This is a genomic window from Actinacidiphila sp. bgisy160 (assembly GCF_057707815.1).
Genome location: NZ_JBYIQW010000064.1, coordinates 1 through 40,810 on the forward strand (window position 1 = coordinate 1; position 40,810 = coordinate 40,810).

The 40,810-nt window shown below is 72.5% G+C and carries 33 protein-coding genes and 1 pseudogene; 16 read left to right on the forward strand and 18 right to left on the reverse strand.

Annotated features, from left to right (window positions below; genetic code table 11):
* Window positions 1-343: 343 nt before the first annotated feature.
* Complete coding sequence (locus tag AC3EUJ_RS32280; protein WP_431967685.1) at window positions 344-1,351, reverse strand: stage II sporulation protein M; 1,008 nt, start codon at window positions 1,349-1,351, stop codon at window positions 344-346.
* Between the two features lie 94 nt (window positions 1,352-1,445).
* Here AC3EUJ_RS32280 and AC3EUJ_RS32285 point away from each other — a divergent pair, with 94 nt between their 5' ends.
* Window positions 1,446-2,459, forward strand: a complete 1,014-nt coding sequence (locus tag AC3EUJ_RS32285) for an RDD family protein (RefSeq protein WP_431967687.1) — start codon at window positions 1,446-1,448, stop codon at window positions 2,457-2,459.
* Window positions 2,460-2,482: 23 nt separating this feature from the next.
* On the opposite strand, the gene AC3EUJ_RS32290 is transcribed toward AC3EUJ_RS32285, so the two are convergent.
* The 8 genes from AC3EUJ_RS32290 to AC3EUJ_RS32325 all read right to left on the reverse strand — a co-directional run bounded on the left by AC3EUJ_RS32290 (window position 2,483) and on the right by AC3EUJ_RS32325 (window position 10,743).
* Window positions 2,483-3,106, reverse strand: coding sequence for a hypothetical protein (locus AC3EUJ_RS32290; RefSeq protein ID WP_431967689.1), 624 nt, complete (start codon window positions 3,104-3,106; stop codon window positions 2,483-2,485).
* 129 nt (window positions 3,107-3,235) lie between these two features.
* Window positions 3,236-4,687 (reverse strand): adenosylhomocysteinase, encoded by a 1,452-nt coding sequence (gene ahcY, locus AC3EUJ_RS32295; protein WP_431967691.1) that lies wholly within the window; start codon window positions 4,685-4,687, stop codon window positions 3,236-3,238.
* 238 nt (window positions 4,688-4,925) lie between these two features.
* Window positions 4,926-5,861, reverse strand: a complete 936-nt coding sequence (locus AC3EUJ_RS32300) for a cation diffusion facilitator family transporter (protein ID WP_431967693.1) — start codon at window positions 5,859-5,861, stop codon at window positions 4,926-4,928.
* Window positions 5,862-5,957: 96 nt separating this feature from the next.
* The gene (gene manA / locus AC3EUJ_RS32305; RefSeq protein WP_431967695.1) at window positions 5,958-7,166 is read right to left on the reverse strand and encodes a mannose-6-phosphate isomerase, class I; all 1,209 of its coding nucleotides are present in this window, start codon (window positions 7,164-7,166) and stop codon (window positions 5,958-5,960) included.
* A 4-nt stretch (window positions 7,167-7,170) separates the two neighbouring features.
* Window positions 7,171-8,322, reverse strand: a complete 1,152-nt coding sequence (locus AC3EUJ_RS32310) for an SIS domain-containing protein (RefSeq protein ID WP_431967697.1) — start codon at window positions 8,320-8,322, stop codon at window positions 7,171-7,173.
* A gap of 58 nt (window positions 8,323-8,380) precedes the next feature.
* Window positions 8,381-8,560, reverse strand: a complete 180-nt coding sequence (locus AC3EUJ_RS32315) for a Trm112 family protein (RefSeq protein ID WP_431967699.1) — start codon at window positions 8,558-8,560, stop codon at window positions 8,381-8,383.
* Window positions 8,561-8,783: 223 nt separating this feature from the next.
* Window positions 8,784-10,142: a phosphomannomutase/phosphoglucomutase gene (locus AC3EUJ_RS32320; protein WP_431967701.1), complete on the reverse strand. Its 1,359-nt coding sequence runs from the start codon at window positions 10,140-10,142 to the stop codon at window positions 8,784-8,786.
* Between the two features lie 181 nt (window positions 10,143-10,323).
* Window positions 10,324-10,743: a DUF3499 domain-containing protein gene (locus AC3EUJ_RS32325; RefSeq protein WP_431967744.1), complete on the reverse strand. Its 420-nt coding sequence runs from the start codon at window positions 10,741-10,743 to the stop codon at window positions 10,324-10,326.
* Window positions 10,744-11,045: 302 nt separating this feature from the next.
* On the opposite strand from AC3EUJ_RS32325, the gene AC3EUJ_RS32330 reads away from it, so the two are divergent.
* Entirely contained in the window at window positions 11,046-11,498 is a 453-nt protein-coding gene (locus AC3EUJ_RS32330; RefSeq protein ID WP_431967703.1) for a metallopeptidase family protein, read from the forward strand.
* A 60-nt stretch (window positions 11,499-11,558) separates the two neighbouring features.
* Here AC3EUJ_RS32330 and AC3EUJ_RS32335 read toward each other — a convergent pair whose 3' ends face one another.
* The 3 genes from AC3EUJ_RS32335 to AC3EUJ_RS32345 form a co-directional block, all read right to left on the reverse strand.
* Complete coding sequence (locus AC3EUJ_RS32335) at window positions 11,559-13,040, reverse strand: DUF5719 family protein (protein WP_431967706.1); 1,482 nt, start codon at window positions 13,038-13,040, stop codon at window positions 11,559-11,561.
* Window positions 13,037-16,795, reverse strand: coding sequence for a glycosyltransferase (locus AC3EUJ_RS32340; RefSeq protein WP_431967708.1), 3,759 nt, complete (start codon window positions 16,793-16,795; stop codon window positions 13,037-13,039). The genes AC3EUJ_RS32335 and AC3EUJ_RS32340 overlap by 4 nt, the downstream gene beginning before the upstream one ends.
* A 208-nt stretch (window positions 16,796-17,003) precedes the next feature.
* Window positions 17,004-17,267: a WhiB family transcriptional regulator gene (locus AC3EUJ_RS32345; protein ID WP_018559705.1), complete on the reverse strand. Its 264-nt coding sequence runs from the start codon at window positions 17,265-17,267 to the stop codon at window positions 17,004-17,006.
* Window positions 17,268-17,856: 589 nt separating this feature from the next.
* Between AC3EUJ_RS32345 and AC3EUJ_RS32350 the strand changes: the two genes are divergently transcribed.
* The 5 genes from AC3EUJ_RS32350 to AC3EUJ_RS32370 all read left to right on the forward strand — a co-directional run bounded on the left by AC3EUJ_RS32350 (window position 17,857) and on the right by AC3EUJ_RS32370 (window position 21,520).
* Window positions 17,857-18,366, forward strand: a complete 510-nt coding sequence (locus AC3EUJ_RS32350) for a cysteine dioxygenase (RefSeq protein ID WP_431967710.1) — start codon at window positions 17,857-17,859, stop codon at window positions 18,364-18,366.
* A gap of 25 nt (window positions 18,367-18,391) precedes the next feature.
* Entirely contained in the window at window positions 18,392-19,363 is a 972-nt protein-coding gene (cofD, locus tag AC3EUJ_RS32355) for a 2-phospho-L-lactate transferase (RefSeq protein WP_431967712.1), read from the forward strand.
* A 32-nt stretch (window positions 19,364-19,395) separates the two neighbouring features.
* Window positions 19,396-20,664 (forward strand): coenzyme F420-0:L-glutamate ligase, encoded by a 1,269-nt coding sequence (locus tag AC3EUJ_RS32360; RefSeq protein ID WP_431967746.1) that lies wholly within the window; start codon window positions 19,396-19,398, stop codon window positions 20,662-20,664.
* An 81-nt stretch (window positions 20,665-20,745) separates the two neighbouring features.
* Entirely contained in the window at window positions 20,746-20,943 is a 198-nt protein-coding gene (locus AC3EUJ_RS32365; protein WP_431967714.1) for a hypothetical protein, read from the forward strand.
* A gap of 217 nt (window positions 20,944-21,160) precedes the next feature.
* The gene (locus AC3EUJ_RS32370; RefSeq protein WP_431967716.1) at window positions 21,161-21,520 is read left to right on the forward strand and encodes a hypothetical protein; all 360 of its coding nucleotides are present in this window, start codon (window positions 21,161-21,163) and stop codon (window positions 21,518-21,520) included.
* Window positions 21,521-21,565: 45 nt separating this feature from the next.
* Here AC3EUJ_RS32370 and AC3EUJ_RS32375 read toward each other — a convergent pair whose 3' ends face one another.
* The 3 genes from AC3EUJ_RS32375 to AC3EUJ_RS32385 form a co-directional block, all read right to left on the reverse strand.
* A complete protein-coding gene (locus tag AC3EUJ_RS32375; protein WP_431967748.1) occupies window positions 21,566-22,519 on the reverse strand; it encodes a DNA-3-methyladenine glycosylase family protein in 954 nt (317 codons plus the stop codon).
* Window positions 22,520-22,637: 118 nt separating this feature from the next.
* On the reverse strand, window positions 22,638-23,720 hold the full coding sequence (manB, locus tag AC3EUJ_RS32380; protein ID WP_431967718.1) for a mannose-1-phosphate guanylyltransferase: 1,083 nt from the start codon (window positions 23,718-23,720) through the stop codon (window positions 22,638-22,640).
* Window positions 23,721-23,784: 64 nt separating this feature from the next.
* Window positions 23,785-25,260 carry a peptidoglycan recognition protein family protein gene (locus AC3EUJ_RS32385; RefSeq protein WP_431967720.1) on the reverse strand — a complete coding sequence of 492 codons (1,476 nt, stop codon included), beginning with the start codon at window positions 25,258-25,260 and terminating at the stop codon, window positions 23,785-23,787.
* 115 nt (window positions 25,261-25,375) lie between these two features.
* Between AC3EUJ_RS32385 and AC3EUJ_RS32390 the strand changes: the two genes are divergently transcribed.
* The 5 genes from AC3EUJ_RS32390 (at window position 25,376) to AC3EUJ_RS32410 (ending at window position 33,205) form a co-directional block, all read left to right on the forward strand.
* Window positions 25,376-26,128 (forward strand): TIGR03089 family protein, encoded by a 753-nt coding sequence (locus AC3EUJ_RS32390; protein WP_431967722.1) that lies wholly within the window; start codon window positions 25,376-25,378, stop codon window positions 26,126-26,128.
* A 132-nt stretch (window positions 26,129-26,260) separates the two neighbouring features.
* The gene (locus AC3EUJ_RS32395) at window positions 26,261-27,475 is read left to right on the forward strand and encodes an LCP family protein (protein WP_431967724.1); all 1,215 of its coding nucleotides are present in this window, start codon (window positions 26,261-26,263) and stop codon (window positions 27,473-27,475) included.
* Window positions 27,476-27,595: 120 nt separating this feature from the next.
* Window positions 27,596-29,401: an LCP family protein gene (locus AC3EUJ_RS32400; protein ID WP_431967726.1), complete on the forward strand. Its 1,806-nt coding sequence runs from the start codon at window positions 27,596-27,598 to the stop codon at window positions 29,399-29,401.
* Between the two features lie 54 nt (window positions 29,402-29,455).
* The gene (locus tag AC3EUJ_RS32405; protein WP_431967728.1) at window positions 29,456-31,117 is read left to right on the forward strand and encodes an LCP family protein; all 1,662 of its coding nucleotides are present in this window, start codon (window positions 29,456-29,458) and stop codon (window positions 31,115-31,117) included.
* A 204-nt stretch (window positions 31,118-31,321) separates the two neighbouring features.
* Window positions 31,322-33,205 carry an LCP family glycopolymer transferase gene (locus AC3EUJ_RS32410; protein WP_431967730.1) on the forward strand — a complete coding sequence of 628 codons (1,884 nt, stop codon included), beginning with the start codon at window positions 31,322-31,324 and terminating at the stop codon, window positions 33,203-33,205.
* A gap of 16 nt (window positions 33,206-33,221) precedes the next feature.
* Here the strand turns inward: AC3EUJ_RS32410 and AC3EUJ_RS32415 are convergent.
* A pseudogene (locus tag AC3EUJ_RS32415) lies at window positions 33,222-34,262 on the reverse strand (glycosyltransferase family 2 protein); the annotation flags it as partial.
* Between the two features lie 86 nt (window positions 34,263-34,348).
* On the opposite strand from AC3EUJ_RS32415, the gene AC3EUJ_RS32420 reads away from it, so the two are divergent.
* Window positions 34,349-35,806, forward strand: a complete 1,458-nt coding sequence (locus AC3EUJ_RS32420; protein ID WP_488180987.1) for an LCP family protein — start codon at window positions 34,349-34,351, stop codon at window positions 35,804-35,806.
* 21 nt (window positions 35,807-35,827) lie between these two features.
* Here the strand turns inward: AC3EUJ_RS32420 and AC3EUJ_RS32425 are convergent, their stop codons facing one another.
* Window positions 35,828-36,370: an acyl-CoA thioesterase gene (locus tag AC3EUJ_RS32425; protein WP_431967734.1), complete on the reverse strand. Its 543-nt coding sequence runs from the start codon at window positions 36,368-36,370 to the stop codon at window positions 35,828-35,830.
* 118 nt (window positions 36,371-36,488) lie between these two features.
* On the opposite strand from AC3EUJ_RS32425, the gene AC3EUJ_RS32430 reads away from it, so the two are divergent.
* A complete protein-coding gene (locus AC3EUJ_RS32430; RefSeq protein WP_431967736.1) occupies window positions 36,489-36,752 on the forward strand; it encodes a DUF1876 domain-containing protein in 264 nt (87 codons plus the stop codon).
* Window positions 36,753-36,870: 118 nt separating this feature from the next.
* On the forward strand, window positions 36,871-38,100 hold the full coding sequence (locus tag AC3EUJ_RS32435) for an LCP family protein (RefSeq protein WP_431967738.1): 1,230 nt from the start codon (window positions 36,871-36,873) through the stop codon (window positions 38,098-38,100).
* A gap of 87 nt (window positions 38,101-38,187) precedes the next feature.
* Here the strand turns inward: AC3EUJ_RS32435 and AC3EUJ_RS32440 are convergent, their stop codons facing one another.
* Window positions 38,188-39,258: an LCP family protein gene (locus AC3EUJ_RS32440; RefSeq protein ID WP_431967740.1), complete on the reverse strand. Its 1,071-nt coding sequence runs from the start codon at window positions 39,256-39,258 to the stop codon at window positions 38,188-38,190.
* Window positions 39,259-39,434: 176 nt separating this feature from the next.
* Here AC3EUJ_RS32440 and AC3EUJ_RS32445 point away from each other — a divergent pair, with 176 nt between their 5' ends.
* Window positions 39,435-40,778, forward strand: coding sequence for a UDP-glucose dehydrogenase family protein (locus AC3EUJ_RS32445; RefSeq protein ID WP_431967742.1), 1,344 nt, complete (start codon window positions 39,435-39,437; stop codon window positions 40,776-40,778).
* Window positions 40,779-40,810 lie beyond the last annotated feature (32 nt).

Below are 40,810 nucleotides of genomic sequence, written 5' to 3' on the forward strand. Positions count from 1 at the left end.
TCGTTTCCGGCCCCCTGTTGGAGCGGGGTTTCATCTTCCGGCTTTCGCCTTTCGATGTCCCGACTTTATCAGACTCTTTCGTGTCCGATTACCGCCGGGGTTTTGCCTCTATGAATAGCGACACGAAAGGCCACTCAGAAAGTTATTTCTGAGAGATGCGATGCGATCGATAGTCTTTCGAAGCGGGCTAGATCCTAGCCGCTGGCCCCTGAACATGTCCAGTTCGTGGCAACTGCTCAAATCTACCTCCCCACGCCACCCGTGTCAACAGGCGTCTTGGGGCGAACAGGAGACTAGCAGGTCAGCCGCCCCGGTTGCACATCGCCGACGTGGGCCGTCCGGGTCATGCCGCCGTGGGCAGGACGTCACTGCGGTCGGCCTCTTCCAGGTCGCCCGTCTCGCCTGCGAGGGCGGCGCGCCGCCCGATGACGAAGACGTACACGAGGAAGAGCAGCTCCGCGGTGACACCGATGCCGATGCGGGCCCAGGTGGGGAGACCGGAGGGCGTGACGAAGGCTTCCAGGACGCCGGAGACGAAAAGGACGGCGGCCAGGCCGATGGCCATGCCGATGGCCGCCCTGCCTTCCTCGGCAAGGGCCGTGCGGCGGAGACGGGGGCCGGGGTCGATGACGGTCCAGCCGAGGTGGAGGCCGGTGCCGGCGGCGACGAAGACGGCGGTCAGTTCGAGGAGGCCGTGCGGGAGAAGCAGCCCGAGGAAGGTGTCGAGGCGACCCGCGGAGCCCATGAGGCCGAGTCCCAGGCCCAGGTTGAGCATGTTCTCGAACAGGACGTAGAGGACGGGGAGCCCGAGGAGGACGCCGAGGACCAGGCAGTAGCCGGCGGCCATTGCGTTGTTCGTCCAGACCTGGGCGGCGAAGGAGGTGGCGGGGTGACTGGAGTAGTAGGTCTCGTACTCGCCGCCGGGGCGGGTCAGGGCGCGCAGTTCGTCGGGGGCGGCGATGGCCGCCTGGACCTCGGGATGGGTGGCGATCCACCAGGCGATGAGTGCGGCGACCGCGGTGGAGACGAACGCGGTGGGAATCCACCAGTGGCGTGAGCGGTACACCGCGGCGGGGAAGGCGCGGGTGAAGAAGAGGGCCGCGTCACGCCAGCCGGGGGTGCGGGCGCCGGTGACGGCGCTGCGTGCGCGAGCCACCAGGGTGGTGAGGCGTCCGACGAGTGCGGGGTCGGGGGCGCTGGACTGGACGAGGGAGAGGTGGGTGGCGGCTCGTTGGTAGAGGGTGACCAGTTCGTCGGCCTCCTCGCCGGTGAGGCGCCGGTGCAGGTGGAGCAGGGCGTCGAGCCGTTCCCACTCGTGGTGGTGGGCGGCTGCGAAGACGTCGAGGTCCATGGACGCTGCTCCTGGCTGGCCGGGGAGCTCCCAGCTTGGCAGACGAGGCAGACTGGGCGCTGCGGGTCCGGGTGGGCGGGAGGAGGGTTCCCTCATGAGCGAGGCGAGCGCGGCGGGCGGTGCCGGACGGCTGGTGACGGGTGAGGCGGTCGAGCTGGGCTTGCACTCGGCGAAGTTGCCGAGCCGGGCGCTGGCGGCGGCGCTGGACGGGGTCGTGTACATCGGCGGTTATCTGGTCGTGTCGATCGTGCTGATCGTGGCGACGGCGTCGCTGGACGAGGCGGCGGTCCTGGCGGTGTACGTGACCTCGCTGGTGCTGGTGCTGATCGGGGTGCCGATCGCGGTGGAGACGCTGACCCGGGGGCGGTCGTTGGGAAAGCTGGCCTGCGGGTTGCGGGTGGTGCGGGACGACGGCGGGCCGATCCGGTTCCGGCACGCGCTGGTGCGCGGTGCGGTAGGGGTGGTCGAGATCCAGATGTTCCTCGGGGTGATCGCCTGCATCGCCTCGCTGGTGTCGGCGCGTGGTCGGCGGATCGGGGACGTGTTCGCGGGGACGCTGGTGGTGCGGGAGCGGATTCCGGTGCCGCGGTCGTCGCGGCCGCTGCCGCCCGCGCCGCCGTGGCTGGCGGAGCAGTTGACGGGTGTGGACCTGTCGGGGGTGCCGGAGGGGCTGTGGCTGGCGGTGCGGCAGTACCTGTCGCGGGTGCACCAGCTGGATCCGCAGGTGGGCTGGTCGATGGCGGAGCGGCTCGCGGGGGATGTCGTGGCGTGCACGGGGGCGCCGGTGCCGGAGGGGACTCCGCCGGCGGTGTTCCTCGCGGCGGTGGTGGCGGAGCGGCAGGTGCGGGAGGCGCGCCGGGTGTTCGGCGCGCCGGTGGACAACGGGGTGGAGCCGGGGGATTTGCGGGTCGTGGAGCAGGGGCAGGGCGGGGTGCCCGTGCCGTCGTCGGTGGGCTGGGTGGCGCCCGGCGCGGACGGCGGGGTGCTGGGGGACGCGGTGCCGCCGGTGCGTGGCGGGGAGGGGGCCTCGCGGGCGCCGGTGTCCGGGTCCTCGGCCTCGTCGCCTTCTGCCGAGTCCTCGTCGACGGGCTTCGTGCCGCCGGCCTGAGGGTCGCCGGTCCGCCGGGGGCGTCAGTCCGTCGCGGGAAACCGGGACGGGGGCGACTCGAGATCCTCGAGTTCGATGCCCGGGGCGGAGAGGACGACGTCGCCGGCGATGTGGACGGTGTGCTGTTCACCGGTCTCCAGGTCGTTGACCTGGTATTCGTCCACGAGCAGGGGGTCGTTGTCAGTGGGGTGTGCTTCGCTCTTGATCAGGGTCCACGACTGGTCGAGGGTGCGGGGTGCGAGCACGGGGGGCTGGAATGCGACGAGGCGTACGCGGGTGGCGGGGGAGCCGGGCCGCAGGCGGAGCAGCCGCGCGGTGGCGACGAAGAACGCGGGTGACGCGCCGGTGAAGGCGTGGGCGGGGACGTTGCCCTCCTGAGCGTGTTCGCCGGAGGGGTCGGTGCGGACCCAGGTGAGCCCGTCGAGGGCGGCGCCGCGGACCTGCCAGGCCGCGGCGTGCAGTTCGAGGCGGATGGGGCGGCCGAGTTCGTCGATGGTGAGGTCGACCGAGCCGGCGTGGCCGCCGTCGGGGTGGGTGTTCTGGGCGGTGTAGCGCCAGCCGGTGGGGCCGGTGGCGCAGTGGAAGTGTTCTTCGCCGAGGGGGGTGTGGTCGTGGGTGTCGTGGAACGAGTAGCGGCCGCGGGGCATGGTTCGACCTTACAAAGCGGGCGGCGGCCCGACGGGGCAGGCCCCCGCCGGGGGCGGGGGCCTGCGGGGTGGCTCCTGTGGTGCCTGCGGGGCCGGTGGCGCGCTGGGGCGCGGTCGGCCCGGGTGGCGTCAGTAGCGGTAGTGGTCCGGCTTGTAGGGGCCCTCGACCGGAACTCCGATGTAGGAGGCCTGCTCAGGGCGCAGGGTGGTGAGCTTGACACCGAGGGCGTCGAGGTGGAGCCGGGCGACCTTCTCGTCGAGGTGCTTGGGCAGGACGTAGACGCCGATCGGGTACTCCTCGGGCTTGGTGAACAGCTCGATCTGGGCCAGGGTCTGGTCCGAGAAGGAGTTGGACATCACGAACGAGGGGTGGCCGGTGGCGTTGCCCAGGTTGAGCAGGCGGCCCTCGGACAGCACGATCAGGACCTTGCCGTCGGGGAAGGTCCAGGTGTGGACCTGGGGCTTGACCTCGTCCTTGACGATGCCGGGGATCTTGGCGAGGCCGGCCATGTCGATCTCGTTGTCGAAGTGGCCGATGTTGCCGACGATCGCCTGGTGCTTCATGCGCTGCATGTGCTCGGCGAGGATGATGTCGCGGTTGCCGGTGGTGGTGACGAAGATGTCGGCGATCTCGACGACGTCCTCGAGCACGGTGACCTGGTAGCCGTCCATCGCGGCCTGGAGGGCGTTGATGGGGTCGATCTCGGTGACGATGACACGGGCGCCCTGGCCGCGCAGCGACTCGGCGCAGCCCTTGCCGACGTCGCCGTAGCCGCAGACGACGGCGACCTTGCCGCCGATGAGGACGTCGGTGGCGCGGTTGATGCCGTCGATGAGGGAGTGGCGGCAGCCGTACTTGTTGTCGAACTTCGACTTGGTGACGGCGTCGTTGACGTTGATCGCCGGGAAGAGCAGGGTGCCGTCGCGCTGCATCTCGTACAGGCGGTGGACGCCGGTGGTGGTCTCCTCGGTGACGCCGCGGATCTCGGAGGAGAGCTGGGTCCACTTCTGGGGGTTCTCGCCGAGGGTGCGGTTGAGGAGCAGCAGGATCTGCTCGTACTCCTCGCTGTCGGCGGTGGAGGGGTCGGGGGCCTGGCCGGCCTTCTCGAACTCGACGCCCTTGTGGACGAGGAGGGTGGCGTCGCCACCGTCGTCGAGGATCATGTTCGGGCCGCCGGTGGGCGAGTCGGGCCAGGTGAGGGCCTGCTCCGTGCACCACCAGTACTCGGCGAGGGTCTCGCCCTTCCAGGCGAAGACGGGGATGCCCTGCGGGTTCTCGGGAGTGCCCTCGGGGCCGACGGCGACGGCCGCGGCGGCGTGGTCCTGCGTGGAGAAGATGTTGCAGGATGCCCAGCGGACCTGGGCGCCGAGGGCGGCGAGGGTCTCGATGAGGACGGCGGTCTGCACGGTCATGTGCAGGGAGCCGGTGATGCGGGCGCCGGCCAGCGGCTGGGCGGCCGCGTACTCCTCGCGGATGGCCATCAGGCCGGGCATCTCGTGCTCGGCGAGGGTGATCTCCTTGCGGCCGAAGGTGGCCAGGGAGAGGTCGGCGACCTTGAAGTCGTTGGTGACGGGGGACATGCAGTCTCCTCGTGGGGTGCTTCCAGAACGGACATCGGCTTGACGCTGCGGGGCGGGGGACGGCATGCGGACATACGTCTCCCTCGACCGCAGCTCAGCCCGTCGGAGGCCCTCTCTCCCTCGGCCGGTCCGTCTCCGGACCGCCCGACCGCCATCAGCAGCGACGTCTGGCTAGGGACGAATCTACACCGAGTGGCCGGGCGCGTCCGGAAGGTGTGTGGAGGTCGTGTGAAGTGGGTCAGTCCGCCGCGGGGGCGGCCGGCTGCTCGCGGTAGATGTCCGGTTCGAGGTAGATGACGCGGGCGATGGGCTCGGCCTCGCGGATGCGGGCCTCGGCGGCATCGATGGCGCGGGCCACCTCGGTGGCGTCGTCGTCGTGCTGGACGGCGATCTTGGCGGCGACGAGGAGTTCGTCGGGGCCGAGGTGGAGGGTGCGCATGTGGATCAGGCGGGTGACGGTGTCGCCGTCGACGATGGCCTCGCGGATGCGGGCGACGACCTCGGGGCCGGCCGCCTCGCCGAGGAGCAGCGACTTGGTCTCGGAGGCGAGGACGAGGGCGATGACGACGAGGAGGGCGCCGATGCAGAGGGTGCCGATGCCGTCCCAGACGCCGTCGCCGGTGAGCAGGGACAGGCCGACGCCACCAAGGGCGAGCACGAGGCCGACGAGCGCGCCGAAGTCCTCGAGGAGGACGACGGGGAGCTCGGGGGCCTTGGCGGTGCGGACGAACTGGCGCCAGGTCTGCTTGCCGCGCAGCTCGTTGGATTCCTTTATGGCGGTGCGGAAGGAGAAGCCCTCGGCGATGATCGCGAAGACCAGGACGCCGATGGGCCAGTACCAGGCCTCGATCTCGTGGGGGTGCTGGACCTTCTCGTAGCCCTCGTAGAGGGCGAAGACACCGCCGATGGTGAACAGCACGATGGAGACGAGGAAGCCGTAGATGTACCGCTCACGGCCGTAGCCGAAGGGGTGTTCCTCAGTGGCCTTCTTCTGGGCCTTCTTGCCGCCCAGCAGGAGCAGCGCCTGGTTGCCGGAGTCGGCCACCGAGTGCACGCCTTCGGCGAGCATCGACGAGGAGCCGCTGAAGGCGAACGCCACGAACTTGCTCACCGCGATGGCGAGGTTGGCGCCCAATGCGGCGACGATCGCCTTGGTTCCGCCTGACGCGCTCATAGGTGCTGATGATCCCTTCCGTCGGCCCTGGTCTTTGCCCGGCCTTTAACTGCGTTACGGCGCGACATTCTTGCAGGCCGTGCTTCGCCTGGTGCGTCAGGCCACCACGGTGGCCCGGAAGACAGTTCCCTCACCGGTGAGTTCGACTTGTTCACCTGCGTGGACGTAGGCGGACTGGCCGCGGGTCAGGGTGAGTTCCGGGGCGGCCGGGTCGCCGGGCGTGCGCACGGTGGCGGTGCCTTCGGTGCAGAGCAGGATCTGGGCGGTGCGGTCGTCCGGGGTGCGGGGGGCGGCACCGGCGGCGAGCGAGTAGCGGGAGAGCCGGAACTCGTCGATGGGGGTGCCGTAGAGCTCCTCGCCGTCGGGCGACGCCTGGGGGCGCAGGACACCCGCGTCGGCCGCCTGGAAGCGGACGATGCGCAGCAGTTCGGGGATGTCGACGTGCTTGGGGGTGAGGCCGCAGCGCAGGACGTTGTCGGAGTTGGCCATGATCTCGACGCCGAGGCCGCTGAGGTAGGCGTGGGGTATGCCGGCACCGAGGAAGAGCGCCTCGCCGGGCTGGAGGCGGACGTGGTTGAGGAGCATGGCCGCGATGACGCCGGGGTCGCCGGGGTAGGCGTGGGCGATGGCGGCGTAGGCGGCGTACGCGTCGGCGTGCGGTCCGCCCTCGGTGGCGAGGCGGGCGGCGGCCTCGGCGGCGTCGTCCACGATGCCGGCCATGGCGTCGCGTTCGGCGCCGAGCACGGCGGTGAGGACCTCGCGGAGCGCGGCCTCCTCGGGGTGGGCGCGCAGAATGTCGGCGTACGGCTTGAGGGAGTCGACGCCGAGGCCGGAGAGGAGGGCCGCGGTCTCCTCGGGGTGGCGGAAGCCGCACAGTCCCTCGAAGGGGGTGAGCGCGACGATCATCTCCGGCTTGTGGTTGGCGTCCTTGTAGTTGCGGTGCGGGGCGTCGACGGGGATGCCGCGGGCCTCCTCGTCGGCGAAGCCGGCGGCGGCCTGGGCGAGGTCGGGGTGCACCTGCAGGGAGAGGGGGGAGCCGGCGGCGAGGAGCTTGAGCAGGAAGGGCAGCCGAGGGCCGAAGCGTTCGACGGCGGGGGCGCCGAGTTCGCCCCGGGGGTCGGCGGCGATCACCTGGTCGAGCGGGACCGGACCGTTGCCGCGGTCGATGCGGGAGGGGGCGCCGGGGTGGGCGCCCATCCACAGTTCGGCCTGCGGCTCGCCCGTGGGGGTGGTGCCGAGCAGTTCGGGGATGGCGGTGGTGGATCCCCAGGCGTACGGGCGGATGGTGTTGGTCAGGCGGTCCATGCGGTCATGATCTCCCGGTGGAGGTGATGGCGAGGTAAACCGAGGCGAAATCCGTGACGGCGAGGAGTTCGACGGCGGATTCCAGGTCGCCGCCCTCGGCGGGGGCGAGTTCGCTCAGCGGGGTGTCGTGGGTCGTGGCCAGCTCGCGGGCGAGCGGTGCGGAGCTCGCGGCGCCGTTGCCGGGCCGGTGCAGGAGCACGACGCGCAGGCGCAGGTCCTCGGGCTCGTCGACGCGGTCGCGGAAGAAGTCCTCGGGGTCGAGGGCGCCGGCCAGGGAGCCGGCGAGCAGCGCGCCGTGGGTGTCGAGCGCCTCGGGGAGTTCGCCGTGCAGGGCGGGCCGTCCGGCGCGGGCGGCGATGGCCGCGGCGAAGCGCCGGGCGGCGACGGCGGCGACCGGCCCGTCGCTCCACATCACCGGCAGGGCCTCGGCGAGTTCGGAGGCCAGTGCCTTGGCGGGGTTGCTGTAGGTGGCCGTGGCCGGGCCGCAGCGGGCGGCGACGTCGTCGAGGCGGTCGGCGACGCGCTCGATGGCGTCCGGCGGGGCGGCGAGCAGGCCGATGCGGTCGCCGAGGGCGAGCAGCGGGGTGAGCAGCGCCCAGAAGGCGCCGAGGTCCTCGGCGGGATCGGCGGCCTCGCCCAGGACGCCCGCGACGGAGGCCGGGTCGGGCGCGGGGGCGTAGGGCAGGACCATGCCCCGTACCTGCTGGATCGCCTCGGCGATGGGTGAGCCGGCGGGGACGACGGCGGCGGCGGTGCAGCCGCGGCGGTAGGCCTGTTCGATGAGGTCGGCCAGGCCCGCCTCGGTGCCGGCGGGGCTGGCGATGAGCAGCAGGTCCATGGGGCCGGCCCAGCCGGGGAGGGTCCACCGCAGGTCGTACGGGGCGGGCCCGGCGGGGTGCAGGGGCAGCACGGGCCCGCTGCCGTTGCCGAGGGCGGCCAGCAGTTCGGCGACGGCGGCGACGGCGACCGCGCCGGGGCCCGCGACGAGGACGCTGCGGGGGCGGCCGTCGGGTTTGAGTTCGCCGACGCCTGCCTCCTGGGCGAGGCGGGCGGCGGTGCGGACGCGGGCGCCGGCGGCCGCAACGCCGAGGAGGAGGCCGCGGGTGTCGGCGCGGGCGAGGGCGTCGGGGTCGTCGAGCAGCGTCTCGTCCAACATCGGGGAGTCCTCCGGTCCGGTCCGGTCGTGTCGGGTGTCGCGGGGCGCCGGGTCGCGTTTACGCGGGGCGGCGGGCCTCGTCGACGAGGAGGACGGGGATGTCGTCGCGCACGGGGTAGGCCAGGCCGCAGTCGGCCGAGGTGCAGGTGAGCTCGGTGGCCTCGACGTCCTCGCGCAGGGGCGCGTGGCAGGCGGGGCAGGCGAGGATCTCCAGGAGGCTGGCTTCGACGAGCGGCATGGGTGGCATCTCCCCTGTGGTCGGGTGGTCGTCGTGGTTTCCGGGCGTCCGCCGTGTGCGGGCGGGCGCGGCCGGACCGGCGGATTCAGCCTATCGCCGGGGGGCCGGGCCCGCGTGACCGTGTCGGGTGCCCGGGCCCCCGCCGGAGGAGGCGCTGCGGTGAGGTGCGGCGCTGCCTCCTGCGGTGCCTGCTCGGCGGCGCCTGCTCCGGCGGGGGACGCCGTCAGCCGCGGACGAGGGCGAGGACCTCGTCGCGGACGCCGGCCATGAGCTCGGTGTCGCGGGCCTCCACGTTGAGGCGCAGCAGCGGCTCGGTGTTGGAGGGGCGGAGGTTGAACCACCAGCCGTCACCGGTGACCGTGAGCCCGTCGAGCTCGTCGACGCCGGTGCCCGGGCGGTCGGCGAAGGCGGCGCGGACGGCTGCGGTCCGGCCGGCCTGGTCGTCGACGGCGGTGTTGATCTCACCGGAGGCGGCGTAGCGGTCGTACTCGGCGACGAGCGCGGACAGCGGGCCGTCCTGGCCGCCGAGGGCGGCGAGGACGTGCAGCGCGGCGAGCATGCCGGTGTCGGCGTTCCAGAAGTCGCGGAAGTAGTAGTGCGCGGAGTGCTCGCCGCCGAAGACGGCGCCGGTGCGGGCCATCTCCTGCTTGATGAAGGAGTGGCCGACGCGGGTGCGGACGGGCGTCCCGCCGTGCTCCTTGACGACCTCGGGCACGGTCCACGAGGTGATCAGGTTGTGGATGACGGTGGAGCCCGGGTGCTTGGCCAGTTCGCGGGCTGCGACCAGGGCGGTGATCGCGGACGGGGAGACGGGCTCGCCGCGCTCGTCGACGACGAAGCAGCGGTCGGCGTCGCCGTCGAAGGCGATGCCGATGTCGGCGCCGGTCTCGCGCACCTTCTCCTGCAGGTCGACGATGTTCTTGGGGTCGAGGGGGTTGGCCTCGTGGTTGGGGAAGGTGCCGTCGAGCTCGAAGTACATCGGGACGAGGTCGATGGGCAGCCCGTCGAAGACGGTGGGGACCGTGTGCCCGCCCATGCCGTTGCCGGCGTCGACGACGACCTTGAGGTGCCGGATGGAGCTCAGGTCGACCAGGGTGCGCAGGTGGGCGGCGTAGTCGGCGAGCATGTCCCGCCGGGTGACCTCGCCGGGGGTGGCGTCGCTCGCCGGCAGGCCGGTCTCGGACCACTGCTCGACGAGTTCGCGGATCTCGGCAAGGCCGGTGTCCTGGCCGACGGGGGCGGCGCCGGCGCGGCACATCTTGATGCCGTTGTACCGGGCCGGGTTGTGGCTGGCGGTGAACATCGCGCCGGGCAGGCCCAGCTTGCCGCTGGCGAAGTACAGCTGGTCGGTGGAGCAGAGGCCGATCTCGGTGACCTTCGCGCCGCGTGAGGCCGCGCCGCGGGCGAAGGCCCGGGACAGGCCGGGCGAGGAGGGCCGCATGTCGTGGCCCGTCACGATCGCGTCGGCGCCGGTCACGGTCACGAATGCCGCGCCGAAGAGTTCGGCGAGCGGCTCGCCCCATTGGTCGGGGACGACTCCGCGGACGTCGTACGCCTTCACGAGCTGGGAGAGGTCGGTCACCGCATGTGCTCCGCTCTGGAATCCGTTGCCGGTGGATGGATCGTGGCAAGAGCCAACCTACCGGGCGGATCCGAACGAGCCATGAGGAGCCCGGTCACGCGTGAGGGCGCGGGGCAGAGCGGGCCGGGGAGGGCCGGGACGGGAGGGCCGGAATGGGCCGGGGAGGGCCGGGGAGGGCCGGTCAGGAGTCCGGTGAGCGCAGGACGCGCAGATGCCCGCGCCGGGCGATCTCCATGGGGTCCGCGCCGCGGCCGTTGGTGCCGTTGCCCTCGCGTTCCTGGGGGCGGGCGGCCTCGCGCACGGCGTTGGCGAGCGCTTCGAGGTCGTCGCCGCTGGGGCGGGTGGGGCCGGTGTCCGTGGCAAGTCGTACGACCTCCCAGCCGCGGGGGGCGGTGAGGCGCTCGGAGTGCTCGGAGCACAGGTCGTAGCAGTGGGGTTCGGCGTAGGTGGCGAGCGGTCCGAGGACGGCGGTGGAGTCCGCGTAGACGTACGTCAGCGTCGCGACGGCGGGACGGCCACACGCGGTGCGCGAACAGCGACGTACAAGGCTCACGACGTTGGACGGTACCGCACTCTTGAGCGGGCCGCGACGACTCCCCAGGAGCTCACCCCGTCGTGTCGTCCGGGTTGGCCGGGAAGGTCCGACCTGCGCCCAACGCGCCTGACCTGCAAAGGGCCGGAAATGCATGGGCGCCCCTCAGAGGGCACCGATCACCAAACGCCGCAAATGCTGGCAATTACGATCGGCGAAGCGGTCAGGAGACGGGAATCGCACGGGCGCCAGGGGTGCGCGACCGTACATTCCGCGACATCACCGGGGATGTCCGGTCCTCGTCCCCCGTGGTGGTGGCAGCGGTCACGGAGCCGCATACCCGGGGCTTCCGAAGGCTACTCTCAGAGGTGATGGACACCCCTTCGCCCGCACCGCGCCAGCGCCGCCGCGACCGACACGGCCGCGGCATGCGCGGCCCCATCGCGCCCCCGCAGGTGCCGCTGGCGCGCTCCCGCGCCGACGCCTTCGACGACCTGGTGCGGGACGCCGCGGACCGGCTCGAGCGGCGCTGGCCGCAGCTGGCGGAGGTGGAGTTCGCGGTGCAGGAGGTGCCCTGGCCGGTGGACGGCGCCGACGGCGCCGCGCCCGACGGCCGGTTCGACGACGGGGTGCCGCTGGGGCGGCTCATCGGCGGGCACAAGGGCAACCCGCACCGCATCGTGGTGTACCGGCGGCCGGTGGAGATCCGGGCCAAGAGCCGCGAGGAGCGGGCCCTGCTGGTGCACGACGTGGTCGTGGAGCAGGTGGCGGAGCTGCTGGGGCTGTCGCCGGAGAACGTCGACCCCCGGTACGGGGAGGGTTAGCCCTCCCCGTACCTGCGCGGGCCCGCGGGCAGTGGGCCGCGGGCAGTGGGCCGCGGGCCGTCAGCGGTTCAGGATGGACAGGTCCTCTTCCGACTTCGGGACCGCGACCAGGCCGCGGTCGTCCGGCATCGCCTGGATGGTGAACATGGGCACGCCCCCCTCCGGCAGGGCGAGCATCCGGGAGGCGTAGACGGGGCCGCCCGAGGCGGGTTCGACCGTGACGGCGAAGGCGCCCTTGCCCTCCGAGGGGGCGGGCGGCGACAGGACGACCGTCGTGCCGCGCTTGACCGGGACGTTCTTGGTGACGGGTTCGCCGCCCTTCGTCGAGGCGGAGGTGACCACGCGCACCGTGGCGTCGCCCTCCGGCGCGGTGAGGGCGAGCGTCGAGCCCTTGGTGCGGTTGTCGGCGGCGCTGGCGCGGTCGCCGACGGGGGCGGCGGCGGGCAGGAACGCGGTCTCCTGGTTGGCTCCCTTGCCTCGGGTGATCCGCAGGGCGGCGACCACCGGGGCCTGGTCGGAGGGGTCGGTCGGGGTGAGGATCAGTGAGCCGGCCTCGCCCTTGGTGACGTCGCCGAGGTCGACGGCGGTGGTCATACCGCTCTTGACGTGGACGGTCTCGTGCCCGGCGGGGGTGATCTCACCGCCCGAGGAGGCGAGCCGCAGCTTGAGGTCGGCGTCGCTGTCGCCGGTCGCGTAGACCACCAGGCGCACGTCGGAGGCGTCGCCGGGAATGCCGGGCATGACGGCCTCCGCGGCGGGGTCGGTGGAGGCGGGCAGCCAGTCGCCGCCGGCCTTGGCGTCCTCGGCCTCCACGGTGGCGCCGGCCCGGCCGCTGCGGGCGCTGACGTGCAGGGTGAGGGCGTCGGACTTCTCCGTGGTGAGCGTGGAGAGCAGGACCGGGACGGTGGCGCCCGGCGGCACCGTGATGCCGTCGGTGGTGGTGGTCTTGACCTCGCCCTTGTCGCCGTACAGCTCGAGGTCGATGACGGCGGAGGTGTCATCGGGGTTGGTCAGGTGGACGTAGTCCTGCCGGTCGGCGCCGGTGCTGACGCCGGGGAACCAGAACTCGCTGTCCGGCACTGCGCAGGAGACGCCGAGGAGCGCCCGGGCCGGGCCCGCGTCGACCACCGTGGTCTGCTGCACGGTCCAGCCGGGGGCGAGCGCCCCGTCGGCGGTGCCGATGAGGGCGGGGGCGTCGGCGACCTCGGTGACCGCGGTGACCGGTTTGCCGGCCTCCTTCAGCGGCGCGACCGGCTTGCGCTTGGCGGCGGCCTTGCCGTCCTGGCCGGCGGCGGGCAGCAGGGCGGCGGTGCCGCCCGAGCCGGCGGAGTCGCCCTTGGGCGTGAAGGCGGTGTACGTGGTCGAGGCGAAGTCCGAGTCCGACGGCGCCGGGCAGGCCAGCGTGGACCGCTCGACGGGCAGCCGCGCCGCGCTCACGGCGGGCGCCGCGTCCGGGGTGCCCGCGCCGGTGACGGTGGCGACGCCGGCCACCGCGGCCAGGGCTGCGGTGACGCCGATCAGGGAGAGGGTGCTGCGGTTCACTGCTGGTTGCTCCCGTCGCGGCGGTAGCCGTCCGTGTCGTACGCGTCCGTGTCATAGGTGCCGTAGGGGGTGTACGAGGCGTCGTAGGCCTGCGGCTGCTGCGGCTGCTGCTCGTAACCCTGCCGGTCGTAGCCGGGCTGCTGGGGCTGCTGTCCGTAGCCGTACGGGTCGTAGACCGGCTCCTGCGGCTGGGCGGGCTGCTCGTGGCCGTAGGTGCTGGTGTACTCCGCGGCCCACTGCTCCTGGCCGTACGGGTCGCCCTCCTGGGGCGCGGCGTACGGGTCGTACTCGGCGTACTGCGCGTACTCGGCCTGCTCCTGGTGCGCGGGCTCGGCGGCCTCGGGCTCGGCGAGGGCGTCGTCCGCCTCCCCCTCGGCCTCGGCGGCGGCCCGCAGCCGGCGGGCGCGGCGGCCGTCGCCGCCCTGCGCCGGGATGCCGGCGGCCGCGGCCGCGGACACGGGCACGGGTTCCGCGTCGGGCAGGTCGTCGTCGACCTCGCGGCGCCGGCCCGGCAGGGCCATCACGACGAGCACCAGGCCGAGGAAGCCCTGGGCCCACAGCCACACGGTGTGCGTGAACGGGTCGTCGTAGACGAGGTCGAGCCGGCCGCCGCTGCTGGGCAGCCGGAAGCCCTGGGCCCAGCCATCGACGGTGGTGGCGGGGAGCTCCTTGCCGTCGAGGGTGGCGGTCCAGCCGGGAGCGGCGCGGTCGGCGATGCGCAGCACGCGGCCGTCGGGGCCCGCCGGGACGGTGGTGTGGGCCTCGACCTTGCCGGAGGCGACGGTCACGGGGCCGGCGGAGCCGTCGGCGTCCTCGCCGGAGCCGCTGTCCTGGCCGGAGCCGGTGCCGGTACCGCTGCCGGAGGGCTCGACGATCGTGATGCGCGCGACGTCGTCGTCCACCCGCCACAGTGCGCTGCCGTCGGCCTGGCTGAGCCGGGACAGGCCCGGGGTGCTGTCGAGGGTGCGGCTGACCTCGCGCGGGGCCCCGCGCTGGACCAGGACGTAGCGCACGGCGTAGCCGCCGAGCTGGCTGGCCTGGTCGGCGCCGGAGCCGGCCACGAGGTTGCCGACGATCTTGGCGAGCCGGGCGTCGCCGCCTTCCGCGGCGGCGATCTCGAAGTCGCCGAGGCGGGCGCCGGCGCCGCGGACGAGGGCGTACGAGACGTGGGCGGGCGTGCCCGACAGGACGAGGGTGCGGGCCTGGTCGCGGGTGGTGCTCTCCTCGGCGACGAAAGCGGGCACCTGGGTCGGGTCGCGGCGCTCCAGCGGTCCGTCGGCGCCGCCGGCCATCCAGCCGACGGCGGCGGACAGGGGGGCGAGCACGGCGGCCAGGGCGACGAGCGCGGCGACGGGCTGGCGCCAGCCGAAGCCGGAGGCGGCGAGTCGTTCCTGGGCGCCCTCGGCGCCCACCGCGGCGGCGGCGATCAGCGCGAGGCCGTAGACGAGGGTGGCGGGACCGGCCCAGGCGCTGGTGTTGGCGAGGACCGCGAAGACCAGGCCGGTCAGGGCGCCCACCCAGGCGGTGACGATGGCCGAGCGGCGCTCGCCGCGCACCAGGGCGGCCAGCGCGGCCAGGACGATGCCCGCGAGCAGGAGGCCGCCGGTGGCGCCGGGGCCGCCGGGGTTGATCAGGAGGAGGTCGGTGGCGGTGCCGGACTCGGCGCCGAACGGCAGGCCGGCCTCCTCCAGGAAGCGCTTGGGGTGCGTGAGCAGCCCGACCGACCAGGGCGCGAGCACCACCATGGGGGCGCCGAGGACGGCCACGGCCCGCATGGCCAGCGGGACGACGAGCCGGCCCTGCCCGCGCACGATGCGCGTGGCGATGGCGACACCGACGAGCACCAGCGTGACGAGCCAGGTGATGGGGGTGAACGCGGTGGCGATCGTCAGCAGCAGCGCGACGGCCCAGGCGGCGCGCCAGCCCGGCCGCAGACCGCGCTCGACGGCGTCGCCCGACAACCGCAGTCCCGCGGCGGAGACGGCGGCGCGGGCCAAGAGCGGCAGCAGGATGGCCAGCACGGCGGTGCCGAGCCGGCCGCCGGCGAGGGCGCCGGTGGCGGCGGGCAGGAAGGCGTACGCGACGGCGCCCCAGGCGCGCAGCAGCCGGGAGTCGACCAGCGGCCGCGACACGAAGTAGGCGCTCAGGCCCGCGAGCGGCACCGAGGCGACGAGGAGCACGGTCAGGGCGAGGCCGGTGCTGCCGAGCAGGACGCTCGACAGGGTGGCCACGATCGCGAGGTAGGGCGGCGCGGTCGCGGTGCTGCCGGCGCCGAGGGCGTGCCAGCCGCCGAGGTAGGAGCCCCACAGGTCGGAGGCATCGGCGGGGGCGGGCAGCAACGCGCCGCCGGCCAGGGCGCCGCCGCCGAGGAGGGCACGGCAGGCGATCAGGGAGAAGAGCAGCAGGACGGCGAAGAGCATTGGGGCGGGCTGCCGCGCGACGCGCTTGAGCAGCGCGAACTGCTCGACGTCCATGTATTCGCCGTCGTCGTCGCCACCGCTGGGCCCGGACTCCAGCCCGCCGCCGTGGCGTCCGGCGGAGGAAGCGTCGGCGGCCGCGCGGCCCGACACGTTGCTGACGACCTGCTCGACGGTGGCCCGCACGGTCGCGCCGGGCGGCGGGAAGAGCGGCCGCAGTTCGGAGGGCGGCACGGCGGCCCGGGAGCGCCGGTGGCGGGCGCTGAGGAGGCGGCCGGGGCGCAGCAGGACCGAGAGCAGACCGGTGATCTCGTCGACGGCCTGTCCGGGGACCTTGCCGACGAGGTAGGCGAGGGTGCGTAGCACGGTGCCGAGCACGATGCGCGCGAAGACGTACGGGAGGAGGGCGCCGCGGGTGTTGGCCAGCAGCGTGTAGACGGCCCCCGCCTTGTCGACGCGGTGCGGGTTGACGGCGGAGCGGCCGGCGCAGTCGACGGGCCGGCGCTCGCGGGAGGCCGCCTCGGCGTGCCGCAGGACGGCGTCGGGGGCGACGAGCACGGTGTGACCGGCGGACTGGGCGCGCCAGCAGAAGTCGACGTCGTCGCGCATGAGGGGCAGCCGGCGGTCGAATCCGCCGAGGTCCTCCCACACGTCGCGGCGCACCAGCATGCCCGCGCTGGAGACCGAGAGCACCTGGCGGACCTGGTCGTGCTGGCCCTGGTCCTGCTCGCGGCGCTCCAGGCCGGTCCAGCGGCGGCCGCTGCGGGCGATGGAGACGCCGACCTCCAGCAGCTGGCGCCGGTCGTACCAGCTGCGCAGCTTGGGGCCGATGATCGCGGCGGACGGCGAGGCGTCGGCCACCTTCAGCAGGTTGAGCAGGGCGTCCGGGGCGGGCTCGCAGTCGTCGTGCAGGAGCCACAGCCACTGCACGGGTTCGCCGTGCGGCTGCTCGGGCTGGTCGTAGACGTCGTCGTTCCAGCTGCGGGAGACCGGGTCCCAGCTGCTGCGGCGGGCCAGGTAGGGCAGTTGCTCCGCGGTGAGGGGCTCGGCGGCGCGTACGCACTCGTCGACGGCGGCGCCGAAGCCGTTGCGCCGGGCGAGGTGCAGGACGCGGTGGTCGCCGAGGCTCTCAGCGAGCAGGCGGGCGGAGTCGTCGGCGCTGCCGGTGTCGGCGGCGATCACGTCCTGGACGGGGCGGTCCTGGGAGACCAGACCCGAGAGCGCGTTGGGCAGCCAGCGGGCACCGTCGTGGGCGACGAGCACGGCGGTGACGACGTGGCGCGGGAACTCCGGTGCCTGGGCGGCGTATTGAGTCCCGGCAGAACTGTTCACGGACATCGAGGTTCGGGCCCCGGTTCGCTGGACTTCGGACGACGCCTTGGGCGTCTCGGACGGGCCCCCACACTAACGGTTGCGGGAGCCGGCCCTTCCGGGTCCGGGGCACAAATACCGACGAAGCCTGCCGTGACGGACGCGAACCGGGCGGATGCCTGGCGGGTGCCTGACGGTCTCCTGGCGGCCGCCGGTGCGGATGCCGGGGACGGGCCTAGACGACGCCCTTCTTCAGGCGCCGGCGCTCGCGTTCGGACAGGCCGCCCCAGATGCCGAAGCGCTCGTCGTTGGCGAGGGCGTAGTCGAGGCAGTCGGAGCGGACCTCGCAGGCGAGGCAGACCTTCTTGGCCTCGCGGGTGGAGCCGCCCTTCTCGGGGAAGAAGGACTCGGGATCGGTCTGCGCGCACAGCGCGCGCTCCTGCCACCCGAGCTCTTCGTCGGCCTCTTCGGCCAGCAACAGCTGGAACAGCTCGGTCATGCGCGCCCCTCGTCTGTTTTCGCGTCCCCGTGATGTTGCCGTTACCTGCGACGGTCGAACGACACGAGTGAAATTACAAGTGTGCCGATACGGGCCAGTCAAGCCGAGATCTGCTATTGGGCCCGTTATTCACCCTGCGGAACCAAGGCTTGACAGAAAGTACTCAAATCAGCCCAAACGTCCGCAAACGTCAACCGCGCTCGACGCCCCTGGGGGTGGCGATCACGATGCGATCACGAAAACACAACGACGTTTCACGAGGAGACGTTCCTGCGTACCCGTGTGGTTGCGTCGGCACATTTCCTGGGTGTTCTGCGCACAAACCTTTCACCATGCTGAATAGCCGGATCAGGTGAAAGATTTGCGACAAACCCGACATGAAGTTGACAGGCTCACCGAGGACCCGGTGTGCTAGAGCGCATGCCAGTGACCCGCGCGCCTGTCCGGAACCGCCGCCTCGGCGAGTTCCGTCGTGCCGTGGAAGCTCACTGTCGCTGTTCCAGCTGTTGCCGCTGAAGGACTCCTCCCAGCCCGCACAGCCTCATGCGCATGCCTGACGCTCCTCACTTCCGTAGGAACTCCCGCACCCATGAACAGCGACGTCTCGATCGCCGGCGATCCTCTCGCCATCCCTCACCTCCTTCCGCCCGCTCCCGCCTACCCCGTGACCGTCGCGGAATTCGCCGGACTCGCCCGCAAGATCGCGGCCGACCGCGCCCGTTGGGCGCAGCGGGTCCGCTACGACGCCACCACGCGCTGGTACGACCGCCTGGAGACCGGACCGGGCTACGAGGTCTGGCTGCTCAGCTGGGTGCCCGGCCAGGGCAGCGGGCTGCACGACCACGGCCGCTCCTCGGGCGTGCTGACCGTCCTGGAGGGCGAACTCACCGAACGCGCCCTCGGCGGCAACGGCGAGACCCGTCGTTCACTCCTGCCGGGCCACCAGCGCGCCTTCGCGCCCGGCTACGTCCACGAGGTGGTCAACGACTGTCTGGAGGGCGCGGTCAGCCTGCACGTCTACTTCCCGGGCCTGACGGAGATGACCCCCTACGCCTGCACCTCCGGGAGGCCGGCGGCCGAGGGGACGTTCGCCGGCTGACGCGGCGGGCTGACAGACTGTCCGCATGCGAATCGTGGTACTGGCCGGCGGCATCGGGGGAGCCCGTTTCCTGCGCGGCCTGAAGGCGGCGGCGCCGGAGGCGGACATCACCGTCATCGGCAACACCGGCGACGACATCCACCTGTTCGGCCTCAAGGTCTGCCCCGACCTCGACACCGTCATGTACACCCTGGGCGGCGGGATCCACGAGGAGCAGGGCTGGGGCCGCGCCGACGAGACCTTCACGGTCAAGGAGGAGCTGACCGCCTACGGCGTCGGGCCCGAGTGGTTCGGCCTCGGCGACCGCGACTTCGCGACCCACATCGTGCGCACCCAGATGATCGGCGCGGGCTATCCGCTCAGCGCGGTCACCGAGGCGCTGTGCGCCCGCTGGAAGCCGGGCGTGCGGCTGATCCCGATGACCGACGACCGGATCGAGACCCATGTCGTCATCGACGACCCGGACGCGGGCCCCGGCGGCGGGCGCAAGGCGGTCCACTTCCAGGAGTACTGGGTGCGGCTGCGGGCCTCCGTCCCGGCGTACGCGGTGCTGCCGGTCGGCGCGGAGGGTGCCAAGCCCGCGCCCGGCGTGCTGGAGGCGATCGGCGAGGCGGACGTCATCCTCTTCCCGCCGTCGAACCCCGTGGTGTCGGTCGGCACGATCCTCGCCGTCCCCGGCATCCGCGAGGCCATCGCCGAGGCGGGCGTGCCGGTGGTGGGCCTCTCCCCCATCGTCGGCGACGCCCCGGTACGGGGCATGGCCGACAAGGTGCTGGCGGCGGTCGGCGTGGAGTCCACGGCGGCGGCGGTCGCCGCGCACTACGGCTCCGGGCTGCTGGACGGCTGGCTGGTCGACACCGTCGACGCGGGAACGGTGGCGGAGGTCGAGGCCGCGGGCATCCGCTGCCGGGCCGTACCGCTGATGATGACGGACCTGGACGCGACGGCGGCGATGGCCCGTGAGGCGCTGAAGCTGGCCGGGGAGGTGCGGGCGTGACCGCCTCCTACCGCGTGTGGGCCGTCACCGGCATGCCCGAGGTCGAGCCCGGCACGGACCTGGCCAAGCTCGTCGCGGCGAGCACGGCGGAACTGGCGGACGGCGACGTCCTCGTCGTCACCTCGAAGATCGTCAGCAAGGCGGAGGGTCGCGTCGTGCGCGCCGACGACCGCGAGGCCGCGATCGACGCCGAGACGGTGCGGCTCGTCGCGCGGCGCGGGCGGACCCGGATCGTGGAGACCCGGCACGGCTTCGTCATGGCCGCGGCCGGCGTGGACGCCTCCAACACGGCGCCCGGCACGATTCTGCTGCTGCCCGAGGACCCGGACGCCTCCGCCCGCGCCATCCGGGCGGGGCTGCGGGACACGCTCGGCGTCAACGTCGGCGTGGTCGTCACCGACACCTTCGGGCGGCCCTGGCGCGAGGGCCTGACCGACGTCGCGATCGGCGTGGCCGGGCTGCGCGTGCTGGACGACCTGCGGGGCGCGGCGGACTCCCACGGCAACGAACTGGCCGTCACGGTCACGGCCTTGGCGGACGAGCTCGCCGCGGCCGGGGATCTGGTCAAGGGCAAGTCCACCGGGTCGCCCGTCGCCGTCGTCCGGGGTCTGGACCGCCTGGTGCTGCCCGCGGAGGAGGACGGCGCCGGCGGCCGCGCCCTCGTCCGGTCCGCCGCCGACGACATGTTCCGGCTGGGCACTTCGGAGGCCGTCCGCGAGGCCGTCTCCCTGCGGCGCACCATCCGCGACTTCACCGACGAGCCCGTCGACGGGGCGGCCGTACGGCGCGCCGTGGACCTCGCGGTCACCGCGCCGGCGCCGCACCACACGACGCCGTGGCGCTTCGTGCTGCTGGAGTCGGAGCGGGCGCGGGTCCGGCTGCTGGACGCCATGCGCGACGCCTGGGTCGAGGACCTGCGCCGCGACGGGCGCAGCGAGGAGTCCATCGCCAAGCGGGTGCGGCGCGGAGATGTGCTGCGCCGGGCGCCGTACCTGGTGGTGCCCTGTCTGGTCGCGGACGGGGCGCACGACTACCCGGACGCCCGGCGCTCGGCGGCCGAGCGCGAGATGTTCGTGGTCGCGATGGGCGCGGCCGTGGAGAACTTCCTCGTCGCCCTGGCCGGCGAGCAGTTGGGCTCGGCATGGGTGTCGTCGACGATGTTCTGCCGCGACGTGGTGCGCGAGGTCCTGGACCTGCCGGAGGACTGGGACCCGATGGGTGCCGTCGCCATCGGCCGGCCCGCCGCGCCGCCGAAGGAGCGGCCGGGGCGGAGCGCGGAGGCCTTCATCGAGGTGCGCTGAGGGCGGGCGCGGACCGGTTCGGGGGCGGGAATGGGGCGGCCCCCCGCCCGTGTGCCGTGATCTCATGTGCCCATGGCCGGTATGAGCATCACCGTGTGTCTGCCGGGGGCGGCAGCCGACCGGGTGGACGAGGCGATCGCCGACGCGATGGCACCGTTCGAGATCGACGGCACACGGGAAGGGGAGCTGGGCATCTGGACGCCTGGTACCTCACCGGTGGCCAGGCGAATGGCGGCGGGTTCAACGTCCTGCCCGGCCATGAGCGGGATCCGAGACTGATCCGGTCGCGCCGGTGGGACAGGAAGTCCGAAAGGCTTCCCAACGACTTCGGCTGGTGCGCGGGCGGGCCCCGTGAGCTCCTCGACTTCTCCGCGTCGCACGAGGAGGCACGCCGCCTGGCGGAGGCGGCCTGGCGGCGATGGCACGAACTGGCGGCCGAACTGCCGCCGGCCGACCCGTGGAAGGTCTACCGCGACCGCGCGGAAGCCGAGTCCGGGTGGTACGACGCCGTGCCCAGCCGCTCGTGCGGGCCTTCGACGCCTGCCTGCGGACGTTGCCGACCCAGCGCTATTGGTACTGGTTCCTCCAGGAGTTGGACCCGGTCGAGGATGTAGGACGCACCGAGCGGGAGACGTTCGTCGAGCAACAGGTCGCATACGCGCTGCGCAGGCGCAACGTGCTCACGCTGGGCGGCTGGTGGTACGAGGACGGCGGACCGGGGATCCACGGGGAGTGCCACGGCCCCGCGGCCTGCCCGCACGAGCCCGAGCTGCCCGCGGAGCAGAAGCGCGTCGACGGTTACCTGCTGGACCTTGCCGGGGACACGCTGCTGGTCAACGTGAAGTGCCACGTGTGACGCGGCGGACGCAGCGCGAGACCCACGCGCGTCTCGCGGCCACCGTCACAGGGGCACGATGTTGCCCGGCGCCATGCGGGGGGCGCGGCGTGGGGGGCGGCGGCCGGTGAGCAGGATGAGGCGGGCGGCGCGGTGGCGCTGGCCGGCGTAGGGCTCGAGGAGTTCGAGCATGGTGGCGTCGTCGGAGCGGTGGGCGCCGGTGAGGGCGTAGCCGACGGTGTGCGGCAGGTGGAGGTCGCCGACCGTGATCGCGTCGGGGTCGCCGTTGCTGCGCTGCAGGGTCTCTGCGGCGGTCCAGGGGCCGATACCGGGGACGGCCTGGAGGCGGGCGAGGGCGTCGGCGGGGGCGAGGCCGGTGGCCTGTTCCATGCGGGCGGCGGCGCGGGCGGCCCGGACCGCGGCGGCGGAGCGCTTGCCGTCGACGTTGGCGCGGTGCCACTCCCAGGAGGGGATCATGGCCCAGCCGCGGGCGTCGGGCATGACCCGCATGCGCAGTTCCTCACCGGGGCCGGGGGCGGGCTCGCCGAAACGCCACAGCAGCAGCCGCCAGGAGCGGTACGCCTCGTCGGACGTGACCTTCTGCTCGAGGACCGCCGGGATGAGGGACTCCAGCACCAGGCCGGTACGGGTCAGCCGCAGGCCGGGGTTGCGGCGGTGGGCCTCATGGACGACGCGGTGCCGGGCGGTGAAGGCGCCGGGGTCGTCGGCGTCGCCGAGCAGGCCGGGGAGGCGGTCCAGCAGCCAGTCCGCGCCGGGGCCCCATGCCTCGGCCTCGACCTCCCCGCCGGAGGGGCGGGCGATGCGCAGGGTGCCGGGGCCCTCGGGGGTCCGCGAGGCGCGGTAGACGGCGCGGTCGGCGCCGACGCGGAACGCCGGGTCGCCGGGGCCGCGGCGCAGGGGGCCGAGCGTGAGGCCGAGGTCCAGGGGCCCGCGCGGGGTCCAGCGGCGGGTGCGGCCGGGTGTGCGGGGACCTGGGACGCGGCCGGCCGCGCCGCGCAGGAGTCGGGTCTGCTCGGGGTGCACCCCCCGAGCCTACGGCGTGGGCCGTCGGGCTTTCGGCTTTCGGGGTTTCCGGGCCGGTGGGCGGGGCGCGCCCACCGGCCGGGGCCCGCGGCGGCTACTGGTCGGAGGAGAAGCGGACCGCGCCGTCCGGGATGACCGCGCCGCACCAGATGCGTACGCCGTGCCGCAGTTCGTTGTCGGCGCCGATGTGCGCGCCGTCGCCGATGACCGAGCCGTGGACGACGGTGCGCTCCCCGATGACCGCGTCGGCGCCGATGAGCGAGTCCACGACGGTCGCGCCGGGACGGACGACGGCGCCCGCCAGGACCGTGCTGCCATCGACGACCGCCCCCGCGCCGATGACCGCGCCCGCGGAGACGGCGGTGCCGCCGGTGAGCTTGGCGTCGTCGGCGACCCGGGCGCCCTCCAGGACGAGGCGTTCGCCGCAGCGGCCGGGGACGGCCGGGGAGGGCGCGTGGCCGAGTACGAGGTCGGCGGAGCCGCGGACGAAGGCGTGCGGGGTGCCGAGGTCGAGCCAGTAGGTGGAGTCGACCATGCCCTGCAGATGGGCGCCGTCGGCCAGCAGGCCGGGGAAGGTCTCGCGCTCGACGGAGACCGCACGACCGGTGGGGATGGCGTCGATGACGGAGCGGTCGAAGACGTAGGCGCCGGCGTTGATCTGGTCGGTGACGATCTCCTCGGGCGTCTCCGGCTTCTCCAGGAACGCGGTGACGCGGCCGGCGGCGTCGGTCGGCACGAGCCCGAAGGCGCGCGGGTCCTCGACGCGGGTCAGGTGGAGGGAGACGTCCGCGCCCGAGTCGCGGTGGGTGGCGACGAGGCCGGCGATGTCGAGACCGGTGAGGATGTCCCCGTTGAACACCAGGACCGGGTCGCCGGGGGCGCAGTCCAGGCGGTCGGCGGCGTTGCGGATGGCGCCGCCGGTGCCGAGCGGCTCGTCCTCGGTGACGTAATCCAGGCGCAGCCCGAGGGCGGACCCGTCGCCGAAGTGCGGCTCGAAGACCTCGGCGAGGTAGGAAGTCGCCAGGACGATGTGCTCGACGCCCGCCGCGCGTGCCCGGGCCAGTTGGTGGGTGAGGAACGGGACGCCGGCCGCGGGGACCATCGGCTTGGGGGTGTGCACCGTCAGGGGGCGCAGTCTGGTGCCCTTGCCGCCGACCAAGAGGATCGCTTCAGTCACCTGTGTTTGTCTCCGCTTCCTGGCGGGCCGAACGAATGAGCGGCCAATCCTATGCAGGGTGCGATCAGCGGCCCTGAAGCCGCGCCGCGGTGCGGCGGATGATGCCGAGATCGTGGTACAACTCCGTCCCTGGGCACTGTGTGTTGAATCCGTCCCGGTGGCCCGAGATGACATTCATGCGAACGCGTGTGCCTTTCGGGTACTTGTTGCTCCCTCCGGACACCAGATGTGTCATGCCCTCCGGGTTCCGGCCGTAAATTCCGAGTTTCCACGCGGCGAGCCGGGCGACGGCCGACAGGGCGTCGCGGCTGGGCTTGTCCTGGGAGTAGTCGCCGAGCACGGCGATGCCCATGGTGTGCTCGTTGAAGCCGAGGGTGTGCGCGCCGAAGACGGCCTTGGAGACGCCGCCGCTGCGGCCCTCGTAGATGTTTCCGCACTTGTCGACGAGGAAGTTGTAGCCGATGTCGCGCCAGCCGCTGCTCTTGACGTGGTAGCGGTAGATACCGCGGATGACCGAGGGGGAGTCGGAGCACTCGTAGTCGTTGCCGGTGGCGGTGTGGTGGACGAAGATCGCGCTGATGGCGTCGGTGAACTCCGACTCCTCGTCGCGCAGTCGCTCGTCGGCACCCCAGCCGAACCGGGTGATGATGCGGGGGCGCGCGCCGGTGAAGCGCTGCCCGGTGAGGGCCTCGGTCTGGGACCGGCTGAGCGCGGGGACGAAGGGGGACTCGACCGGGGTGCCCGAGGTGTCGCTCGGATCCGCGGCGGTGTCGGTCGTGGTGCCGTCCTGCTGCTGGCGGCCGCCGAGCGGGTAGCCCCCCTCGCTGGGGCCGACGCCGTCGAAGGGGTCTCCGCTGTCGGGGGGGCCGACGGCGGCGAAGGGGTCCCCGGGAACGGAACCGGCACCGGTGGGGTCGGGGTCCAGCGCGGCGTCGGGGTCGAGGAGGCTGCCGCCCGGGTCGTCACCGAGTCCGTCGCCGGGCCCGTCACCCGGTTCGTCCCCGGGGTCGACCATCTCCAGCCGCAGCCCCTTGGGCAGACCGGGCCGCACGCCGCGCCTGCCGGTGGGTGACTCGGGGACGACCCGCACCTCGACCCCGTCGGAACGGCCGACCCACAGCGGGGCGGTGGCGCCGCGCGCCGCGGAGGCCGAGCCCTCGGACGAGCCGGCGTCGGGAGCGTCGTCGTTGTGCGCCTCGACGGTGCGCCAGCCGGACCAGGTGCCGGTGCCGACGGCGCGGGTCCGGACCTGGACGGTGCCCCGCAGGTCGGTGCCGACGTCGTCCCAGGTGATGCCGATCAGGGAGAAGGGCCGCACGGCGCGGGCGGGCAGCCCCTGGGAGAGCGGGGCGCCGATGGCACGGCCGGAGGTGGCGAGCGGGGCCAGCGGCAGGGTGTGGGTGGCACCGGGGGGCGTCTCGGGGGCGGCCGCCCGCGCCGGCGCGTGGATGGTGGCGGTGGCGCCGGAGGGGAAGGCGAGCGGCAGGGCGAGGGCAGCCATGCACGCCGCGGGGAGCGAGGTCGCAAGAAGTGCACGCATGGGAAGAACAGTTACATAAGGGCACAGAACCCGCAGCCGGGATCTGACGAACTGTCCCTTTCTGCCGGTGCATCAGCGGCACGCGCGCCGCCGCCGCCTGACGTAGCCTGGCCGTGTGACATCGACTGCCCGTACACCCGCCGACCTGCTGCGTTCCGCGCTCGCGGTGGACCCCGCCCGGCCCCTGGTCACCTTCTACGACGACGCCACAGGCGAACGCGTCGAACTGTCGGTGGCCACCTTCGGCAACTGGGTGGCCAAGACCGCCAACCTCATCCAGGACGAACTGGGCGCCCAGCCGGGTGACCGCGCGGCACTGCTGCTGCCGGCTCACTGGCAGACCGCGGTATGGGTGCTCGCCTGCTTCTCCACCGGCGTGGTCGTGGTGCCCGGTGGCGACCCGGGCGGCGCCGACCTCGTGGTCTCCGGCCCGGACACCCTGGAGGAGGCCCGCGCCTGCTCCGGCGAACGGGTCGCGCTGGCGCTGCGTCCGCTGGGCGGCCGCTTCCCGCAGCCTCCGCAGGGTTTCCTCGACTACGCGGTCGAGGTGCCCTCACAGGGCGACCGCTTCGCCCCGTACGCGCCGGTGGACGCGAACACGGCCGCGCTGGAGCTGCCGGGCGGGGAGGAGCTGACCGGCGCGCAGGTGGTCGAGCGGGCCCGTGCGTCCGCCGCGGCCCTGGGGCTGACGGCCGGGGCGCGACTGCTGTCGGGGCGGTCGTACGACGACTGGGACGGGCTGGCCGCCGGGCTGCTGGCGCCTCTGGCGGCGGACGCCTCCGTGGTGCTCTGCCGCAACCTGGACCGGTTGCCCCCCGCCGACCTGGACAAACGCCGGGAGAGCGAGCGGGTGACCCACACGGCGTAGCCATGGGCACGGCCCCCCCCGTCCAGCGACGCCTCGGACGGAACTGAACAACTCCGCACAACCGACGACGGGTTTGGACGGTCTCTATAGGTGACCTGATCATCAGCAGCACCTGTAAGGACGGGCCCGGACGTGACCACGCCAGCCGATTCACCGGAAGCCGAGGGCGCCCCTCCCGCCGCCGCACCGAGGAAGCGCCGCCGCACCTGGGTGCGCGTCCTCGCCGTCGCCGTCTCCCTGGTGCTGCTGGCGGGGGCAGGGGTCTCCTGGTACCTGTACAAGCAGCTCGACGGGAACATCCACACGGACACGGACACCGCCCACGAGCTGATGCGGGTGAAGTCCGAGCGGCCCAAGGTACTGCCCGAGGCGACCACCGCCGAGAACATCCTGCTCCTGGGCTCGGACAACCGCGGCAACGGCAACGGCAAGTACGGCCAGGACACCGGCACCCAGCGCTCGGACACCGCGATACTGCTGCACCTGGCGGCCGACCGGAAGAGCGCGACGGCGATGAGCCTGCCGCGCGACCTCATGGTCGGCATCCCCGCGTGCCGGCGTTCCGACGGCAGCATGTCCAGCCCCCAGTTCGCCCAGTTCAACTGGGCGTTCGAGTTCGGCGGCGCCGCCTGCACGATCCGCACGGTGGAGAAGCTGACCGGCATCCGCGTCGACCACCACCTCGTGGTGGACTTCAACGGCTTCAAGAAGATGGTCGACGCGGTAGGCGGTGTCGAGGTCTGCGTCCCGCACCCCGTGCACGACCAGGACGCGCACCTGGACCTGGACGCCGGCCGCCAGGTGCTGCGCGGCGAGCAGGCCCTCGGCTATGTCCGGGCCCGCAAGGGCATCGGCGACGGCAGCGACACCCAGCGCATGGACCGTCAGCAGCAGTTCCTGGCCTCCCTGGTCCAGAAGGTCGACACCACGGGCGTGTTGCTCAACCCCGCCAAGCTCTACCCGCTGCTGGACGCCGCGACCTCCTCGCTCACCGCGGACGAGGGTCTGGACTCGCTGGCCGAGCTGTACGAACTGGCGCAGAGCCTGCGCAAGACGCCCACGGACCAGGTGCGTTTCCTCACCGTGCCACGACGTCCGTACACCGCTGACCCCAACCGCGACGAACTGGTGCAGCCCGCCGCGGGCGAACTGTTCACGACCCTGCGCGAGGACGGGCAGGTGACCGTCGACGGGGACGAGGGCACCGCCACCGGTACCGTCCACCCGGCGAAGGGCGGAACCTCCACCGCCTCTCCGGCATCTCCTACGCCGTCGGGTTCGGCGAGCGCCTCCCCCTCGTACCGCGGCACCACCGCAGACCGCGATGTGTGCGGCAGCGGGGATTGAACAGTTTGTCCAGGTGTAGGAGAGCGGAATTTGTCACCGGCGGGCGTAGACGCTGAACTGTGGGGTTAGTGTGAGCGATCCGGCCTGTTGCAGCGGCCGAGACGGAGGACTCGATCGACCGTGGACACGCAAGGCCGTAGGCAGCAGGTCGACCCGGCGGATCAGTGGGTTTTCGATCCCGAGACGGGCAGCTACCAGTTGCGGCTCGATCCCCCGCAGCAGCCTGAGCGCGGCGTCCCGGCGCAGGGGGCGGGCCGGCGGGCACAGCGCGTCCTGCCGCAGGGCGGCAGCCGCGCTCGGCAGGGCCGTTCCGGCGCCGCGGGCGAGGGCCGCGACACGACGGGCGGCCGCTCCGACGGTGACGGCCGGGCCGCGGGCGCGGGCAGGGCGGTGGGCAACGGCCGGGCGGCGGGCGGCAGCCGGGCCGCCGGCGGCACCAGGAGCGAGGGCGGCGGCCGGGCGGCCGCGCGCACCAGCCGGCGCCGCCCCAGGCCCCGGAAGTCGGCCAAGAAGCGGGCCCTGATCTGGACCGCCGGCACGCTCGGTGTCATCGTCATCGCGGCGTGCGTGGGCGTCTACGCGCTGTACCAGCAGCTCAACGGCAACATCAACGCGATCGACCCGGGCATCGGCTCCAAGAACGCCACGTCCACCGGGCCGGTCAACATCCTCGTCATCGGCACCGACAGCCGGCAGGGCCTGAAGGGCAAGTACGGCGACGCGGCCAACGTCGGCCACGCCGACACCACAATCCTCTTCCACGTCTCCAAGGACCGCTCCAACGCGACGGCGCTGAGCATCCCCCGCGACATCATCACCGACATCCCGGACTGCCCGACGAAGCAGCGCGACGGCTCCACGAAGATCATCCCGGGTGAGCGCGGCGTCCGCTTCAACACCAGTCTGGGCCAGTACGGCCGGGACCCGGGCTGCACGATGCGCACCGTCAAGGCGCTGACCGGTGTCACCCCGGACCACTTCATGATGGCCAACTTCGACGCGGTGAAGGACCTGTCGACGGCGGTCGGCGGCGTCGAGGTGTGCCTGGCCAAGGACATCGACGACCCGGGCTCGCACCTCAAGCTGGCCAAGGGACGGCACACCGTCGCGGGTGAGCAGGCGCTGGCCTTCGTCCGCACCCGGCACAGCGTCGGCTTTGGCGGCGACCTGAGCCGCATCGAACTGCAGCAGCAGTTCCTCAGCTCGATGGTGCGCAAGATGAAGTCGGGCGACACGCTGACCAGTCCGACCAAGCTGCTCAAGCTGGCGAACACGGCGACGAAGGCGCTCACCGTCGACACCGGCATCGGCAGCGTGACCAAACTGAGCGAGCTCGCCAAGGACCTGAGCCGGGTCAACACCAAGAACATCACCTTCGCGACGGTGCCGGTGATAGACAACCCCGCCGAGAAGGTGCACACCACGGTGGTGCTGGACGAGACCAAGGCGCCGCAGCTGTTCACGATGGTGAAGAACGACATCTCGCTCACCGAGGTGAAGAAGAAGCAGAAGGCGTCGGAGGCGGCCAAGCTCAAGGGCCCCAAGGCCGACCCGATCGACGTCCGGGTCGAGGTGCTGAACGGCAGCGGGATCTTCGGAGCCGCCCAGGACACCGTCAACTGGCTGCAGAACGACGAGGGTGTCAGCCGCTCCACCAACGGCGGCAACGCGCCTGCCGAGGTGAGGAAGACGACGCTGGAGTACGCGCCCAACCAGGCCGACCAGGCACGGCGGCTGGCCCAGATGATGGGGCTGCCGGCCTCCGCGCTCAAGCAGGGCACCGAGGACGCCGCGCCGCGCGCCAACATGACGCTCACCCTCGGCAAGGACTTCACGCAGGCGGGTACGCCGATCGCCGCACCGACGAAGGCGCCCGAGGGCATCCAGAAGGTCGAGGCGGACGACAAGAGCGTGTGCGCCAAGTAGCCGCCCGCCAAGGGCACCGAGGCCGACAGGGGTATCAGGGGTGGGGACCGGATTATGACGGACAGTCGTGTGCGCGATCTCGGCTGGGACGACAGCCTCTACGACGACCACCCGCGGAACGGGGCGGCGCAGCGGGGCAAGGACGCGCCGCGGGGCCCGCACACGGACCCGGGGCACGGCGGCGACGGGCAGCCGGACGGACGAACGCCGCCACATCGGCGGCGCAGACGCCGGGTCGTCCGATGGATCGCGGTCACCCTCGCGCTGCTGACACTCGGGACGGCGGGGGCCGCCTACGCGTACTACGAGCACCTCAGCCACAACATCCGCAAGGGAAAGCGGAACAGCGGTGACAGCGACGTGGCGAAGGCGCCGACGAACGCGCTGAACATCCTGCTGCTGGGCGCCGACGGCCGTAACTCCGCGGAGAACCTCAAGCTCGGCGGCGCCAAGTACACCAAAGGCGAGGCACCCCGGGCAGACGTGATCATGCTGCTGCACGTCTCCGCCGACCGCAGCAACATGTCCGTGGTGAGCATCCCGCGCGACACCCGGGTGCCGATCCCGCAGTGCACCGATCCGGAGACGGGCAAGACGTTCGCCGCCACCACGCACGCGATCATCAACGAGAGCCTGGCGCGCGGCGGTCCCGGCTGCACGCTCGCCACCGTGCAGAACCTCACCAAGGTCTACATCGACCACTGGATGGTGATCGACTTCGCGGGTGTGGTGAAGATGGCCGACGCGGTCGGCGGCGTCGAGGTCTGCGTGAAGCAGCCCGTGTGGGACCACCCGACCCCGCAGCAGCCGGGCGGCTCCGGGCTGAAGCTGGAGGCCGGCAGCCAGAGGATAACCGGGAAGACGGCGCTGCAGTGGCTGCGCACCCGGCACGCCTTCGAGAGCGACCTCGGGCGCGCCAAGGCGCAGCACATGTACATGAACTCGATGGTGCGCGAACTGCGCTCGCAGAACGTCTTCACCGACGGCGGGCGGCTGCGCGACCTCGCCGAGGCCGCCACCAAGGCGCTGCAGGTGTCGGAGGAGATCGGCACCCCGAAGAAGCTCTTCGACCTCGGCATGCAGCTCAAGAGCGTCCCGTCGAACCGGATCACGACGCTGACCATGCCGCCGGTCACCGACACCGAGAACGACCAGCACTACATGCCGGACCCGGTGGCCGCCCCCAAGGTGTGGTCACGGCTCGTCCACGACGTCCCCTTCGACGACAAGGGGAAGAAGAAGGCGAAGAAGCCCGCGCAGACGGGGCCTGCGGCCCGGCCCGCGGCGGACATCCCGGTCGCGGTCGTCAACGGCACCGCGGGCGACGTCACCGGCACTCCCGTGAACGGCAGGGCGAACGCCCTGGCCGGAGTGCTGAAGCAGGCCGGCTTCGGGCAGGCGGCGGCGGTCGCCGCGCCGCAGCCGTCGACGGCCACCGTGATCGACTACCCGGCCGCCGAGGGCGCACAGGGCCGCTCGGACGCGCTCGCCGTGGCGAAGGTGTTCAAGCTCCCCGGCAGTGTTGTGAAGGAATCCTCACATGTCGCCTCCGTCACACTCGTCGTGGGCGCGGACTGGCGGGACGGGACGGTCTTCCACGGTGCCGCCGACGACGACGGAGCGCTGCCCACGAGCGCCGGGGCCCTGAACGGAGCGAATGATTCAGCCTGCATGGACGTGTACAGGCCATATCGCTGGGATCCCGGTTTGGGGTAATGCGCACGATCGCTTTGCACAGGCGATAGGGATCGAATGCCTTGGCTCTGTCGCGGTTTATGTATCGTGACCTCCAACCATCCGCGAGCAGGGCTGTTCCGGTTCCACAGGACCTTGACAGTCGCACAGCTGAGATCACCCACGATCCGCGCGCTGCAGCGCAACCGGTGACCGTAGTGACCAGCGCGTCATGGGAGGGCCCACATGCGCCACGGCAGCATCCCCGGAGGGCGGAACGCCCCCTACGATCCCCACGAGCCCGGATGGGACGACTCTCCGTACGGGAACGGTCACGGACAGCCGTACGTCCCGCAGCAACCCGCACCCCACCCGACGGTCCCCCGGCAGCCGCAGCGCGGCGGCTACCCGCCCCAGGACCCGCAGTGGGGCGGCTACCGGCCGCAGGAGCCGTACGCGCCCTACCAGCCGGCGGGCCACGACGCCACGGGCTACGACACCGGCGGCCACGGCGACGACGGCCACAGGGCGGACTACGGCGATTACGGCGACCACAAGGACGACGCGGGGTCGAGCGGCACCCTGACCGCGACGCGGGGCGACGGTGGCGACGACGCCCACGACGGCAGCGGCCGCCGCGGCAACCGCCGTCGCAAGAAGGGCAAGAGACGCGCCCTGCGCTGGGTGGCGATCGTCACGTCGGTGGCGATACTCGGCACGGCCGGCGCCGCCTACGCGTACTACCAGCACCTCAACGCGAACATCAAGAAGGACGCGCTGAACCTCGGCGACAGCAAGGCCACCAAGAGCAAGGCGAACGCGGCGGGCCAGACCCCGCTGAACATCCTCCTCCTCGGCTCCGACAGCCGGGCCTCCAAGGAGAACCAGAAGCTCGGCGGCGCCAAGGGCGACGCGGACCGCAAGCCGCTCGCCGACGTCCAGATGCTGCTGCACGTCTCCGCGGACCGCAGCAACATGACCGTGGTCAGCATCCCGCGCGACACCCGGGTCACCATCCCCAAGTGCACCGACCCGGACGACGGACACGTCTACCCCGAGTCCACGACGGACACGATCAACACGAGCCTCCAGCACGGCGGTCCCGGCTGCACCGTGGCCACCTGGGAGAAGCTGACCGACATATCCATCGACCACTTCATGATGATCGACTTCGCCGGCGTGGTCTCCATGGCCGACGCGGTCGGTGGCGTCCCGGTATGCGTCAAGGACAACGTCTACGACAGCAAGTCCGGGCTGAAGCTCACCAAGGGCGACCACGTCATCAAGGGCAAGCAGGCCCTGCAGTGGCTGCGCACCCGGCACGGCTTCGAGGACGGCAGCGACATCGGCCGTACGCACGCCCAGCACATGTACATGAACGCGATGGTGCGCCAGCTGAAGTCGGGCACGAAGCTCACCGACCCCGGCGCGCTGACCGGTCTGGCGGAGGCCGCCACCAAGGCGCTGACCGTCGACACCGGCCTCGGTACGGTCAAGAAGCTCTACGACCTGGGCAACGACCTCAAGCGCGTACCCACCGACCGCATCACCATGACGACGATGCCCTGGGGCGCCGACCCGCAGAACCCGGTCGCGCACGTCGTGCCGACCTCGGCGGCGTCCAAGCTGTTCACGCTGCTCCGCAACGACCAGGCCGTGGACGGCAAGGCCTCCAAGAAGGAGAAGGCCGACAAGTCCACCACCACCACCGCGAAGGCCTCGCCCGAGGGCGAGATCGCGGTGACGGTCCAGAACGGCACCGGCAGCGCCTCGACGCCCGCGGTCCCCCGCCGGGCGAGCACGGTCACGCAGAAGCTGAAGGCGCTGGGCTTCACCCAGGCCGAGTCCGACTCCACGCCGCAGTCGCAGTCCGGCAGCACGATCACCTACCCGGGCGACGACGACAAGGCGAACGCCCTGGCCGTCGCGAAGGCGCTGAAGCTGCCCGCCGGCGTGGTGAAGAAGTCCTCCTCCGCCGAGGGCATCACGCTGGTGATCGGAGCCGACTGGACGACCGGGACGACCTACCCGGCGGCGACCGACACCAAGGAGGTACTGGACAGCGCGAGCGCGCTGAACGCCTCTGACGACTCGGCCTGCATGAAGGTGAACCGCTACAACCGCTGGTAGAGGTCCATCCCGCGCGTCACGCGTCCGCCGCCGCCCGCACCGCCGGGCGGCGGCTGGCGATCACCCGCCGGGCGAGCGAGCGCGGGCTGGTCAGGAACCCGAAGCCCCACGACATGTGCATCGTGGCGAGCGCCACCGGGATCCGCAGCCGCGCGCCGGCGGACAGGCCCTTGCCGGCCGGGAGCGAGCCCAGTGCGATGGCCGCGAGGTAGCCGCCGGGGACGACGAAACCGAGCGGGGTGACCGCGGCGCCCACCACCGCACCCGCCGCGATGGCCACGACGGCGGCCGGGGCGGCCAGGTAGCGCAGGTTGACCGAGCCCTGGTGGTACCGGGTGACGACGCGGCGCCAGCGCCCGTAGTCCTTGTACTGCTTGGCCAGCGCCCGCACGCTGGGCCGCGGGCGGTAGGAGACGCGCAGCTCGGGCGAGAACCAGATCAGGCCGCCGGCCTCGCGGATGCGGTAGTTCAGCTCCCAGTCCTGGGCGCGGATGAACTCCTCGTTGTAGCCGCCCTGCTGCTCCAGCACCTCACGGCGGAAGACCCCGAGGTAGACGGTGTCGGCGGGGGCGGCGGCGCCGCCGGTGTGGAAGGCCGCGTTGCCGACGCCGATCTTCGAGGTCATGGCGGCGGCGACGGCGCGCTCCCAGTCGTTCTCGCCCTCGGCGTGCATGATGCCGCCGACGTTGGCGGCGCCGGTCTCCTCCAGCAGCCGCACCGCGGTCTTGATGTAGTCGGGCGAGAGCATGCCGTGGCCGTCGACCCGCACCACGACCGGGTGCCGGGAGGCCTTGATGGCGGCGTTCAGGGCGGCGGGGGTACGGCCGGTGGGATTGGGCACCGTGTGGACCCGGGGGTCCTCGCGCACCAGCTCCGCCGCGATCTCGTCCGTGCGGTCCGTGGAGGGGCCGAGGGCGATGACGACCTCGAGCTCGCCCGCGTAGTCCTGCTCGAGGATGTGGCGGACGGAGTTGCGCAGGTGCCGCTCCTCGTCGAGCACCGGCATGATCACGGAGACGGCGGGCAGCACGTGGGGGGTCGCAGCGTTCACAGCCGCACACGTTACCGCGAACGGATGATACGAGCGCGTGCGGCCGGGCGGGGCTCATCCCGTACGACGGTATGACTCCTTAGCGTGACTCCATGACCGTCGCTCGTCGCCGTCAGCAACCCGTCGCAGCCGCCCGCCGGGTCCGGAAGCGGCCGCAGATGCGCCGTGGGATGCGCCGTGGGATGCGCGTCCTCGGCGCCGTCTCGCTGGGCATCCTGACCACCAGCGGGATCGGGCACGCCGTCCTGGGGCACATGGACGACCGCCTGGAGCGGGTGGACGCCTTCGCCGGGATGAAGAACCGGCCCACCTCCACCAAGGGCACCAACTTCCTGCTGGTCGGCACGGACGTGCGCCGCGGGCTCACCGCGGCACAGCGCACCGGGCTGCGCCTGGGCGGGGAACCGTGCGACTGCACCGACACGATGATGCTGGCGCACCTGTCGAGGGACGGCCGGCGGGTCAGCGTCGTCGCCCTGCCGCGGGACTCGTACGCGGAGCTGCCCCGCCCCGGCAAGCTGAAGTGGGCCTGGGGGGTGGGCGGCCCCGCGCTCGCCGTCAGCACGGTGGAGAAGATGACCGGGCTCAAGGTCGACCACTACGCCGAGTTCGATTTCGGCTCCTTCATGAAGACCGTCGACAAGATCGGCGGCGTCGACCTCTGCTTCGCCCGCCCGCTGCGGGACGCCGTGACCGGTCTCGAGCTGCCCGCCGGCACGGTCCGCGCGGACGGCGCCACGGCGCTGCGCTACGTGCGCTCCGGCCACCAGCCCGGCGGCCCTGACCTCCCGCGGATGCAGAACCAGCAGCTGTTCCTGTCCGCCCTGGTCCGCCGGGTCACCGACATCGGGCTGCTGCAGAACCCCGTCAAGCTCGACCAGGTGGCCCGGGCGGCGCTGGGCTCGGTGCGCGCGGACCGGCAGACCAAGCCGGACGACCTGATCGCGCTCGCCACCGGACTGCGGGGCGGCTTCGGGGCCCGCTCGACGGAGTTCGCCACGGTGCCGGTGGACGCCACGCCGTTCCGGGTGCAGGGGGTGGGGACGACCCTGCGCTGGGACGTCAAGGGCGCGAAGCGGCTCTTCGACGCGCTCCGCGAGGACCGCCCGCTCACCGGCCCCGACGGCGGGCCCCCGGTCACGCCCAGCCCCTCGGCGCCCGAGCCGGAACAGGTCGACGTGCCGCCCAAGTCGATCCGCGTCCAGGTCAACAACGGGACGACGGTCAACGGGCTGGGGGCGCGGGTGGACAAGGAACTGCGCCGCCTGGGCTTCCGCACCACCGGTACACCCGGCAACACCGTCCGGCACGACGCGGAGTACACGGTCATCCACTACGACCCGGGCTGGGACCGCTCCGCCAAGGCCCTGGGGACGGCCCTGCCGTACGCGGAGCTGCGCCCGGTGTCCGGGCTGGGGCCGACGCTGCGGATCACCGTGGGGGCGGACTACGACGGCGTGACCCCGGTGCGGGCCGGCGAGCCGGACCCGCCCGCGCCCCCGCCGGTGGAGCTCCCGCCGATGCGTGGGGACCGCATCCTGTGCGGCTGAGGGCCGGGCCGGCCGGCGCCGTCAGTCGTCGAAGCCCTCGGCGGCGCGCTTCTCGCGCAGCTCCATGATCGCCCGGCGGCGGGCCAGCCGGTGCGTGCGGCGGATCTGGGCCTCCTGCAGACGGCGCCGGTCCCGTTCGGTCTCGGGCTCGATCCGGGGCACCGCGCGTGGCATGCCCTCGGCGTCCACGGCCACGAAGACCAGGTAGGCGCTGGCCACCTGGGTCGCCGGACCGGACTCGTTCCAGCGCTCGGCGAGCACGCGCACGCCGACCTCCATGGAGCTGCGCCCGGTCCAGTTGACCTGGGCCTGCACCTTGAGCAGGTCGCCGACCCGCACCGGTTCCAGGAAGGCCATCTCGTCCATGGCGCCGGTCACCGCGGGACCCTCGGAGTGCCGTCCGGCGACGGCCCCCGCCGCGTCGTCGACGAGCTTCATGACCACGCCGCCGTGCACGGTGCCCAGCAGGTTCGTGTCGTGGTGGGTCATGATGTGCGCCAGCGTGATCCGCGAGGCGGACGTGGGCTTGGACGGGACAGGGTGCGGGGGTGGCTCCTCGAACATGGCTCCACCCTAAGCACCGCCGTGCCGTGCTCCCCGCCGGGCACACCTTGCCCCCCGGGTGGGCCGGGCGGATGCTGGAAGGGGGACCGACGTCCCGATGCCCAAGAGGTGATCCGCCATGGAGAAGACGTGGACGATCAAGCTGTCCCTGGAGGAGGACGGCAACCGCACGGCCTGCACCGCCTCGCTCACCGGGGACGGCGCCCCGGGCGTGGTGGGTCATGGTTATTCGCGGCGCAATCCGCACGACGAGCCGGACATGCGCATCGGGGAGGACGTGGCGGCCTCCCGGGCCTGCTCCAACCTGGCGCACGAACTGCTGGAACAGGCCGCCGGAATGATCGAGACGCACACCAACACCCCAACGCATCTCACCGGCTGAGAGCGCGTGGGCACAATGGGTCACGGCATGGCAGCGGTCCTGTGACCTTTGCATCAGCTCTGCTTCAGAAGCGCCACGGAGGCACCGCGGGGCAGGGCGGCAGGGCACACTGCCGTACATGAACGCATGGCCCGACGGTTGGTCCGACAACAGGAACCAGCGGCAGCAGCAGGTCTCCGAGCCGCCGCTGCCGCCCGAGCTGTCCCCGCGCCGTGCGGCGGCGGCTCCCGGCAGCGTGCCGCGCCAGCAGGCGTACGGAAGCGGCGGTCCCGGTCACGGAGGGCCCGGCGGCGGCCACGACGGCTACGGCGGCGGCTCGTACGGCCCCCCGTCGACCGGCGGTCGCACCTCCCCGCCCGGCAGCCGCAAGCGGCGGGTCAAGGGCGTCCTGATCGGCCTGGTCGTCGTGGTCGCCGCCTGGTCGGCCGGCACGTACTTCTGGGCCGACGGCAAGGTGCGCCGCGAGGTGGACCTCGGCACGGTCATAGACCGCCCTGAGGCCGGCGAGGGGACCAACTACCTCATCGTCGGCTCCGACAGCCGTGAGGGCCTGTCCAGCGAGCAGAAGAAGCAGCTGCACACCGGCTCGGCCGACGGCAAGCGCACCGACTCGATGATGATCCTGCACATCGGGGACAACGGGAACTCGCTGATCTCGCTCCCCCGCGACTCCTACGTCACGATCCCCGAGTTCAAGGGCTCCGAGTCCGGCAAGACCTTCGCCTCGCGCGGCCAGAACAAGCTCAACGCGTCCTACTCCATAGACGGGCCGACGCTGCTGGTGCGCACGATCGAGTACAACACGGGCCTGCGCATCGACCACTACGCGGAGATCGGCTTCGCCGGCTTCGCGAGCCTGGTCGACGCGGTCGGGGGTGTCGAGCTGGACATCCCCCGCGACATCGACGACAAGAACTCGGGCCTGCACATCAAGAAGGGCAAGCAGACCCTGGGCGGCGACGAGGCCCTGGCCTTCGTCCGGCAGCGCTACCAGGAGGCCGAGGGAGACCTGGGCCGCACCAAGAACCAGCAGAAGTTCCTCGCCGCTCTCGCGAGCCAGACGGCCACGCCGAGCACGGTCCTGAACCCCTTCAAGCTCTATCCGACGATGGGCGCCGGCCTGGACACGCTGATCGTCGACAAGGACATGAGCCTGTGGGACCTGGCGTCGATGTTCTGGGCGATGAAGAGCGTCTCCGGCGGTGACGGCGTCTCGATGAACATGCCGACCGCGGGCTCCATCAGCACCAACGTCGGCAGCGCGCTCAAGTGGGACATGCCGAAGGTCAAGCAGCTCGTCTCGGAGCTGAAGAACGACGACAAGGTCACGGTCACGCCGGATTCCTGATCTCCTGCGACGGCCGAGGGGCCGGCCGGGCGCGCGCACCGCGCCCCGGCCGGCCCCTCCGGTCCTCCCGCCGGTGCCCGCGGGCCTTTACGGGGTGGAGGAGCCCAGGCGGTCGAGGGAGTGGTTCGCCACGTAGTCGGCCATGGTGTCGTTGCGCATGGCCTCCCACAGCTGATCGCTGCCGTTCTCGTCGAGCAGCACCACCGACTGGCCCTTGATCATGTCGAGACCGCCCACCGGGGCGTTCATGAAGACCATGTCGCCCGCGCGCACCCCGCGCATGCTCCACATCAGGTCGCGCAGGTCCCCGTCGGAGAGCCGGTCGTCGACGCTGACCACGCTGGTGACGCGGTCCAGCAGCTCCTTCGCCTTGATCGGGTTGCTCATGGAGTCCCTGGTCAGCGTCTTGGCGATCACCGCGCGCAGGAAGGCCTGCTGGCGGTGGGTGCGGTCCAGGTCGCCGCGCGGCAGGTTGTAGCGCTCACGGACGTACTTCAGGGCCTCCTCGCCGTTCATGTGCTTCCCGGCCAGGTCCACGCCGCCGATGTCGTCCGTGAGGGTCCTGAAGCCGCTCCAGTCGATGACGGCGAGATGGTCGACCTTCACGTCGGTGAGCCGCTGCACGGTGTCGATCAGCAGCGGCGGGCCGCCCCAGGAGAAGGCGGCGTTCAACTTGGCCTTGCCGTTCCCCGGGATCGAGACCCAGCTGTCGCGGGGCAGCGAGACCACATAGGCGTGCTTGTGGTCGGCCGGCAGGTGCACCAGCATCATCGTGTCGCTGCGCTGGGCGCCGCGCTTCCACTCCGGGGCCTCGGCGTCCCGGCCGGTGGTCGGCAGGTCGGAGCGGGCGTCCACGCCGACCAGGAGGAACGTTTCGCCGCCCTTGGCGGCCTGCGGCTGCTCACTCTCCGGCACGTTCGTCGGGAACACGTCGGGGATGCGGTCCACCTTGCCGGTGTAGTGGTCCACCGCCCACCACAACGTCCCGGCCACGCCCAGCACGCCCACGGCCAGCAGGGCCAGTGCGCCCAGCAGCACCCGCCTGGTGCGGCTGCGCCTGCCGCGGGCCGGCTCCGTGGCCTTTCCCGGTGCCGTTTCCCGCTCTGTTTCCGCGACCGCCGTCTTCTCGTGGCCGACCGGATCCGACGTCGTCACCATTCACCCCCACCGTGTGCACCCGCTCCCCACGCGTGCGTAGGGGGCATTGTGGCCCGTGGGACCGTGCCATGGCCATTCCTGGGGCTTGCTTCCGTGCCCGCGCCGGGAAAACACGTTCGCCGCCCAGGGCTATGCTCAACATCGCATTCGGCCACGACCTGGGAGGGACCCTCCGCATGGCGCTCAAGCTCACCGTGATCGGCACCGGCTATCTCGGCGCCACGCACGCCGCGGCGATGGCCGAGCTGGGCTTCGAGGTGCTGGGCCTGGACATCGACCCCGCCAAGATCGAGACCCTCTCGGCGGGCCGCGTGCCCATGTACGAGCCGGGCCTGGAGGAGCTGCTGAGCCGCCATGTCGCGGGCCTGCCGGGCTCCAGCGGGCGGCTGCGCTTCACCACCTCCTGGGAGGAGGTGGCCGCCTTCGGCGACGTCCACTTCGTCTGCGTCAACACGCCGCAGAAGCACGGCGAGTACGCCTGCGACATGAGCCACGTCGACAGCGCCTTCGAGTCGCTCGCCCCGCACCTGGAGCGGCCCACGCTGGTCGTCGGCAAGTCGACCGTGCCGGTCGGCAGCGCCGCCCGGCTGGCGGCCCGCCTGGCCGAGCTCGCCCCCGCCGGCGACCGGGCGGAGCTGGCATGGAACCCCGAGTTCCTGCGCGAGGGCTTCGCGGTCGAGGACACCCTGCACCCGGACCGGATCGTGGTCGGCGTCGCCTCCGAGCACGCCGAGAAGCTGCTGCGCGAGGTCTACGCGACCCCTGTCGGCGAGGGCACGCCCTTCGTCGTCGCGGACTTCCCGACCGCGGAACTGGTCAAGACGGCGGCCAACGCCTTCCTCGCCACCAAGATCTCCTTCATCAACGCCATGGCCGAGGTCAGTGAGGCGGCCGGCGGGGACGTGGTGAAGCTCGCCGAGGCCATCGGTCACGACGAGCGGATCGGCAAGAAGTTCCTGCGCGCCGGCATCGGCTTCGGCGGCGGCTGCCTGCCCAAGGACATCCGTGCCTTCATGGCCCGGGCCGGCGAGCTCGGCGCGGACCAGGCGCTGACGTTCCTGCGGGAGGTCGACTCCATCAACATGCGCCGCCGCGCCCACATGGTCGAGCTCGCCCGCGAGGCCTGCGGCGGCAGCGGCTTCCTCGGCAAGCGGATCGCGGTGCTCGGAGCGGCCTTCAAGCCGGACTCCGACGACGTGCGGGACTCCCCCGCGCTCAACGTCGCCGGGCAGATCCACCTCCAGGGCGGCCAGGTCACCGTGTACGACCCCAAGGCGATGGACAACGCCCGGCGGATCTTCCCGACGCTCGGGTACGCCGTGAGCGCGCTGGAGGCGGTTCGCGGGGCCGACGTGGTGCTGCACCTGACGGAGTGGCGGGAGTTCCGCGAGCTCGACCCGGTGGCGCTGGGGGCGGTGGCCGGGCAGCGGCACATCATCGACGGGCGGAACGCGCTGGAGCCGGCGGGGTGGCGTGAGGCGGGCTGGACGTTCCGCGCCATGGGCCGCCCGACCGCCTAGCCCACGCCTGGCCCGCCGGGGTGCCGGGGTGC

What these genes read in the sequence shown, in the direction of transcription:
- AC3EUJ_RS32280 (WP_431967685.1), bottom strand. Translation starts at nt 1,351, where the DNA reads ATGGACCTCGACGTCTTCGCAGCCGCCCACCACCACGAGTGGGAACGG.
- AC3EUJ_RS32285 (WP_431967687.1), top strand. Translation starts at nt 1,446, where the DNA reads ATGAGCGAGGCGAGCGCGGCGGGCGGTGCCGGACGGCTGGTGACGGGT.
- AC3EUJ_RS32290 (WP_431967689.1), bottom strand. Translation starts at nt 3,106, where the DNA reads ATGCCCCGCGGCCGCTACTCGTTCCACGACACCCACGACCACACCCCC.
- ahcY (WP_431967691.1), bottom strand. Translation starts at nt 4,687, where the DNA reads ATGTCCCCCGTCACCAACGACTTCAAGGTCGCCGACCTCTCCCTGGCC.
- AC3EUJ_RS32300 (WP_431967693.1), bottom strand. Translation starts at nt 5,861, where the DNA reads ATGAGCGCGTCAGGCGGAACCAAGGCGATCGTCGCCGCATTGGGCGCC.
- manA (WP_431967695.1), bottom strand. Translation starts at nt 7,166, where the DNA reads ATGGACCGCCTGACCAACACCATCCGCCCGTACGCCTGGGGATCCACC.
- AC3EUJ_RS32310 (WP_431967697.1), bottom strand. Translation starts at nt 8,322, where the DNA reads ATGTTGGACGAGACGCTGCTCGACGACCCCGACGCCCTCGCCCGCGCC.
- AC3EUJ_RS32315 (WP_431967699.1), bottom strand. Translation starts at nt 8,560, where the DNA reads ATGCCGCTCGTCGAAGCCAGCCTCCTGGAGATCCTCGCCTGCCCCGCC.
- AC3EUJ_RS32330 (WP_431967703.1), top strand. Translation starts at nt 11,046, where the DNA reads ATGGACACCCCTTCGCCCGCACCGCGCCAGCGCCGCCGCGACCGACAC.
- AC3EUJ_RS32340 (WP_431967708.1), bottom strand. Translation starts at nt 16,795, where the DNA reads ATGTCCGTGAACAGTTCTGCCGGGACTCAATACGCCGCCCAGGCACCG.
- AC3EUJ_RS32345 (WP_018559705.1), bottom strand. Translation starts at nt 17,267, where the DNA reads ATGACCGAGCTGTTCCAGCTGTTGCTGGCCGAAGAGGCCGACGAAGAG.
- AC3EUJ_RS32350 (WP_431967710.1), top strand. Translation starts at nt 17,857, where the DNA reads ATGAACAGCGACGTCTCGATCGCCGGCGATCCTCTCGCCATCCCTCAC.
- cofD (WP_431967712.1), top strand. Translation starts at nt 18,392, where the DNA reads ATGCGAATCGTGGTACTGGCCGGCGGCATCGGGGGAGCCCGTTTCCTG.
- AC3EUJ_RS32360 (WP_431967746.1), top strand. Translation starts at nt 19,396, where the DNA reads ATGCCCGAGGTCGAGCCCGGCACGGACCTGGCCAAGCTCGTCGCGGCG.
- AC3EUJ_RS32365 (WP_431967714.1), top strand. Translation starts at nt 20,746, where the DNA reads ATGAGCATCACCGTGTGTCTGCCGGGGGCGGCAGCCGACCGGGTGGAC.
- AC3EUJ_RS32385 (WP_431967720.1), bottom strand. Translation starts at nt 25,260, where the DNA reads ATGCGTGCACTTCTTGCGACCTCGCTCCCCGCGGCGTGCATGGCTGCC.
- AC3EUJ_RS32405 (WP_431967728.1), top strand. Translation starts at nt 29,456, where the DNA reads ATGACGGACAGTCGTGTGCGCGATCTCGGCTGGGACGACAGCCTCTAC.
- AC3EUJ_RS32410 (WP_431967730.1), top strand. Translation starts at nt 31,322, where the DNA reads ATGCGCCACGGCAGCATCCCCGGAGGGCGGAACGCCCCCTACGATCCC.
- AC3EUJ_RS32420 (WP_488180987.1), top strand. Translation starts at nt 34,349, where the DNA reads ATGACCGTCGCTCGTCGCCGTCAGCAACCCGTCGCAGCCGCCCGCCGG.
- AC3EUJ_RS32425 (WP_431967734.1), bottom strand. Translation starts at nt 36,370, where the DNA reads ATGTTCGAGGAGCCACCCCCGCACCCTGTCCCGTCCAAGCCCACGTCC.
- AC3EUJ_RS32430 (WP_431967736.1), top strand. Translation starts at nt 36,489, where the DNA reads ATGGAGAAGACGTGGACGATCAAGCTGTCCCTGGAGGAGGACGGCAAC.
- AC3EUJ_RS32435 (WP_431967738.1), top strand. Translation starts at nt 36,871, where the DNA reads ATGAACGCATGGCCCGACGGTTGGTCCGACAACAGGAACCAGCGGCAG.
- AC3EUJ_RS32440 (WP_431967740.1), bottom strand. Translation starts at nt 39,258, where the DNA reads ATGGTGACGACGTCGGATCCGGTCGGCCACGAGAAGACGGCGGTCGCG.
- AC3EUJ_RS32445 (WP_431967742.1), top strand. Translation starts at nt 39,435, where the DNA reads ATGGCGCTCAAGCTCACCGTGATCGGCACCGGCTATCTCGGCGCCACG.